We start from the raw sequence: 45,712 nt of genomic DNA, 5'->3' as shown, positions 1-45,712 counted from the left end.
TGATGAGTATGGCTCAAAAGCCTGTTCTGGGGATCATAGGTAAAGTTCTCAGTAATCACCTTGTCGGTATCGGTATCACCAAAATCAAAAACTACTTTTCCTTTTGTAGGGTAGGTTAAAGTTTTTAAAACATCAGCCTTATAAGCTTCATTTGTTCCTGTATAATAGCCCCATTTATCCTTTTGAAGATCTCCCGATACTGTATAGTAATCCAAATTATACTCCTGATTTTGTGCATTAGGAGATATCTTGGTAACTTTTGTCAGCATTAATTTTTGCAATGCCTTCGTTGTGCCATTTTCTAGTTGTAAAGCAGTATTCGAATATCCATAATCTAAAACGTATTTATCAGTATACTGCTGAATATTTTGCCCAATATAATTTGATTGGATAGATTTCAATTTGTAAAGCTGTGAGGGTTCCATATAATTTGAATCCTCTCTACCTTTTTCATAATTTAAATAAATTGTTCCTTTTCCTATTACATCAATACTGGTAAGCAGCTTTGTATTGGTAGTATTATAAACGTATTGTGTTTCGAAGGCTCCTGGCATACTTCCATCAGAAATTCCAGTATTTCCGCTGGTATTGACATATTGTACATTCATTACTAACCTTTTAATTGTAGTGGGTGTCTCTTCAAACTTTACTGCTGAATCGATAGTATAGTTAAAATTAGCAAGAAGTATATTATTTGGGTCTTCTATCTTTGTTAAATTAAAGGCAGCCCAGTAATTTCCAATATTCAAGCTCGGATTGGGATTACCAATACCAGATATAATGCCTATTTTAACATTAGTGATACTTTTTTGAGATTTTTCCATACCTTCGAAAGTATATCTGATCCCTTTATCATCAACTATAGTAAAACTTGTAATATCATTTGGTGCTGTGTTATTAATAATTATCTGTAGGTTATTTTTGTCTAATTTCTCTGGTTTATAATTTCCCACATCATCTTTCACTATATAGAACCTTCCTGATTGTCCCATAAAATTGTATTGATATAAATCATATTCTGTATCATATCTTCCCATAGCAGCTTCAAAACCATAATTATTTAGATCAATAGTCTGATCCTTCATCAATGTAGATGTAGGATTGTATGTTTCGTTGTAGATACCATACTTAGCTTTTGGAGGAGAGGAGAATGCAATTGTTCTATTCTTTTCATCAGGATTTCCTCCTCTAACTGTTCTTGAAATTGTTCCCCCTGCAATAAAACTCCAGCCTAATCCCGTTTCACTGGCTTTATCATCTGGCTTGGCGTTTAACGGATGGTATTTTAACTGAACCCCTACTGCAATTTTAGAATTGTTAGTTGGAATGCTAATTAAGGGAATACTGATGTCAGGAATTCCCGTATAATAGCTTATAGGAACTTCTTCAAATTTCATTAGATTATTAGAAGTTGGGGCAGAGGGAAATATTTGATTAATATCTCCCACATAGCTTTTAGGTTCGTTCCCCCCCACACTCGATTGTGCAAAGACTATATTATTTAATGAAGCTAATAATACTATAGCTAACGTTATTTTTTTCATCTCCTAGTTTATTTCTTTATAAGTTTAGCACTCGCTGTTTTATTATCATTAGTTTTCACGCTCACCAGATACGCTCCCTGAACCATAGCCTGCGTATTGATCTTCGTCACTTTATTCTTTGTCTTCAGACTCTGCAATTGCCTACCCCCCATATCAAACAGCACAATATCAGCTTCTTTAAAATCAAATCCTATTTCAACATAAGCATACTCACTCACCGGATTCGGATAAATCTTAATATCCTGCTTTTCGATCAGCTGATCGATCTGTTGGTCGCCCAGCTTTACGATTTTCCAGTTTTCTCTGCCCAGTTCTTCGGCACTCGTTCCAGCAAGGATGATCGAGCCGTCCCTATTCAGTTTAACATCCGAAAGTCTTTCTTCCTTCTTTCTTGATTCACCTTTAACGTGTTTTCTCCACTGCTCATTCCCATTTTGGTCCAGGTACAGCATCCAGAAGGTCTCATCATCACTTTCTATTCTGCCTTCCGCCTGGGTATAACCGCCCAGCAATATCCCTTTGGTCAGGTTGCCGGATTCCCCTCCTTTGGAGGGGCTAGGGGAGGATATCACGCTCATTCCCATAAGCACATCCCTGTTTTTGAAGTTGTAGGGTTTCTGCCAGATTTCTTCGCCTCTTTCATTGAGGGAGATCAGCCACAGATCCGTTCCTTCTTCAATGCCAACGGTTTTATTGCCGGATCTTTCCGATCTTGATTCACCCCCGATTAAGTAGCCTGTAGAAGTCAAAGCCAGTGTTCTCAAATGATCATCTCTGGTTCCCCCGAAGTTCTTTTCCCATTCCACCTTGCCGTCTTTGGAAAGCTTGATGATCCAGTAATCGCCCTCACCAAAGTTTTCAGTAGACTTTGCATAACCGGAAATTGATTTTGAATTTTGGGCTGGACGGTCTTGCTCCCCTCCTTTGGAGGGGCTGGGGGAGGATCCACTTCTCGAATACACACCCAGTAAAGCGCCGCCATCTTTTGTAGGAATCATCTTCTCCACCTCATCCAATCCTTTTCCGCCCAAAACCAATTGTGATAATTCTTTTCCGTTTTTGTCAAGCCTAACAATAAGAACGTCTTTAGAGCCATAGCCTTTTTCAGAATTCTGAACGTTGCCTGCCACAAAAAATCCCATATCCGTAGTCTGGATCACCGCCCGTGCTTCTTCATCTGAAGCACCACCAACGGTTTTCTGCCACAACTCATCCCCGAATTCATTGATCCGGATCAGCCAGATGTCGGAACCTCCTTTGGAGTCGTCTTTTTTATCCAGGCCATTCCCGGAATAGGAAGTTCCTGCCAGGAGGAAACCGCCTTCCTGGGTATTTACCGTTGCAGAAAGAAAATCATGGTTCTGGCCCGAGAAATACTTTTCCCAGACTTCTTCACCCTGTTGGTTGAGTTTTACCAGATGGAAATCGTAACCGGTGTTTTGTCTTTCGTTGATGGCTGACGGTTGGTTGTTGTTGGCCTTAATACTACTTCCTGAGATTAGATATTGTTGGTCAATGGTTGTCGTGATCTGGGAAAGAAAATCCTGTGTGGAGGATTTGATATCTTTCTGCCAGATGACTTCCTGGGCGGAAACGCCGAGGACTGAGCATAAGAACAATGCTCCTGAGTAGATTTTATTCATACTTAGTGTCTATTTTGAGTTGTTATTAATTATTAATTTTTAAGTCGTTGCAAAAATATCCTTTTTACTTCACGCCGAAAAGATATAGAATGTCAATTTTTTGTGAATATTATCATATTAACACTGTTCATTTTGATTTATTAGCAGTCGGTAATACTAATAAGTTCTCGATACATTTTTCGCAGCTTTGCTCCAAAAAATACTCGAACAGGCGAAAGACATTTTTATTGTGCAATTAACGCACACGTCACTTCGAGTAGACTTTGAAGAAGTCGTATCGAGAAGTTGCGCTACCAGTCGGTATTACTCATAAGTTCTCGATACATTTTTCGCAGCTTCACTGCAAAAAATACTCGAACAGACGGACGAACATTCGTATCAAGCAATTAACGCACACGTCCCTTCGAGTAGACTTTGAAGAAGTCGTATCGAGAAGTTGCACTACCAGTCGAACGTACTCAAAAGTTCTCGATACATTTTTCGCAGCTTCACTGCAAAAAATACTCGAACAGACGTACGAACACTCGTATTATGTAATTACCGCAACGTCCCTTCGAGTAGACTATGAAGAAGTCGTATCGAGAAGTTGCACTACCAGTCGAACGTACTCAAAAGTTCTCGATACATTTTTTCTTCACTTTGTTAAAAAAAAATAATCGAACAGACGAAACAATACGAAAAATATCGCCAAATGCATAATTAGTTATTATTTAAATTCATTAATTTCTGAAGCGAAGATATCGCCGCACGGCGACAAAACCTGTCGTATTATATCATGAAACGTTTTGTAAGAAAAAACATAAGCTTATCGGATTGATTAGAGGCATGCCTGCCCTTTTATCTCAGTATCGGCGTACTCCTTTTAGGTGTAGCTCTCTACTTACCTTAGGTAACGGTCTACTTCCATCTGGTAACACTCTACTTCACTACGGTAACGGTCTACTTCACTTGGGTAACAGTCTACTTCACTATGGTAATGGTCTACTTCATTATGGTAACACTCTACTTCACTTCGGTAACGGTCTACTTCACTATGGTAATGATCTACTTCACTCCGGTAACGGTCTACTTCCATTTGGTAATACTCTACTTCACTTGGGTAACAGTCTACTTCACTACGGTAACGGCTTACTTCACTATGGTAACGGCTTACTTCACTTGGGTACTGGTCTACTTTATTACGGTAATGATTTATCTAAATAACATAAAACTCTGTTTGAAGGCGCGGATAAACCTATCAATTAAAACAAAACAGGCTCTCATAGTGAGAGCCTGTAAAATGATTAATAGTTAAATGATTTCTTATTCTTTAATGAATTTCTTTTGAGCTGAAATGTCATTTCCGTCCTGAATATCGATGATGTATACCCCGTTTATCAAGGTATGTACATCAATTTTGTTGTTCAGGATAATACCGTTTGACACTAACTGTCCTGCTGCATTGTAGATCTTATAATTCGCTTTTTTGCTGATATTTTTCACATACAATACTGAGCTTACCGGGTTAGGATAGATTAAGATATCCGTCTGGTTTACCGGGTTAGGAACAATCGGCTTAGATATTCTTACGGTATAGTCTTCCACCTCACCATCGGCAAAGTTGGTACAGTTTACCGGAATCGCATCTTTAGACAATGCCACTCTCATAACTACATACTTGTAGTCTGTCAAGCTTACGAAAGCATCTGCAGGTACGGTAAACGTTCCGCTTACGGTAGCCTCTGTATTCGGGGCGACAGCCATTACTCTTTCATTGATATCGAAATATCCGTTTCTGTTGAAGTCAATCCAGACCGCAACACCAGCCTCGGTATTTCCGGAAAGTTTTTTATCAATGGTAATCTGGTTGTTTGAAGAACCCTGGATCATTTCGATAAACTTCAACGGATTACCTGTATAATCTGTATAGTTGGATGCCTGAGATGCATTCTCCATTACCGGTTTGTTGTCCGGCTTCACCGTCACTTTTGAAATGTACGCTGATGCAGAAGATGCAGAGTTCATCTGACAGTAAATTACCGTAGGCGTCGTAAAGAAGTAAGGAAGCGTGTATGTACCCGGCGTACCGCTGCATACGTTGGCAACCTGTAATTCATATTGCGTAAGCTCCAATAATCCTGTTAAGGTAAGCGTATTGGTATTTGAAGTTACGGTTGTCCAGCTTGGAATACCAACTTTTCTATATCTCAGGATATAGGTTGCTCCAGGGAATGCGTCCCAAACCACCACTGCCGTCGTCGGAGTAAGGTTGGTAATCGTAAGTCCCGGAGGAGGCAATTCGCATGTTCTTTCGGTGGTAAATACTTTAGGGTTAGACCAAGGGTTAACTGTAGTTTCACCATTACACATATTGGCCACTTGTACTTCATATGTCGTGTATGGAGTTAATCCCTGAATAGTATACGTATTCAACGGAGCAGTTGTAATATTTACAGTGGTCCATGTAGTACTTCCGACGATTCTGTATCTTAATACATAGGTTGCACTGGTTACGATAGGAGACCAGCTTACTACCGCAGAGTTGGATGTTACCGTACCGATGGTTACATTCGGAGGGGTAGGATCACATCTTGTGGTGAAGGTCTGCACCGGAGTGAATGTTCCAGGTGTTGTTCCGCAGCTACCGGCAACCTGCACTTCATACGTTGTTGCCGGAGTCAAACCTGTTAACGCCAACGGTGGATTTCCGGTTAATGTTGAAGCAACAAGCTGAGTCCATGCAGATGTACCCGCCACTCTGTATCTCACGACAAAGGTAAGACCTCCTGTCGGTACAGTCCATGTAACATTAGCCGATACATGCGTAATGGCAGTGAACGCTACGTTTGTAGGAGCCGTACTTGAGCACGGTCTTAATTTCACCGCATAATCTTCTACTTCTCCATTTACCGCATTCTGACACATTACCGGTGCACTGGTACGCTTCAGCACAACCCTCATGGTTGTTGTTAAAGGTCCCGGATATGCATTGGCAGGTACACTGAAAGTCGCATTAACGGTACCGGTGGTACTTGCCGGAGAAGCCATGATCTGCTCATTGGTTTCAAATACTCCGTTTCTGTTGAAATCGATCCATGCAGATACGGCGTCATTCTGTCCTCCGTTTTTAGTCACTGAAAGCTGGTTCCCAAAAGAATCTATTTCCAGATTAATTAAAGTGGCCGGAGTGGTATAGCTGATATAGTTTGTCTGAACCGAAGTATTGCTCATTGGAGGAATACCCGGGTTTACTGACGTTACGGTAACATTCGAAATGAAATCGGTGGTTCCCGTACCCGTCATATTACAATAGGTAATCGGCGTTGTCGTAAACGGTGTGGAAGAAGACCAAGGCCCTTGTGTTCCACCACAGATGGTCGCTACCTGAACTTCATAAGCAGTCTGCTCGGTAAGTCCTGTAATATTATATGTATTTCCGGTAATTGGCAATGGAGATACGTTCCATGTTCCGACCGGGTTGGTAGTTCTCCATCGTACAAGATAAGTAGCCCCTGTAGAAGATATCCATGATACGGTAGCTGTCGTAGCGGCAAGATTTGTCATGGTGATACCGGTAGGCGCCGCTGTAGTACATGGCTGGATATCTACGAATTTCACCTGGTAATCTTCAACTTCCCCATTACTGGTAAGAGGTGAGCAGGCATCATCCGGTGTAAGATAATACACAATAACACGCATTTTCACTTTATTAGCTCCCGCATATGCTCCTGCCGGAACGGAGAACGTTGCTGTGATCGGTGTGTTTGATGAATAACCGGAGTTCATGATTCTCTCACCGCCCGCAACCGTTGATGGATTATTGTTAAATACTCCGTCTCCGTTAAAATCGATCCACGCATAAGTCGTGTAGGTACTGGACAATATTGTTCTTCCTACAGAAAGTACGTTGTTGGTTGAATTTCGGGCTAAAGTGATAATTTTAGTTGCATCATTCGAGTAATCGGTGTATGTACTAGGACCGGAGTTATTCGACATCATCGGTGTAGCCGTACCTGTTACCTTAACATTATTGATGAAACCGTCACCCACCGTCGCGGTACCTGAATTACAGTACGAAGCGGCCGGTGTCGTAAAGTTCGTTGAAGCAGACCATGCTCCTGTAGTCCCCCCGCAAATGGTTGCGATCTGTACTTCATAGGTTGTAGCTCCGTTAAGGTTTGAGATCGGGAACGGGCTTGCTGCGGATGCGATGGTTGTCCATGCACCTGTTCCTGTTCTATATCTTAAAGTATAGGTAGCCCCGGCAGCACCGATCCATGAAACTAATGCTGAAGAAGCGGTAACATTCGTAATAGTAATAGGAGAAGGTGGCGCCGTCGTACAAGGTGCAAGATCAATGATCTTTACGGCATAGTCTTCAATTTCTCCGTTTGAAATGGTGGCACAAGGGTTAGTTACAGTGCTTGTCGAGAAGATCACTCTCATTCTCATCGTAAGCGGCCCACTGTAAGAAGTTGCAGGAACTACGAAAGTAGCAGTAATAGGTGTATTGGTACTGGTTCCTGAACTTATCACTCTTTCGTTGGTTTCAAAGACACCGTTTCTGTTAAAGTCGATCCATGCACCTACGGCTAATGATGAGGTGAATGAAAGCCATGATTTAGATACAGAAATCGTGTTATTGGTCGTGTTACGAACCAATGTAATCAATTTAGAAGGATCCGTAGAATAGTTTGTATACGTATTCGCTCCTGAATTATTGGTCATAACATACGAACTGGTAGGCGTAAGCGTTACATTGGAAATATAACCGTTGGCGTTATTGTTTGAAGTAATCGTACAGTAAGTAACCTCGGGTGTTGTGAATTGAAAAGGAGCAGTAAATGTTCCTGTAGTTCCCGAACATACATAAGCAACCTGAACTTCGTAAGAGCTAAGCTCTGACAATCCGTTGATTGTATATCCATTGGTTGTCAACGGAACGGTGGTCCATGTTGTAGAACCTAACGGTCTGTACTGTAGTATATAGGTAGCCCCTACCGCAGGATCCCACATTACATAAGCAGATGAAGATGTAATGTTTGTAACGGTAAGGTTTAAAGGCGCATTACTTGTACAAGCTATAGGCTGAATTAATTTCACAGCATAATCTTCAACTTCTCCGTATGTAAAACTTGTACACATGGTAGGTGAAGAATTGTACTGCATTACCACTCTCATTCTCGTTGTAGCAGGACCGTTGTAAGCCCCTGCAGGCACAGAGAAAGTAGCCGTAACAGGAGTTGTCGTATTTGGCGATGTATTCATTACCCTCTCCGAAGCTTCGAATGTACCGTTTCTGTTGAAGTCAATCCAAACACTTACGGCTTCATCGAATGAACCTGATGTCCAGAATTTGGTAACAGATACTGTGTTACCTGTAGATCCTATAACGAGGTTTACCAACGTACCAGGATTATTGGTATAATCGGTGTAAGTAGATCCTCCAGAGTTGTTGTTCATTACAGCTGCACCGACTGGCGTTACGGTAACATTAGAGATATATTCGTCCCCGAAGTTACTTGACGTCATCGTACAATAGTTAAGACCTAGGGTAGTAAAGTTTGTAGAAGCAGAGAAAGGTCCCTGAACTCCATTACAAACAGTAGACACCTGTACTTCATACTGAACACCGTCAGTTAAACCGGAAAGGTTTACAGAGTTTGCCGTCGTCGGAACGGTAGTCCATGTTGCACTACCTACCGGACGATACTGAACCACGTATGTTGAGTTTGCAGTAGCGGTCCATGAAACCGTAGCAGTGGTCTGTGTAATAGCAGAAACCGCAATACCTGCAGGTGCCGCACCAGTACAACTTGCTAAATTGGCTACCGTAGCACTTCCAATGGCATAGAAAACATTTCCGATAGCGCTTACTCTGATCTTAACATTTCCTCCTAACGTAAGACCTGTAAGTGTCAAGGACTCATTACCGTCATTGGCAGTAGAAGCAGAAGCTACGGTCCACGTTACTCCGTTATCGGTGGTATAGTCAATTTTTACGTTCGCTACATTATAAGGAGCAGCTGTAGTATTGACAACATCCCACATTACTGAAGTAGGACCGTTATTGTAGGCAGTCGTTGTGGTTACTTTAAAGGGCCCGTCATTTCCTACCGTAATCTGCTGATTGGCAAATTGGGTCTGTTGCTCTGTAGGAACAGGGTTATTATCCCTTACGGTTACTCTGAAATTGGTTGTTCTGGCAACCGTAGAAACAGATTCCCATCCGTTGTTTGAATTATTTAAAACACCTGCTAAAACTGAAGATAATTTTGGGAAATATCTTGTCGGGCTGGTTGTCGGATTGAATGATCTGAACGTAGCGCCACTGGCCGTTGTTCCAATATTGTTTTTATTGATGGTAACGTTGGCATTATCTACTTCTTCCCAGCAATAGGTCATAGGATCGTTTTCAGCATCCGTTGCAGAAGCTGTTAAAACAAATGCCGTCCCTTTAGGAATACTGTAATTAGTCAATGGAGTGATGACAGGCGGATTATTTGTAATCGCTGTTTCAACATCACATGTTTTATTATTAAGGTTATTCTGAACCTGGGTAATACTTACCGCATGGAAATAAGGATCGGAATGAGCCTGAACATCAGTATTTGGTCCTGTAATTCCGGCATATCCCATAATCGTGGAACCTGAACCCGGCTCTACATTTACCCCAGCTGTTTCCAGGCCGTGTGAAAATGTATGATTCGCGCCTAGCTGGTGCCCCATCTCATGAGCCACATAATCGATATCAAAATTATCTCCCTGTGGAATACCATCGGCAGGAGAAGTATATCCGGATCCCTTCTGGGTTGCATTGTTGTTTGCCGGATCTACGCATACGCAGCCGATACAACCTGCATTTCCACCACCACCTGAAGCACCGAATAAGTGCCCGATATCATAATTGGCACTTCCTACGTTTGTTGTAAGCGTTTGTTGCAACTGGAGATTCCAGTTATTCATTTGCGCAGACGGAGAATACGGATCCGTTGCAGGATCTGTATAAATTACTGCCGGAAAGTTCTGCAGATTCAGATGCAGTGCAAAATCTTTTTCAAAGACACTGTTTACCCTCGTTAACGTAGCATTGATAGCCGTTAATGCACCGGCTACCGTACCTCCGAAGTACTGAGTATATTCTCCTGTCACAGACATGGCCAATCTCATCGTTCTGTATTTTTTATCAGAAGACTTTGCGAAATCGGTAGTCTGGTTGTTGAATGCTTTTCCTGCTTTATAAAGTTTATCGATCTCCTGTTTTGTCAATCGGTCTTCATTCATAGAACAAAGGAAGCCTTCATTGCTTTTATCAGTTTTAGGATGCACACCATAAACTGTTTTATTTTTATCTGCTGGTTCTATAAATTCAGAAACCCCATTCTTGATGATCATCGACTGAAAATCACCAGGTGCAAGGCTGAATCTAAGATATTTACCGGGATCATCAATCCCGACCCCAACATAGGACCCCAGCTGATACTGATCTGCCAGTTCTTTTACAACCACCGGGAAGCTGTAAACGGCAAATTTTTCGATTTTCCCTTCTAAAGTTGGCAAAGAAATCGTAACGGGTTTCGCATTTTTTCCCGTTTCCTGAGCTTTTGCCAATTGAGACTTTAATAGAGAAATATCCAGAGTGTAATAGCTCTTAATATCGGAGCCTGCTCTTGTTTTTTCTCCCCTGAATGTTGTGGGACTCCATTGTGCACTGGTAATCGCAAACAAAAAGAGGAAAAAGAAAGAAGTAAATGTTTTCTTCATAACTTTCTCAATATTATATTAATGACACAAATCTAATGATTTTTTGTTATTAATTTAAAAACACACGCATTTATTTTGTATAAATTTCACAATAATTAAGACAAACTATTAAATTAGACAAACATAATTCTTTATATACCTTAAAAACACTAATCAGTCGAATTGCATATTTATATGATAATTAACTTTTGAATATTTAAACTTCAAAAACAATAAAAAAAAATCCCCGGGTGGCCCCGGGGATTTAAGTAATCAATTTTTATTGTGTTATTACTTTTTGATGAATTTGGATGTGAACAAATCTTTTCCTTTTTCTTCAATAGTAATTACATAAGCTCCTTTAATCAGCTCAGAAACATTGATCTGACCGTTGCTAATATTGCCCTGTCTTACCAACTGGCCGGCTGCACTGTAAATCTTATAAGCTGCCTTATCGGAAATTTTAGTGATATTTAAAATATCTGCTGTCGGGTTTGGATATAGCTGAATATCATTTTTAGGACCTGTGATGTCGTTCGTCGCTAAAGCAGTTGCTGTAACAACTACATTATAATCTTCAACTTCTCCATCATTAAAATTAGTTCCACAAACTATGTCTGGCGATACGCTTAATCCCGCATTAGTAGACCCTGCAAAACCTAGGATTACTCTCATTCTGAGAATCTGCCCTTCAACAACACCTGTAGTAGGAACTGTAAATGAATTTGAGAAAGATGACGCTGACGCTACAGGGAAGTTCAGCACTCTTTCGGTAGATTCAAATATTCCGTTTCTATTGTAATCAATAAAAACCACAGCAAAGTTATAAGCCGCAACATTACTCGTGATTGTCATAGGATACTGAGTCCCTTTTACAAGATTAACCTGAAGCGCAGGATTTGTTGTAAAGTTTGTATAAACAGAACCGGTAGAAGTATTATTGATATTTGCAACCTGTACCTTATTAATATAGAGATTAGCAGCTGTTGCAGATGAAGCAGCACAATAAACTATATCAGGAGTAGAGAAATTCACCGAAGCAGAATACGCTCCTGTTGTGCCGGAACAAACCGCTGCTACCTGAACTTCATAAGCCGAAGCATCTGAAAGGTTTGCAAGGTTAACATTATTTGTTGTAGAAGTCGCTTGTTGCCATGTATTATCTGATACTTTCTTATATCTTATCACATAAGAGGCAGCTCCCGTTATTGGCGCCCAGTTTACACTTGCTGTAAATGCAGTAATATTGCTCACATATACTCCTGACACGGCAGTACCACAAGCAACCTGCGTTGCTACAAACATCTTTTTAAGAGCATAGAATACGTTTCCTATTGAAGAAATTCTAAGTGCTACAAATTGTCCGTTTAGCGAAGCCGGCATGCTGATCGCCTCAGATCCGTCATTGGGAGTACTTGCCGATAAAACCGTCCAGGTCGCACCATTGTCTGTAGAATAGTCTATCTTAACATTCGGTGAATTATATGGTGCCAATGTAGTACTTGCTACATCCCAAGTTATATTGTTCGATACATTTGAATATAAATATTGTGATGTATTAGATACTCTGAAAGGCCCATTATTTCCAACATTAATGGTTTGGAAGTTATAATTTGCCTGCTGTTGATTAGCATTCGCGTTATTATCCCTCACTGTCACCGCAAAATTCATCTCTCTCGCAACCAAAGGAACAGATTCCCAAGTATCATTGCTATTATCCAAATATCCGTTTATAACCGATTCCAATTTAGGAAAATATCTGGTAGGGCTGGTCGTTGGATTGAATGATCTGAACGACGCTCCAGTGTCAGTTGTTCCTATATTATATTTATCAATGGTTTCATCGGCATTATCTATTTGCTCCCATGTATAAGTCATAGGATCATTTTCAGCATCGGTAGCCGAGGCAGTCAGTACAAAAGGAGTCCCTTTAGGTATAGTATAGGCTGGCAAACTGGCAATTACCGGAGGATTATTTGAGATAGGAGTTTCTACATCACAGGTTTTACTAATCAAATTATCATTAACCTGAAATAAGCTGACCATGTGGAAGTATGGATCAGAATGAGCCTGAACATCATTATCCGCTCCGGTAATTCCGGCATACCCCATAATGGTAGAACCCGAACCAGGCTCAATATTAGAACCAGCTCCTTCTAAGTTGAATGCAAATGTATGGGTTGCTCCAAGCTGATGTCCCATTTCGTGAGCAACGAAATCTATATCAAACGTATCACTTGCCGGAGACGTACTTTGGGTAAATGCAGATCCTTTTCCTAACGAGGTGTTACTCGCCGGTGCAATACATACACAACCAATACATCCTGCATTACCATTGTTTCCTGCAGCATTAAATACGTGTCCGATGTCATAGTTTGCGTTTCCTACATTGGCAGTAAGCGTCTGCTGTAATTTCAAATTCAGGTTAACTGATGGTCCGACATACGGGTCAGTAGCAGGATTTGTGAAAATGATTCCCGGGTAACTCACAATATTAAGGTGAAGTGCAAAATCTTTTTCAAAAACACCATTCACCCTTGTCATGGTAGCATTGATCTGGGCAAGTGCAGACGCTAAGGTTCCTCCTGTAAAAGCTACATACGAACTGGTGGCCGATATAGCCAATCTCATGGTTCTGTACTTTTTGTCATTGCTTTTAGAGAAATCAGTAGGCTGATTTGCAATAGTAGATCCTTTATGGGTAAGAGATTCAATTTGCTTGATGGCAGCAGTAGGTTCTTCCGTAGAACATTCAAAGCCATGCTTACTTCCCTGTGTTTTCGGATGTACTCCATACACTGTCTTATCAGCATTTGCCGGTTCTACAAATTCATAATTTCCATCAGAGAAAATCATAGACTGGAAGTCATTCGGAGCAAGCGAAAATCTTACATATTTCGATGGATCATCCACCCCTACTCCTACGTAAGAACCCAACTGGTACTGATCGGCAAGATCTTTGGCGAATACAGGAAAACTATATACCGCAAACTTCTCTACTTTTCCATTAAGGGTAGGCAGAGAAATTTCAACAGCTTTAGCACCTTTTCCTGCTTCCTGAGCATTTGCAAGTTGAGATCTTAAAGCTGAAATATCCAATGAATAATAGGCTTTTATATTAGCCTCTTTTCTTACTTTCTCTCCTTTAAATGTCGTTGGCGACCATTGAGCGGTAGCTGCACCCAACATAAAAAGAGAAAAGAAAGAAGTAAAAATTTTCTTCATAGCTTTTTCAATTAAATTTATCGCCAAATATAGTTATTTTAAACATAACGTATTATTCTAATACAAATATTAACAATAAAAAGTATTTATTTGAAAAATACGTGTAATAAAATGAATAATCTTCGAACTCAGAATAATAGAAAATATTATCACTTCTTCAATAGCTGTATTTTTTCATATATCAAAATAAAAAGGATCAATCTTTTTGAATAAAGATTAATCCTCTTAATATTTTTTATTTCTAATTGTTAAAATTCAAAAACAAACAGCAAATAAGATAAAAACTAGCATGTTGCTATTTTTAATCAGATGATAATTTTTAATAAATAATTTTCATATATGATTATTAGTCAATTTATCAGAACTTATACGCCAGGTTCCAGGCAAAGCCCATATTGAACTTGGAAGAGCTTTTTCCAAATCCGGGAACGATCATTGGCTGTATCTCATCCTGTTTGGTAGTGAAAATAAGATATCTGGGCTGCAGGTTTACATCGATAAAAAAATTGGATTCAAAAAGCTGAACCCGGCCTCCGATGGTTCCTTCCAGCCAGTACGAAGACTGCGTAGAAGATGGAAAACTTACCGATGAACTGCTGCCGCCATATCCTCTCACGGGAACTGCCATATATTCCTGGGTGTAAAATGATGCCCCGGCTTTTCCTCCTGCATAAAACCCGTTAAACTCATTTTCAGGATCTTTAGCCAGCATATAAAATGCACCTAATTTCAGGAATGGTCCATTGGCTTTTACGTCGTAACTATTTTTCTGATAAATATTAGATTCAAATCCCGCCTCTATTATTCCATGGATGTTATCCTTTATTTTTGACGAAATAAAGCCCTGATACAGTTTTCTGTCTGAAAAAAAAGCAACTCCTGTATTAAGAACATCCACACCAACCATAAAGTTCGGTTTATATTTCCATTTTTCCTTTTCTGTTTTCTTATTATCCTGAGCAGAGCCCAAAATAAAAAGTATACTAAAAAAGAAGGTAAAGATTAGTCTTGTCTTCATTCTCTATAAAATTTTGTCCGTCTTCTATGCCTTTCACAGGAGCCGTTACCGACGAAGTTAATACCGAATTTAAGTTTTCATAGGTCTTCTTAATCCCACATCCCGGTGAAACGTACACTGCTTTTGTAGAATAATTTATCCTTACTCTGGATTCTGCACCATTATTTTCTGTTCTGAAATAGATATCCGTATACGGAGAATCGTCTACTCTCAAAGGAATTACCGTGGAAGTGATTTTCGCCTGGCCTCCAAACTGCACTTTTCCCGAACCATAATCTACCGCGACGTAAAGGGAATCCAATGTTTTGACTTTTTTATCGGAAAGATTGAGAAACGAAAATTTCATTCTGGGGGTGCCTTCACCACTTTCACAGATGTCATCATCAGATCCGCATGAAAACAGCAAACTGATAAAACATAAAGCCAACAGGAATTTAAAATATCTCATATAATATGGGTCGTTTCCAAATTTAAATAAATTATTTCTTAATCAGCAACGCAATATTTTCCACATGATGCGTCTGCGGGAACATGTCTACCGGTAAAATTTTCACCACATCATAATGCTCTTTCATCAGGGAAAGATCGCGTGCCTGAGTTGCGGAATTACAGCTTACATACACTACTTTTTCCGGGGACAGTTTCAGGATCTGCTCTACCACTTTCTGGTGCATTCCGTCTCTTGGCGGGTCGGTAATTAAAACATCGGCCTTGGGATGAGCTGCGAGAAATTCATCATTAAAAATATCTTTCATATCGCCGCAGTAAAACGTTGTATTGGTAAGTCCGTTTAGTTCTGCATGTTCTATGGCTGCATCAATAGCTTCCTGAACAGATTCTATCCCAATCACCTGTTTTGCCTTTCTGGCAACGTACTGAGCAATTGTTCCGGTTCCGGTATAGAGATCGTAAACCACTTCATCACCTTTCAGGTCTGCAAACTCCAGGGTTTTTCTGTACAGTTCAAGGGCCTGCTTATAGTTTGTCTGAAAGAAAGATTTCGGACCAATCTTAAATTTAAGACCATCCATTTCTTCCATCAGAAATCCTTCTCCGGAATACACATGAATATCCAGGTCATAGATCGAATCGTTAGGCTTCGGATTTATGGCGTACACCAAAGTTTTGATTTGAGGAAAAGTTTCCAACAGGAATTGGAAAAGTTTCTCCCTGGTCTCTTTCTCTTCTCTGAAAAGCTGAAAAAGCACCATCCATTCTCCTGCTGAGTTTTGCCTCATCATCAATGTTCTCAAAAATCCTTCATGATTTTTAACATCGAAAAAATCCAGACCGTTTTTTACAGCATACTCTTTTACAGCGAGCCTTATGGTGTTCGAAGGTTCCTCCTGAAGGAAACATTCTTTAAGATCGAGAATTTTACTCCACATCCCCGGAATATGGAATCCCAACGCATCCCTGTTACCAAAGTTTTCTTCTGAACTTATTTCATATTGAGTCAGCCAGCGTGCATTGGAAAAAGAAAATTCCATTTTATTTCTGTAATAATATTGCTCTTCAGAACCCAGAATCGGAATGGTTTCAAAATGATCAATCCCGCCGATTCTTTTAATATTATTGTATACTTCTTCCTGTTTGAAATCCAGTTGTTTTTCATAGCTCATATTCTGCCACTTGCAACCGCCACACACACCAAAATGGATACACCTGGGATCTACTCTGTGAGGTGATTTTTCCAAAAGATCTATTGCTTCGCCTTCATAATATTTAGACTTCGCTTTTTTCACCTTTACATTTACAACATCACCAGGAATTGCGCCTGTCACCAATACCGTTTTTCCTTCTTCCGTTCTACCGATGGCAACTCCTTTTGCGCCGGCATTTAAGAGTTTAATATTTTCAAGAATAATATTTTTCTTATTTCTCTTTCCCATTAAGAATTTTTTCTGTTTAATTTCTAAAACTTTGACAGAGACCTAACTTTGACAAAGCGTAATCGGAAACCTAATGTTTCAGTCTGCAAAAATACAATAAAAAAAACCTTATCCGAAGACAAGGTTTTTATATGTACTCAATTTAAATTATTTTGTCTGAGCCGGCTGCGGATTTACCTGTTCTTGTGGAACTTGTTGTGCCACCGCTGGGTCCATCGCTGATCCCGGCTGCAATTGAATATTTGGATTGACTTTTGGTGCAGAAAGCCCGGTCTGCTTATCCAAAACAGTTACCAATTCGGGATCTCCAAGATTGAAGAATGGCTTGCTGGCGATTTTACCGTCTTTATCAACAATAACGAAGCACGGTAACTTGAAACCGTAAATTCCATATTTTTTGGCAATGTCAGAATTCAATCCTCCTTCACCATATACATTCGTTCCTGTAACTCCTTTCATTAAAGAGCTGCTTGTTTTTACAAACTGATCTTTCGTATCGTCAACATTGACATAAACAAAGTTCATTTTCGATTTGTAGAAATTCACCACTTCTTTTAAAACAGGAATGGTTGCCTCACCAATATAAGGATTCCACGATGCATAGAACATCATCATGTATGGTTTCCCTTTGTTTGTGGAAAGGCTGTATGATTTTCCGTCAACTTTAATCAAGGATGCTTCAGGAGCCTGCTCACCGATTTTGAAACCGTTGATCGCAAACTGGATTTTCTTCAGATCTTCTTTAATGGTAGCATCTTTAATATCAGTATCAATAATTTTTTTGATTTTTTCAATCGTCTTTTCAGGACTTCCCGGGTGAATATCAGACTGAGCCATTACAAATGCCAGTAAATAATCCTTCGCAGTCTGTGAAAGGTCTTTCTGATTTTTCTTTAAATATTCAGTAAATAATTCTGAAGTGGTAATATCAGTTTTTCCTGCACTGTTTGCCTGTGCATATTTCTGGAAATCAGGACTCATTTTTCCTAAAAGATATTGTCTGTAGTAAGGGTTTTCCTTTACCATCACATCTTTATTCTCCTGCAGTTTATTCTCGTAATCTGTGAAAGCTTTGGTCACTTTGAAAGACGGATTATTCCCCATCTGATTATGACTCATCTCATATTGATTAAGAATAGTAAGCAAAGTACTTGATAAATCGTTCTTTTTCCACTGTACAAGCTCATTATCAGGATTGAATTTCTTTACGTTTTCTTCGATATTTTTATTGATATCGGCCTCAACTTTTTCCATTCCTTTTAAGAAAGTCTTTTCATCTTTTGCAATAAGCTCACCCATATTTACCTTCTGAGCGTAGGTCGCAAGATATTTTTGGGTAGCGTTAAGGAAGTCATTGTTGTTTTTTGCATCACCCGTAATGGTAAATTCAGAAGGGAAAGTCATTCCGTTTCCTGAAATTTCAAGCTTTTGGCCTCCCTTCAGATATATAAGGTTTTGCTTTCCTCCGTATGACATCACATACATTCCGCTCTTAGGAGCGTCGAAGCTTCCGGCAAAGGTTCCGTCTTTATTAATCCCGATATTAATCAATGGCAAGGTAGCTACTCCCGACGCCTCAATAAATTCGATTCTCTCCAGTGGAGAACCGCCGCTAATTTTTCCTTTTACTTCTACTTTTTTAGAGCAGGACATCGCAAAAACAGCGATGATAAACAATAAAAGATATTTTCTCATTTTAAATTTTATAATTACGCAAAAATAAGTTTTTCATCTCAACTAAATATAATATTTGAAAGTATTTTATGAAAGATTTAACTAAAAGAAAAATTAATCTATCGTTTACTTAATGTCTTATCTTTTAAGCAAAATATCTGACGAGAAATCACTTCTAATTTCTCCAGATTATGACTAATAATTAAAATGATTTTGTCCCTATGAATTTGATTAATTACTGTGTAAATAAAATCCCTGTTTTCTATATCCAAAGAAGATACAGGTTCATCAAGTATCAAAAATTCAGGTTGATGATAGAGTGCTCTCATCCAACCAAGTAGCTGTTTTTGCCCTCCGGATAAATTTATTCCTTCTTCACCAACAATCGTCATTAACCCCTGTGGAAGACTATTTATAAATGTTTGAAAACCTAAATTTATCAAATCTTGAAATCTGGCTCTGTCAACATCATCATTTAAAACAATATTTTGTAAAACAGTTCCATTAAACAACTTTACCTCTTGTGGAACGATGGAGATCTTACTTCTCCAATTTTCATTGGAAATATTTTGAAATAATATTTGATTATTTACTATAATTGTACCATTTTCAGGTTCAAAATTTTTTTGAAGGATTTCAGCAAAAGTTGTTTTGCCACATCCACTTTCTCCTAATATACATGTAATTTCACCTTTCTTTAATGTTAGATTAATATTTTCCAATAATTTGCTACGACCTTTAAATCTAAAATCTAATTTTTGAATTTCTATTCCGTTAATATGATCAACTTCTATCCCATCCAATTTTTCTTTTGGCAATGATGAGTATTCAAACATTCTGTCAAAAGCAATCTTTGCTTCTTGTATTGGTATGCTCATCAAAGCTAAGTTTGTTATGGCACCAAGCAGAGACCCTGCAATTCCTATAATAGCCATAAGCTCACCTACTTTAATTTGTTTATTCAAAACATTATAAGATGAAAAACCTAATATTACAATAAGAAAAAAAACCAAGGTCAAACCGGAGTATAGGGTAATTTTAATATTTATTTTCCCAAGGTTAAATATTTTGTCTTGAAAGTTTTCGAAAACTAAAGTCTCTTGCCGCAGAAATAAATCTTGTTTCCCCAAACCTTTTATAACAGCTATGCCTCTGATAATATCTATATAATTTGCTTCGTTAATACCATAATGATGCATTACTTCTTTCTGCGCCCCAATAATTTTTTTATTAAACTTAAAAATAATATAAAAAACAATGGGAGAAACCAGTAAACAAAGCAAAGCGAGTTTCCAAGAAAAATAAAAAAGAAAACCTATAGAAATAAAAACGCTGATGATGTCTATAGTCGTATTTGTTAATAAATGTTTGATTACAGTTTGTATTCTTTGTGTATCATTTAGCCTTGCAATAAAGTCCCCTATTTTCCTTGTATCGAAAAAATTTTTGGGAAGATATAGCAAAGAACTAAAAAAAGACTGATTAACTCTCTGGTTAAAATCTTTACTTTGTCTTATAATATAAAAGTCTCTTAATGACTGAATAATAACTCTGGCAATCAAAAGAAAGCACAAAAAACCAATACTTAAAAAAAGAATGCTAATTTTTCTTTTAGGTAAAATATCATCTATTAATTTTTGTGAAAAAATAGACATTGCCATACCCAATAAAGTAGTAACTATACCTAAAAGGATAATAATGTAAATGGATTCCTTGTCTTCTCTTATAAGATTAAAAAACCATTTTTCCTTTTTTGAGACATGGATTTCTTTTTTCTCAAAGCCTTCATTCGGGAATAACGTTAAACAGGTTCTAGAAATCCAAACTTCCTGCAATTGCTCTGCACTCCAATATTCTAATCCTTTGGCAGGATCTCCGATAAGAAATTGATTATCTCTAAAAGAATCTCTACAATAAAAGACAACATAATGCTCGTATTTATTTTCTAATGTTACATGTAAAATTACAGGTTGATTATGTTCAATTAATGCATCTATATCCGCTTCACAGCCCTCCGCATCGAAACCGATTTCCATAGCACATTGATACAAACCTAAAAGTGTAGTACCTGTTTTGCTCGTTCCGCTTTTCTCTCTTAATATTTCTAAAGAAATATCCCCACCATAATATCTTACCAAAGACTGCAGACATCCTACTCCACAATCTGTATGATCTTTTTGAAGAGAAAAGGTTCTTCTAATATTTTTCATTGGTATTTTCTAATAATTTTGGAAGCTTGATGGCTCCTGCTTTTTTGTTGATAAGATGATTATTCTCATCATATACCAAAAAATAGGGGACGCTTTTCATTTGAAATCTTCTGTAAAAATTTGCTTTATCATCATAGCACCAATGAATATTTTGGTAATTGTGTAATTTATACTTTTCTGCAAAAGTTTTTATCTGTTCCAAAGGTTCACTGGCAATCCAAATCCATTCTGTATTTTTATAATCCCTATACATTGCACTAAGCTCTTCTGCTTCTGACTGACAAAACTGACAATCCGGGCTGAAATAAATAATGACTTTGTTATTTTTGTTCTTTAAATTTTGAGATTTAATATAACTTCCATTAATTGTTTTTAGACTAAATGAAGGAATATTCTCTAACTGTTTGATTTTTTCTTTTTTCTGTTGAAAATTAAAAAACAAATAAACAAGTATTCCTATCACAAAGAAAGGAATAAGGATTGCAAATATCTTTAAACTTTTATTTTTCATTAATACTGTGCATTAAGTATTAAAAAACATACTGTTGCTGTCCAAAATAATAAGCCTATACCGTAAGTTACGGCGACCAAACCAAATGACTTTAAATAGCTAATTTTCTCTTCTAAAAACTCTCGTACACCCCAAGCAATAAGAACCCAGTAAAACAATTCGAAAATATTGAGTAATTGCAAAGGATAAGCTAACCATTTCTCGGTAGAAATGTTTTCTTTAAAATTCAATAGTGATAATGGATAGTATGTCTGTACATCTTCAATTGTATAGTTTGTATTGATCCAATAGAAGTAAGTAAGTTTATAAAAGCCTGCGATTATAAAAACAGATTCTGCAAGAAGCGCTAAAAAAACAAAATCACTAAATTTTACCTGATCTATTTTCGAGAGATCAAATAATTTTAGAAAATTAAGACAGAAAGCAACTAATAATACTTTGATTCCAACAAGCGCAGGAATTATTGAATATCCAAGCCACCACCATCTTTTCTGGCTATCCATATAATTTTGAACAACGGCATTTGGATAATCTTTGGTGAGGAAGTCTATTATTTTCGAATCAGTAGAAATATAGGTTTTGTCTAAATATGCTAACACTAAATAACATAAAACAATGCCTATGAAAAGTAGAAAATTTTTCATCAATATAACGCAGAAGGAGTTCTGCTACTTAAAAAAAATGTACGTGAAAGAAACAAAAATAAGAGATATAACAAAAATGAATAAACCTCTACATTTTGGTAATAACGAAACTCCTATAAAAACAGCCGTAAGTATACCCATAATAAATGTAACTCTTTGACTTTCGGAATCTATCCAATTTCTATTAAAAGCAAGAAACGTCAATATACTAAAAAAAATACCGATAATAATGCTTAGATCTACAAATATTTTTAGTTCTTTTTTCATAAGTGTTTTAAAAAGAGAAAAACTTAAAAACCTTTCTATTTTCAATTAAAAATAATTTTCAGCAATCAAATAGATTTCACTTTTATTATTTATAATTGTATTAATGATATTTCTTTGTAAACAAGAAACATATTCAATCATTGTAAATTATAAAATATTGTTAATCCGTTTACTGTTAAAAGTCTACCACAAATCGTAAATTAAAATACAGGTGACAATACAACACATTCTTAAAGAATTTATCACTAATTTATTTATTAAGAACCACTTGATTTAAAGTGATTCTATTTTCTGAAGTTAATGTTTTTAAGTCAATAATTATTTTTTCAATTTTACTTTTCGTAAAAAGATAAGAAATAAGTCCATACCTATGATTAATCCAATATGATAATTTATCGCCATCAAGTTTGAGTTTAATAAAAAAGATTGAACTCTCAAGTTGATAATTAGAATTTTTATACGAAAACTTCAAATTATACTTTAAACTTATCTTTTGTAAGATTTCATCAATTGTTTTAATCATAAATATGGCTCTTACTTTATTTACATTTTGGATTCCAAATATAAGCACTCGCAGCACCTATTGCGTATCCCCATGGCCCAGCGATCATCCCTCCGGCAACAGCTGACAAACCCATAGAAGCCAGACATTCTGGAGATATTTTAGAGGTTTCATTACCTCCCTGCAAATTTTCCATTTGCGAAACATTTAATTTTTTCATAACATTTATAATTTTTTGTTTATGGCTTCCACTTTAGAAACCTCGAACAAATTTGTATAGATTTTTTCAAACATCCTATTCTATTTTAGAATATTCGTATCATAAACAGAAAAGATCTTTTTGAAATTAAAATAAATTTTTAATTTTGTTTTACACAAAGGAATGAAATAAAATGACAGACAAAGACTTAGGTTTTAAATTAAGAAAATTACGTGAAACGAGAGGAATTTCCCAGCAAACATTAGCAATCGACTTAGGCATTACCCAGAGCAAAGTTTCAAAAATAGAAAATGGGACTGAAAAAATAACATTGCCATACTTTATTCAGATCCTGAATTACTTCTCCTTATCTCCCAATGAAATGACCGATTTTTTTAAAGCACCAAAAAAAAATAATCAATTGTAAAAAACAAATTGCAAAATTTTATCGCAAAAAAAAATCGCCATCCTTAGAGGAGACGATTTTTTTTATGATGTAACAGGTAATTTCTACCCTCTGTCAACAAATGCCGACATATATTCTCTATTCATTCTTGCGATGTTCTCGAGAGAAATCCCTTTCGGACATTCCACTTCGCAGGCGCCGGTGTTTGAGCAGTTTCCGAATCCTTCTTCATCCATCGCTTTCACCATGTTAAGAACTCTTCTTTTTGCTTCGATTCTACCCTGTGGTAAAAGCGCGTATTGAGACACCTTTGCACCAACGAAAAGCATCGCAGATCCGTTTTTACAAGTAGCCACACATGCACCACAACCGATACATGCAGCAGCATCCATAGCTTTGTCGGCATCCTCTTTAGGAACCGGAATGGCGTTGGCATCCAGAGTATTTCCTGAAGTATTTACCGAAATGAAACCTCCGGCAGCCATTACCCTGTCGAATGCGCTTCGGTCTACCATTAAGTCTTTGATCACAGGGAATGCAGCACTTCTCCACGGCTCAATAACGATGGTTTCACCGTCTTTGAACATTCTCATGTGAAGCTGACAGGTTGTAATTCCTGTATCCGGTCCGTGCGCTCTACCGTTGATGTAGAGGGAACACATTCCGCAAATGCCCTCACGACAGTCATGGTCGAAAGCAATAGGCTCTTTTCCGTCGTTGATAAGATTTTCGTTCAGGATGTCCAACATTTCAAGGAATGAGGAATCTGTAGAAACATCCGATATTTTATAAGTCTCAAACTGACCTTTAGATTTATTATTTTTTTGTCTCCAAATTTTCAGCGTAAGATGTAATCCTTTTTTAGCACTCATAATTGTATATTTATAGGTTGGAGATTATTTTGTTGGTTTGTCTGCATTTTCAAATTTCATATCTGAACTTAAAACTGCAATTTTATTAGAATTTCTGCTTTTCAGGTCCTGGTACTTTTCCATTGCTTTCGCAATATTTTCAGATTTGTCATCCTGTGAAGGCTGATACAGTATTTTTGTATTATTTTTCACGATCTGATAAAAAAGCTTTCTATCTCTGAACTCTGCAGGGTTCAGAGGTCTAAGGTTAACGCTTGCGATAAAAGCACCCATTTCCCCTACCGCATTAATAACGTATACTGCGTTAGGTTCCAGATTGGCTTCAATATAATCTCTATTTTCTGATGTTGCCCAGAAGACATGCTCACCCGGGTCACATTCGTAAACTAAGTATTTTCCGCTTGGTATAGCTCCCAAAAATTTATCTTTATCGTAAACCCTGAAGTTAAGGAGCATACCCGCTCCGGTTTTAAGGATATACACCAAAGATTTACCTTCGGAAGGCTTATCAATAGCCTGAGTAGTTACTTTTTGTGCAAAAACTCCAGAAAATCCTGAGAAGATTACAAAAAACAGAAGTACTTTTTTTAAACTCTCCATATGCGTTATTTGTAACTTCTTGTTTTCACTTCAATATTATCATAGATGAGCTCTTCTTTGTGCAATACTTCTGTATTGATATCGTCTCCCTGATATTCCCAAGCTCCAACATATTTGTAATTGATGTCATCTCTTTCCGCTTCTCCGTCTTTCGTAGCATGATCTTCACGGAAATGACCTCCACAAGATTCGTTTCTATGAAGTGCGTCAATGGCCATCAATTGTCCAAGCTCTAAGAAGTCTGCTACTCTGAATGCTTTTTCAAGCTCGGTATTCATTCCGTCATTATCTCCCGGAACTTTTACGTTTTTCCAGAAATCATTTCTTACTTCTTCGATCTCTCTGATGGCTTCTCTTAATCCTTCTGGAGTTCTTCCCATCCCTACTTTATTCCACATGATGTTTCCTAACTTTTTGTGGAAGTGGTCAACGGAATGAGTTCCTTTATTATTAAGGAAGAAATCTATTTTTTCTTTAATTCCTTTTTCCGCTTCGTCGAATGCCGGCGCTGCAGTAGGAATGGCTCCCGTTCTGATATCTGCAGACAAATAATCCGCAATAGTGTACGGAAGTACAAAATATCCGTCTGCAAGTCCCTGCATCAAAGCAGAAGCTCCCAGTCGGTTGGCTCCGTGGTCGGAGAAATTAGCCTCCCCTATTACGAAACATCCCGGAATGGTAGATTGCAGATTATAATCAACCCAAACACCACCCATGGTGTAGTGAACGGCAGGATAAATTTTCATCGGTGTCTTATAAGGATCGTCTGCGGTAATTTTTTCATACATCACGAATAAGTTACCGTATTTCTCTTCTACCCAGCTTTTACCCAGATCATAAATCTGCTGTTCCGTGGGGTTGTGAATATGTTTTTCGATAGCGGCTTCCCTACCTTTTTTCATGATCTCCGTAGAGAAATCAAGGTAAACACCTTCCTGGGTATCATTATTTTCGATTCCGTAACCAGCGTCGCATCTTTCTTTAGCAGCTCTTGAAGCTACGTCTCTTGGTACAAGGTTACCGAATGCCGGATATCTTCTTTCCAGATAATAATCCCTATCTTCTTCTTTAATATTTTCAGGTCTTAATTTTCCTTCTCTGATGGCAACTGAATCTTCAATTTTTTTAGGAACCCAGATTCTTCCTGAGTTTCTTAAAGATTCAGACATCAAAGTAAGTTTAGACTGCTGTGTTCCGTGAACCGGAATACATGTCGGGTGAATCTGTACATAACAAGGGTTTGCGAAATACGCTCCTTTTTTGTGGATTTTCCAAGCTGCAGAAACGTTAGATCCCATTGCATTCGTAGAAAGGAAATATACGTTTCCGTAACCTCCTGAAGCAATAACCACCGCGTGAGCCGAATGTCTCTCGATCTCACCGGTTACAAGGTTTCTTGCGATAATTCCTCTTGCTTTTCCATCAACGATCACAAGGTCCATCATTTCGTGACGGTTGTACATTTTGATTCTCCCTTTACCGATCTGGCGGCTCATGGCAGAATATGCTCCTAATAATAACTGCTGACCGGTTTGTCCTTTTGCATAGAATGTTCTTTTTACCTGAACACCACCAAACGAACGGTTATCAAGCTGACCTCCATATTCACGTCCGAAAGGAACACCCTGAGCAACACACTGGTCGATAATATTAGCGGAAACCTCAGCTAATCGGTAAACATTTGCCTCTCTGGCTCTATAATCACCTCCTTTAATGGTATCGTAGAATAATCTATACGTAGAATCTCCGTCTCCCTGATAATTTTTAGCCGCGTTGATACCTCCCTGAGCCGCAATAGAGTGTGCTCTTCTCGGAGAATCCTGATAGCAGAATGCTTTTACATTATAGCCCTGCTCTGCTAAAGTAGCCGCAGCAGAACCTCCTGCCAGACCTGTTCCCACAACAATAATATCAATCTTGTCTCTGTTGTTTGGGGCAACAAGGTTCATATGGTCTTTATGATTTTTCCACTTATCCTTTAAAGGACCCGCCGGAATTTTTGAATCTAATTTACTCATATTAGTATATTGATATTATTGAGTTACAAAGTGATAAATTGCGATAAAAATAAATCCTGCAGGAATCAGGATGGAGTACCATTTTCCCAAAGCCATGATCACAGGAGTATATTTAGGATGTCTTGCCCCGATAGACTGGAACGAAGACTGGAAACCATGCGCCAAATGCAGTCCCAGTAAGATAAAAGAGATAATGTATATGATTACCCTCCATGCGTCTGCAAATTTTGCATGAAGATCTCCCCAGAAACGTGATTCTTCGATCGGCAATCCGTCTACGTACTTGTAGTTCATCTCATGAAACCAGAAATCGTACATGTGGAGAAAAATAAATGCCAGAACCACAGCACCTGAAATGATCATATTTCTTGACATCCAGGTAGAATTGTGAGAAGGATTATTTGACTCGTATTTCACAGGACGTGCCTTTTGGTTTTTAATTTCCAAAACAAATCCCATTACAAAATGGAAAACCACAGCAAATATCAGAACCGGCTGCATTACAAATTGAATAAGAGGATTATACCCCATAAACTGCGAAGCATTATTGTACGCATCCTCACCAAAAACCGACAAAAGGTTTACAGAAAGGTGCATCACCAGAAAGATCAGCAAAAAGATCGCCGACAATGCCATAGCATATTTTCTACCTATCGTAGAACTCGTTAAACCTGCCATATAAGTTTAAATTTGATTTTCCACAAAATTAAGAAATGTTAACAACATCAAAAAGTGAGAAATCTCACATATAGCCAGTTTGTAATCTTTCTAAATAAGGCTTAAAATATTATAAATAAAGGAAAAACATAAAAGCAGCAGAATTATTTCATCTCATAAATTCTGTGATCACAGGCCACTTTCTGAACGTCAGAAGGCAATGTACGCACTTCGACATTTTTTATGCGCCTTGAAGCACAGTAAGGATTAATAATAAATTTTGAAATTTTAGATTTATCTGAATTTTCATCAATCCAGAAACAGACAGAATTACTTTTTTTCACAGAAACGATTTTCTTTTTTGAGAAATCATGAAAGAGAATTTCAGTCTGACGGCTTTCGTAAAAATCTAACGATGACCTTAATATCAAAAAAGCACAAAAAGCCATGCTTAGCCGCGTAAAATTTTTAAGATTTCCCTTTAAAATGACGGCCCTTAACAAGGAAAAAATTATAAACAGACAGAAAACTTCTGATAGACTCATGGGAATATTTTCGAAAAACAGGGCATTAAAATCAGCAAACCAGTGAATGACTTTAAGTAAAATTTCAATAGTGAATTCGTATAAATGATTCAGTAATTTAAAATCACAGTTAAAAGCAATTAATGCAGTCATTAAGAAAGAAAAAATGATGATAACTTCCGAAAACGGAACAATAAAAAAGTTGGCGACAATCGAAATAAACGAAAACTGGTGAAAATAATACAAAACCAGTGGTAATGTCGCCAATTGAGCCGAAACAGAAATGGAAATGGTATTAAAAATGACTTTTTTCAACCTATTGTCCTGCTTGGGAAAATAGTGCAAAATAGGCTGATTCAGCCAATATATGCCCAATACGGCGAGAAAACTCAGTTGGAAACCAACATCGAAAACCTGTTGAGTATCAAGCACTAAAATAATGAACGCCGACAATGCCAACGCGTGAAGAACATCCGTTTTTCTCTGGAGCAGAACATATATGAAATAAACCGTCAACATAATGCTGGAGCGTACTACAGAACTTCCAAAGCCGATAAAAACAGTAAAAAGCCAGATAAAAATCAAGCTCAAAATAATTGCATATTTTCTGTATTTTAACGGAAAAACCCTCAGCAGCAAAAAATAGAACAATCCGAAAATAACAACGATATGTGTTCCCGAAATCGCCAGAAAATGCACCAATCCGGATCTGCTGAAATCCTGAACAGTCTCAGCATCAATTTCCGTACGGTCCGCAAGGATAATTCCCTTCAGAAATTCTTTTGATCTTGAAGATATTCCCGTGCGGTCAATCTTTTCAAGAACCTCCAGTCTTTGCTGAGAAAATTCCTCACCAATACTTAAATCGTTTCTTTCAGCACAGGAGATATGGCCACCAATATAACACTGATAATCAATATTTTTACGCTTCAGGTATTTCGAATAATTAAACTGAAAATCATGTTCCGGAACTTTCGGAAGGGCCAGATAAGCATGGTTTCTGTAATAATGGATAAAATCTAATTCTTTCTCACTTTTGGGAATGTATAAAATAGCATTCATATTTTCCCGATCCAGTCGGATTACCGCTTCATATTTTCTGTTTTTCTCATTAGAATTTAATTTTTTAGAAATTTTAAAAACAATAGCCTTTTTTCCTGAAACAGAAACATTGTTCTCATGAAAAGTGAAAGAATGTAAAACGACACCAATCCCAAAAAACATGATACACAGCAGATAAGATCGTATTTTATATAAAAAGTAGCTCTTCAAAAACCCCGAAAGGAAAACGATAAGAGAAAGGGTAATAACCCAATAAATGCTTGCTTCTTTTAATAAAAATCTATCCTGGAAGAAAATTCCTAGAATCAGGGAAATAACGAGAATAAGAAGTGGCTGCCTGTTCAAAATTTGTGCTTTTTCCAAAAATATTTATTTCAAAGGAAAATCCCTCATCAATATCGAAAAACTTTAAAACAAGCCGGACATTCGCCACAGAAAAGAAAAATCGCAGAAAAATTTCCCGCGATTTTAATAATTTATTTAAAAATTTAAATCTTCACAATGATATCCGCTGCATTTTTGCTGGCTCCTTCGCCGCCGAGTTTTTGCCTCAGAAGTTCATAGTCTTTTAAGACTTCAAATCTTTTTTCCGTTTGCAATACTTTTCTAAGTTCTTCAACGAGGTTATTTGTATTTAAATCATTCTGAATCAACTCCTTTACCACTTCACGACCCATAATAAGATTGACCAGCGAAATGTATTTTATATTTTTAACCAGCCGTTTTGCGATGGCATAAGAAATTTTACTTCCACGGTAGCAAACGACTTCCGGTACATTCAATAAAGCAGTTTCTAAAGTGGCGGTTCCCGAAGTTACCAGTGCAGCCTTTGAACACCTCAGCAGATCATAGGTTTTATTGGAAACAAAGTGAACATTGTCGTCTACATAATTTTCATAAAATTCTTTAGGAAGACTCGGAGCGCCGGCAATAATAAACTGATATTCCTGAAAATAAGGCCTTACAGAGAGCATTATTTCGAGCATTTTCTCCACTTCCTGTTTTCGTGATCCCGGCAGCAGTGCTATGATTTCTTTATCATTCAACCCGTTCTCCGTTTTAAATGTATCAATGCTTAATTCTTTTAAATCTGAAATGGCATCCAGCAAAGGATGGCCGACAAAATGAGAATGGACGCCATGTTTTTTATAAAAATCTTCCTCAAAAGGAAGGATAACCATCATTTCGTCAACATATTTTTTAATGATCTCTACCCTTCCTTCTTTCCAGGCCCAAAGCTGGGGTGAAATATAGTAAACCACCTTGATTCCCTGTTCTTTGGCAAACTTTGCAATTCTTAAGTTAAACCCGGGATAATCTACCAGGATCAGAACGTCCGGCCTGTGATTTTTGATATCTTCCTTACAGAATTTAATATTATTCAGAATGGTCCTCAGGTTCATCGCCACCTCCAGGAATCCCATGAATGCGAGATCCCGGTAATGTTTCACCAGTATTCCGCCCTGTCCGGCCATCAGATCGCCACCCCAAAACCTGAAGTCGGCATCCGGGTCCTTCTGTTTTAAAGCTTTCATTAAATTACTCCCGTGCAAATCTCCGGAAGCTTCTCCGGCAATGATATAATACTTCATTTCTGTTGAAATCTTTTATTTTCTTACCTGCCGACATCAACCTCCTTCCGAATTTCTCTTGTGGCAACAGAAGTTATGGGAGGTTTCTATGACATGGATAGAGAACAAATTAAGACATATAACATCTTAAATTTGTAAATTTGTCCAAAGATAATGATAAAAAATGTCAGAAGAATTTGAAATCCGAAATAAAGTTGCAGAGAGCGGCCTCATCAATTTTGATCTTACCGATCTTGTTCCGAAAGGCATCAGAAAAGGAATCGACCTGAAAGATTTTCTTTTTATGGAAATGATTTTGAAGGAAAAAGATTTCCGCGAGAAAGTAGCCGCCATAGATCCTGAAGAATATCGTGACGCCTTTGTATATGTTTATAATTCCGCAGATGCCATTGTTCCGTTGTGGGCTTATTTTTTAATTACGGCCAAACTCACCGGGGTCACTAAAAAAATAGTTTTCGGGAACAGTGAAGATCTTGAAGTCATTTTGATGCACAATGCGGTAAAGAATTATGATTTTGAGGAAATGCGCGGCAAAAGAGTTTTGGTAAAAGGCTGTTCCGACAAAGAAATTCCTGAAAATGCTTATGTCGAACTGGTAGAGCAATTGCAGCCGATCGTCAAGTCGCTGATGTTCGGTGAAGCATGTTCGAATGTTCCTATTCTGAAGAATTAAGAAATGAATAAATATTTTACCTCCGGTTTACTGTTTATCACATTTTTACTGATCTATTACGCCGGGAGTTTCACTAAAATTCCTTTCGCCGATTGCGTCGGGTTTGCCCTCACTACTGAATTGGACACTTTTGAAACGGTCGCCAGTTCCACTTCCCACATTTTGTACGGCAATACCGCTATTCTGATCAATAAGATAACAGGATTAGGCTCTATCGAATCCAACAGGTTTCTGGTGATATTTTCAGCTGCTTTTGCCGTTACATTTGTTTATATGACAATCAGGAATTTAACAAAAATAAACTGGGCTGCTATTGTAGGGGCGATTGTTTTCGGATTCAGCTTTACCTTCTGGAAAAATGCCGAGATCATTGAGGTGTATACGTATAATGCCTTTTGGCTTACCCTGTTTTATTTATGCATCATCAACACTTTTGTATTAGAAAAAAAGAAAGCTTATATCGTTTTAGCGGGAGTTTTTCTGGGGATCAGCATCTGGCTGCACATTCAGAATTTCCTGCTCATTCCGGCTTATCTTTTATTCCTGTTCTATTTCAGATCTGAAAAGGCTGTTGCGGTATATTCACTGCTCTCTTTTTCAATTATTTTCTCCCTTTTATTTATTGTTAATTACGTCCAGGGATATCCGCTGTCTTCTCCTTTCACCAGCAACCAGGGACACTGGGTTGAAGACTCATTCAAGAAACCATTTTCGCAGTATGTTATTGACCTGGGAAAATCCGTGGTCTACCTATTATACAATTTTACCGTTTTTGTCATCGTTGGAATCATAGGAATGATTATGCTGTACAAGGAAAACAGAAAGATGTTCAATGTATTCTTCCTCGCCTCCGTTTTAATCTACGGCTTCGCTACATTTTATGCGGTATCGGATAATTATATCTTCTTTTTGCCCTTTAACATAATCTTTGCCCTGTCTGTCGGTTATGGACTTACATCCGGCAAATATGTATTCTTTAAAAAATTTTCATGGATCTGCCTGCTGATCCCGGCTTTCTATTATTTATCATTCAGTATGGCCATGCGTACGCCTCAGGGAAAAACTTTTGATGATTTTAAAAGCTACAAGGGAGGTTTACGCTATTACATGCTCCCATGGATGAATGACAATAAAGGAATCCTGGAATTTGTTATCGATAAAAAAACAGCTCCCGAACCGGTTAACTGGATGACGTACAGTGCTAATATATACATTCAAAAGCTCAAGGAAAAAGGCTATACGGAAGAAGAGATCCGTAAATATTAAGAAAACCAGTCGTGTGACAGGCTACTTTTACGGTACCTTTTTTGCTGATTTTTGTTTACTTTAAATAAAATTGGCAAGCTATGAGTTTAATTGATTTACTAACAGGAAATACCGGTAACCAGGTAGCAGAACGTGCCGAAAGCAAATTCGGGATCGACAGAAATCAGATTATTGCTTTATTGGCGGTCGCTGCACCGCTGATCATCTCTTATCTTAGGAAAAAATCACAGGATACCCAAGAAGCTGAATCCTTAAATGCAGCCCTGGACAAAGATCATGACGGCAGCATCCTCAATGATGTTAACCAGGCAGAAGCAAGGCAATCCGAAGGAAATTCTATCCTCACCCATATATTTGGCGGAGAGAAGAACAATGTAGAAAATCAGCTGTCCCAAAAAACGGGGATTTCCATTGATAAGATCGGCCCTGTTTTATCGATGCTGGCTCCTATTATCATGGGATATATCGGTAAAGAAAAACAACAGAATAATGTGGGCGCAGGTGGCCTCGGTGGTTTATTAGACGGGATTTTAGGCAATGCATCCGATCAGGCTAAAAACCAGCAGTCCAACCCACTGAATGAGGTGATCGGAAGTGTCTTAGGAAACGGAAATTCAGGTTCTTCATCAAATCCACTCAGCGATATCATCGGAAGTGTTTTAGGAAATAATGACAACCAAAATAAAAAGAATGACGGACTGGGAAGTATTCTCGGGAATCTCTTTGGAAAATAAATCTGAACTTTTTTGTTTAAAATAAAAGACCGGAAGAAATTTCCGGTCTTTTATTTTTAGCCTTTGGCTTTTTCTTCTGAAGCAGCAACTGTTTTTGAAGATTTTCTTGGTCTTCTCTTACCATAACTGCCATTGTTGATCTTTCCTCTTTTGGATTTTTTGTCTCCTTTTCCCATAGTAATATAATTTAGTTGTTGTACGAAATTAAAGAATACAGTTTTAAAATCAAAGATTGAGGCTGTTAAAATTATTATAATCTTCGGTTACCCGTGAAAGCTTCTGAAAATATTTCAAATTAAATCTTAATAATAAATTATTGTTTTACGATAATTTATTATAGATTTGCAATAATTAAAATAAATAATCAATGAAAATCATCGGAAAAAATTCACTATCTCAATACATCAGTTATCTCGTACTGGTGTTGTTTATTCTCTTTGCTTTACAATGTGTGTATGAAATTATCGGATTATCCATTCTCGCTTATAATTTCAAAACGGGAAATGCCATTCTCTCAGACTTCTTTATCATAGGCACCGATGTAGGTTGGACAAAAAATGAATGGACACAGCCAGTATCTGATATGATGAAGTTCAAAATTTTCATTCCCTTTACCAGTCAGAACCTTCTTACCGGATTATTCAATACATTCAGTATTTTGAACTTTGTCTGCAATTCCGTTTTTATTACTCTTTTTTGCTATGCGAGCTACAAATTCCTAAGGGAAATCAGCAAGGATAATGTTTTCAATGCCCACGCCTTGTCATGGCTCAAAAGATTCGGATGGATCAATATTCTGTATGCTGTCGTAACCTTAGCGACCATTCCTTTCAGTATAAAAACCATATTTACCGCAACGTCTTCGGTCATTATGTTTCTGTTTTTTGGCGCTTTGGTACTGTTTATCGTAGAATTCTTTAAAAAAGGCCTGGAACTTCAGGAACAAGTAGATTTAACAATTTAAAGTATGCCCATAATAATCAACGTAGACGTGATGCTTGCCAGACGCAAAATGCAGTCGCAGGAACTCGCCGAGAAAATTGGAATCACCCAGGCCAACCTTTCCATTCTGAAGACAGGAAAAGCAAAAGCCGTAAAACTTTCCACCCTGGAAGCCATCTGCAAAGCCCTGGACTGCCAGCCAGGAGATATTCTTGAATATGTAAAAAACTAATTTAAAGCATGAAAAAATACATCCTTATACTTCTAACTTTTTGTACGATACTCTCTTTCGCCCAGACGACATCTGAAACAGAATTTAATAACGGTTCCAAAATTTCAGTAGAATTATTAAACAAAATCGATCACAAAAAGCTGCAGCAACTCGGGTTGATCTGGGGATTCCTAAAATACTACCACCCCAATATTGCTTCCGGGAAATACAACTGGGACAGCGAGCTTTTCAAAATTATTCCTGAATTGTCTGATGCTCCTTCTGAGCAATATGACAAAATAGTAACAAACTGGATCAAAGGATTCGGAGATTTTAAAACACAAAACTACACCACACCCGGGAATCTTAAAATGAAGGCTGATCTCGACTGGATCTCATCTTCCGGCTTTTCGAAAGAACTTACGGAGATCTTGTTAAAAGTTAAAAATGCCGAAAGAAAAAATAAAAACCACTACGTCTCATTGTTACAAGCCGGAAATCCTGAGTTTACCAACGAAAATCCATACTCGACCATGATTTCTCCTGACGCAGGATATCGGCTCCTGAGCCTGTATCGTTACTGGAACATCATTCAGTATTATTTTCCTTACCGGTATGCCATCGGACAGGACTGGAAAGAGGTTTTAGGTGAATTCATTCCAAAATTTTTGTCCGCCACAGACGGTACGGATTACAATCTTGCCTGCCTTGAGCTTACGGCCCGCACCAACGATTCACATGCCGGAATTTATAATGCCGTAACACGCCACTTTTTCGGAGATCGAATTCTTCCATTGGAAGTTGTTTTTGTAGAAAACAAAGCCGTTGTAAAAAACTATTACGATGAAAAACTTGGAAAAGAAACCGGATTAAAAATCGGGGATGTTATTCTGGAAATCAGTCATAAACCTGTCGAAAAGATCATCGATGATTATGCTAAATATCTGCCGGCATCGAATTATCCGACCAAATTAAGAAACCTGTCTTTTCAGCTGCTGAATTCCAATGACCTGTCTGTCGAAGTAAAATATCTCACCGACGGAACTGAGAAAACCGCAACCCTCAAGACGTATCTTTATGACAGAATAAATTACACCCAAAAGCCTGCAGACGCCTTTAAAATGATTGACGAGCAAACCGCTTATATCAACTTAGGAACTGTAAAATCAAAAGACTTTCAGAATATTTTTGAAAAAATAAAGAATACAAAGGCTCTGGTCATCGATATCAGAGCGTATCCTGCGGAATTCAATGTCTTTAAGCTCGGGAAATACCTGTTGCCTCACCCTGAAAAATTTGTAAAATTTACAGTACCGTCAATAATTTCGCCCGGAGATTTTATCATGCAGGAAGCCCTTACCGTAGGTGCCAATAATAAAGATTTCTACAAAGGGAAAGTTGCGATCCTCATCAATGAAACAACGCAGAGCAGTGCAGAATACCATACCATGGCTTTCAGAAAAGCACCCAACGCAAAAGTTTTCGGGTCTCAGACCGCGGGTGCCGACGGTAATGTCTCCTATTTTTTACTTCCGGGGAAAGTTTCAACGCAAATTACCGGACTGGGCGTTTATTATCCCGACGGAAAAGAAACGCAGAGAATAGGCATTGTTCCGGATATAGAAGTGAAACCTACCATCGACGGCATAAAAAACAATAAAGACGAAGTTTTGGAAAAAGCAATGAGTTGGCTTAATAATTAGCAACATGGTTCAAAAGAAATATTTAGATTTGTATATTCTTTAGATAAATCAAGTTTTATGAAAAAAATAATTACAGCAACATTAGTATTAGGGCTTTCTATTTTTGCAAACGGGTTATTTGCACAGGAATTATCCCCGGAACAATCACAAGCTTTTACAACAGATAATCTGGAAAGCTTTCAGAAAGTTTTCAATCAGGAAGATTTTTCAAAATGCTTTACCGTAAACGGCACAGAAATAAATCTGCTTTCTCTGAGTGTAAAAGAAAATAAAAGAAATACATTCAATTATCTGGTCAATAAAGTTGATGTAAATAAATCCTGCACTGATGTAACACCTTTGATGTACGCTGCAATATCCGGAAACATGGATGCTGCAAAAATTCTGATGAAATTCGGAGCCAAAAAAGATATAAAGGACAGCAAGGGCAAGACCGCAAAAGATCATGCCGTTAAAAACAAACAGTCTGCAATGACATTAGTTCTTTGATTTTTTTAGAAATAAATAGTTTAAACTTCCTTCGGGAAGTTTTTTTTGTTTTAAAAACCTCTAAAAATCTTATCTTTGCCAACGTAAAATTCAAAAGTTCCGACTTGAACTTTAAACCTTGAACTTTAAACCAATAAATATGTTTCGATCGCACACCAACGGAGAATTGTCTCTTCAACATCTTAATGAAGAAGTAACCCTTTCAGGATGGGTACAGACCATCCGGAATAAAGGATTTATGATCTGGATAGATCTCCGGGATCGTTACGGGATTACACAATTGGTTTTCGATCAGGAGCGTTCTACCGCCGAACTGATGGAAAACGCTAAAAAACTGGGCCGTGAATTCGTGATTCAGGTGACGGGAAAAGTGATTGAAAGAGTAAGCAAAAATTCTAATATTCCGACGGGAGAAATTGAAATTCTTGTTGAGAAGCTAACAGTTCTGAACGAATCGCAGCTTCCGCCTTTCACGATTGAAGATGAAACGGATGGTGGTGAAGAGCTGAGAATGAAATACCGTTACCTGGATATCCGTAGAAATCCGGTAAAAGATAAGCTGATCTTCCGTCACAAAATGGCGCAGAAAGTAAGAAACTACCTTTCAGACAACGGATTCATTGAAGTGGAAACTCCGGTATTAATTAAGTCTACTCCGGAAGGGGCAAGAGATTTCGTGGTGCCAAGCCGAATGAACCCGGGACAGTTTTACGCTTTGCCGCAATCTCCGCAAACCTTCAAGCAATTGCTGATGGTAGGTGGAATGGATAAGTATTTCCAGATCGTAAAATGTTTCCGTGATGAGGATTTGAGAGCCGACAGACAACCGGAATTTACCCAGATCGATTGCGAAATGGCTTTCGTAGAGCAGGAAGACGTCATGAATGTTTTTGAAGGCATGACGAAAACCTTACTGAAAGACATCACCGGACAGGAGTTCGGGGATTTCCCGAGAATGACTTTTGCCGATGCCATGCAGAAATACGGAAACGACAAGCCGGATATCCGTTTCGGAATGGAGTTCGTGGAATTAAACGATTTGGTAAAAGGAAAAGACTTTAAAATATTCGATGATGCCGAACTGGTGGTTGGAATTAATGTGGAAGGCTGTGCAGACTACACCAGAAAGCAGATCGACGAACTGGTAGACTGGGTAAAGAGACCACAGATCGGTGCTTCTGGAATGGTCTGGGTGAAATTCCAGAATGATGGGGTGAAAACTTCTTCGGTGAACAAGTTTTACGGTGAGGAAGAATTAGCCAAAATCATCGAAAAGTTCGGGGCTAAAGAAGGAGATTTAATGTTGATTCTTTCAGGCGGTGAAAATAAAGTAAGAACCCAGCTTTCAGCTTTGAGAATGGAGCTTGGTAACCGTTTGGGACTAAGAAAAGGAAACGAATTCGCCCCGCTTTGGGTCGTTGACTTCCCGTTATTGGAATTTGATGAAGAAAGCGGCCGTTACCATGCGATGCACCACCCTTTCACGTCTCCGAAACCTGAAGATATTCATTTACTGGAAACCGATCCGGGGAAAGCAAGAGCCAACGCATACGATATGGTACTGAACGGAAACGAGATCGGTGGAGGTTCCATCAGGATTTTCGATAAAGATCTTCAGTCTAAGATGTTTGACCTTTTAGGCTTTACCAAAGAAGAAGCGGAATCGCAGTTTGGTTTCTTAATGAATGCCTTCAAATACGGCGCTCCGCCTCATGGTGGACTGGCCTTCGGGTTTGACCGTCTGGTAGCGATTCTCGACGGAAATGAAGTGATCCGGGATTACATCGCATTCCCGAAAAACAACTCCGGGCGTGATGTGATGATCGATGCTCCGGCAGCTATTGCCGACGAACAGCTGGATGAGCTTGAACTTAAATTAAATTTAAAAGCATAAACAAAGGCGGAGAAAATTTCTCCGCCTTTATTATTTATTCCTGTTTTTTATCAGGCTAAAAACTTTCACTTCTTTCCATACCACCTCATCCAAAGCTTTGGCAGGTAGGCAAATTTCTGACCGGAAGATGGTATACTGAACTCACGAGAATTAGCAGGATTTTTTGCATAATTTTCGGACGAAACGGTTTCCCTGTTTTCTGCCCAGGTAATATGCTTACTGATCTTTTCCTGAGGAATACTTTTCACATACCTCTCCACATAAGAATAGATGGGAAAACCATCTTCATGGAGCACTTTCAGAATTTTTCCGTCTTTTATGCCTTCACAACGAAGGCTTTCGCTGACCTTATTCACATAGGCTGCCGCTGTAGGGGCGTAAATGTTTATAAACTTTCTGATTTCCCACATATAAACCGTCAGCGGTTCACTGACCTCCGTTCCGTCAGGTTTTTTCAGGTATACCTGGAATTTAATCAGGTCGATTCCGAATTCTTCCCGATCACTGATCTCTTCAATTTTCGTAATCATCTTCCTTATTTTTGTGATTCCGGGTTTTCACGGTCATCTTTTCCGGGGTTTTTATGGAGTCGGCCGATCATTTTTTTGAGGGTGTATTCGTCTGCTTTTTGGGTGCCCTGATAGATGAGTTTTCCATCCTCGCAGATGTGCCGTATAAAAGCATACAGCTCTTTGTAAAGATTTCGGGTACTGTTTCCGTTTCCGGAAGCCTCCTTCATTAGCTGAGTCTGACGATCTGCTTTTTCCGCAATCTCTACCCGTGCACTCTGAAGCATGGAAATGACCCCATCTTTCATCCCGGCAGCCTGTAATTGAGACATATTACCTGCCAGAACCTGCAGCAATCTTTGGATCTTACTGGCGACGCCTTCAAAATTCCGTGCCCGGATATCCTTAGAAATGTCAGCGGCAAGATTGGTAGGAACTTTTGCCTGCTGTATTCTCAGATGAAGTTTTTTGAGCGGAAGCCGGAGCTGATCTCCCAGCAAATAAAGCTCACGGGTAGTCTGCTTTTGCTGCACGAGCACAGAATCTCTTTCTTCGCTCTGATCTACTTCTTCTATTTTCGCATTAAAAAGATTGAGATAAGCCGGGGTATAATTGTGATCTTCGGCCTTGAAATCGTTGAAATCTCTTTGGAAACTTTGGTATAAGTCCTTCGCTAGCGGAAGGCACTCTTCATTTTTTACATACATTTGCATCTGTTTTAGTAGAACAAATATAGAAAATAATTTCACATGATCTCAGTGTAAGGCTAAATTTTAACCACTTAGAATTAAGTTATTTCTATATAAAAAACAGATGGTGGGAAGTCATTCATTTACTGGATATATTTTAACATTAAGGAATTAAGATTTTTTAGACTAAAATTACTTTTTGTGCTCAAGGTTAAGAATAAACAAAGTTTATTTTGATGAAGAAAATTAAGAGTGATGACGAAAAATCTTCTGAGTTAAAATTTTAACAGGCTTTTCATATTGTTTTGCAATAGATTAAAAATCAATTATTCAAGGTAAATTTTTATTTGCATAGGGTTAAAATGGATTTGCAGTAGGTAAATGGTTCTTTGCAGTAGGTTAAAATCAATTATTCAAGGTTAATTTGGATTTGCATAGGGTTAAAGTGGATTTGCAGTAGGTAAATGGCTCTTTGCAGCTCGTCAAAATCGATTATTCAAGGTTAATTTTGATTTGCATCGGGTAAAAGTGGATTTGCAGTAGGTAAATGGTTCTTTGCAGTAGGTCAAATCAATTATTCAAGGTTAATTTGGATTTGCATAGGGTTAAAGTGGATTTGCAGTAGGTAAATGGTTCTTTGCAGTAGGTTAAAATCAATTATTCAAGGTTAATTTGGATTTGCAGCAGGTAAATGGCTCTTTGCAGGTGGTCAAAATCGATTATTCAAGGTTAATTTGGATTTGCATAGGGTTAAAATGGATTTGCATCAGGTAAATGGTTCTTTGCACTAGGTTAAAATCGATTATTCAAGGTAAATGTGGATTCACACAGGATAAAATGATTATTTAAGATAAATGATATCGCAGTAAGGTTTAGTGAAACTGATGAGTAATGGCTGATTTATCAAATCACAATATACTGCGTACGAAATCGTTAAGAGATACCACAATCATTCAAAAGTATTCCGCACGGCATAATCATTGTAGATTTTTAGGAAATCAAATTACAATGAAAGCAATCTGGAATGGCGCCATAGGCTTTGGCTTAGTGAATATCCCGGTAAAAATTTATTCGGCAACAGAAACCACCAAGCTGGATCTGGATATGCTGGATAAATCTGATTTTTCAAATATCCGTTTCAAAAGGGTGAATGAGAATACCGGGAAAGAGGTAAAATGGGAAAACATTGTAAAAGGTTATCTCATGGACGACAAGTACATCATCCTTGATGAAGAGGATTATGAGGCAGCTAGCCCGGAGAAATCTAAAATACTTTCCATCGACCAGTTTGTGAAGGAGTCTGAAGTAGATTCCGTTTACTTTGAAAATCCTTATTACCTGGAACCCCAGAAAAATGGGGAGAACGCATACCAGCTTCTCCTGAAAGCTTTATCTAAAACAGAAATGGTGGGAGTGGGAACCTTTGTCCTCCGTGAAAGCGAGGCCATCGGCATGATACGCCCTTATAACGATGAGGTTCTCGTGCTGAACCGCCTGAGATTTGCCCAGGAAATAAGAGATTACAGCGATCTGAAGATCCCTGCTAAGAAAGCCCCGAAGCCTGCGGAACTTAAAATGGCCGTCAACCTGATCGAACAACTTTCTCAGGAATTTGATCCCGAAATGTACAAAGACACTTATTCTGAATCTTTAATGAAGATCATTAAGCAGAAAGCGAAAGGTAAAAATATTAAAGCTAAAAAAGCTGAACCGGCGAAAGAAGGTAAAGTGATCGACCTTATGGCACAGCTGAAGGCCAGTTTACAAAGTCCAAAATCTAAAAACGCATCATAATGGCTTTAAAAGATTACAATTCAAAAAGAAAGTTCAACGAAACGACCGAGCCCGAAGGGAAAACCAAAAAGAGCAAAGACAAGCTGATTTTTGTGATCCAGCGGCATGCGGCATCGCGGCTTCATTATGATTTCAGGCTGGAGATGGATGGCGTACTGAAAAGCTGGGCCGTACCGAAAGGCCCGTCATTAGACCCGAAAGACAAACGCCTTGCGATGATGGTGGAAGATCATCCTTACGACTATAAGGATTTTGAGGGAAATATTCCTGAAGGGAATTACGGTGCCGGCCAGGTGGAAATCTGGGACAGCGGAACCTATGAGCCTTTAGATCAAAATTCAAAGCTTTCTGACGAGAAGGAACTGCTGAAAGAACTGCATGCAGGCTCTTTAAAATTTATCCTGCACGGGAAAAAACTGAAAGGTGAATTTGCTTTGGTGAAAATGAAAAATACGGAAGAGAATTCATGGTTGCTGATTAAACATAAAGACGATTTCGCAGAAAGTGATTACGATGCTGAAGAGAACACGGCCAGGAATTCTTTGGTCACAAAATTTTTAGAGGAAAAAAAAAGCCCAAAAGTCGCCGCAAAAAAGAAGTAAATATCGAAACAAAACCCAGGTTTCAAAGATTTAATGACCTGGTGGATGAGAAGAAACTGGAACATTTCATCAAGCCCATGCTGGCGAAACCCCGTGCGGAAGCTTTTGACGATGAAGACTGGGTTTTTGAAATAAAATGGGACGGCTACCGTGCGGTGGCCGATCTCAGGGAAGACCCTCTGTTCTATTCCCGGAACGGAATTTCCTTTTTATCTAAATTTAAAAAAGTATCACAGGATTTCGGTCGGCAAAAACACCAGATGATCCTGGATGGTGAGATTGTCGCTTATGATGAAAACGGCAGGCCGAGCTTTCAGCTTCTGCAGCAAATAGGCGATAATCCTGATCTTGCGTTGGTATACCAGGTATTTGATATTCTTTGGCTGAACGGCCATTCTACGGAAGAACTTCCTTTGATCCAGCGAAAAGAACTCCTCAGGGAAGCTTTAGTAGAAACCGATGTTATTAAATATTGTGACCATCTTCCTGAAAAAGGCATTGATTTCTTTAAGCAGATGAAAAAAATGCAGCTTGAAGGGATGATCGCGAAGAAAGCGGACAGTCCGTACACGGAGAACCACAGAACTTCCGACTGGCTTAAGATAAAATTCACGAACACGGAAGAAGCCATCATCTGCGGGTTTACTGAACCACGCGGCTCACGAGAAGGTTTCGGCGCCCTGATTCTTGGGAAATATGTGGACGGAAAACTTATCTATTCCGGACATACGGGAACGGGATTTAACCGTGAATCGATTAAAGATCTTCATGAAAGATTGAAGAAGATCATCGTAAAAACCTCTCCTTTTGAAAGCAGGCCCAAAACGAATATGCCTGTCACGTGGACAAAGCCTGAGCTGGTGTGCGAAATTAAATATTCTGAAATCACCAAGGATGGTATTTTCAGGCATCCGGTTTTTGTGGCGATCCGTGAAGATAAAGACCCTGAAGAGGTAAAAAATGCTGCCGGCGAAATAAAAGAATCCCATTCCAATACAAAAGATATGAAAGCATCAACTAAAAAAACGAAACCTTCGGAAAACGAAAAAGAAATTACCCTGAACCGGCACAAGGTGAAACTGACCAATCAGGACAAAGTGTATTTTCCCAAAGACGATGTGACCAAAGGCGATGTGATCGACTATTACCAGTCGGTTGCGGAATATATTCTGCCGCATCTGAAGAACCGCCCGCTTTCCCTGAACCGTTTTCCCAACGGTATTGAAGAACAGAACTTCTACCAGAAAGATGCGAGCGACAATATCCCGGACTGGGTAAAGACAACACAGGTCTACTCGGAATCGAACGACAAATACATCGATTATATATATTGTAATGATAAAGCTACCCTCGCCTATCTGAATAATCTGGGCTGCATCGACATGAACCCGTGGAACTCTTCCCTACCCGACCTCGACCATCCTGATTTTATGGTGCTGGATCTCGATCCGTCCAAGAAAAATACTTTTGATGATGTGATCGAAACCGCGCTTCAGGTGCATGAGGTTTTAGAATCGATTAAAACAGAGGGTTATTGCAAAACTTCCGGCAGTACGGGAATTCACATTTACATCCCGATGGGCGGCAAATATGATTTTGACCAGGTGAAAGATTTTGCGCATATTCTGATGAAGCAGGTTCATGATAAGCTTCCGAAAATCACCACCCTCGAAAGAAGCCTTCAGAAAAGAGATAATAATAAAATTTACCTTGATTATCTTCAGAACAGAACGGGACAGACATTAGCGAGCGCTTACAGTCTGCGCCCGAAAGAAGGCGCTTCCGTTTCCATGCCTTTGGAGTGGAAAGAACTGAAAAAAGGTCTTAAGCCTACTGATTTTAATATTCATAATGCTTTGGAAAGGATCAGGGAAAAAGGGGATTTATTTAAGCCTGTTTTGGGTAAGGGAATTGATATGATGAAGGCGCTGGAGCGGTTGCAGGAATTGGAGTAATTGGTTATTTTAGATAAAAATTAAACCGTGAAAAACTATTTTGCATTTTTATTTTTAATTCTTATTTCAAGTTGCTCTAAAGAAAACACAGCAACAGAAAATCCGAATTATTCTTTTGACAACCTATTAAGTTATCAAGATACCTTATTTATAAAATCCGAATTTGCTGATTGCGGAGAATGGGGAGGTCATCATGAGATTATTGAGATCTATTCTGAAAACAAACAAACTAAATTGGTTTACACTAAATACAAAGTCGATTGTGGAGTTCGGGATAATAAAGGATCAATTATACAAAATGAGGAGGTAAAAAGAAATATTGTTTTATCGGCTTCCCAAAAAGTTGGTTTGATGAATTATATTAATAATTTGATGCATTACAATTTCATGGAAAATGAATTTGGTAACAGTGGAAATTCTTTTTCTGTTGAAGACAGTGAAAATCAATTAAAAATTTCTCATTATGGCAGTAGCAGCATGGTAATGGAAAACTACAATGATTTAATGAAGAAATTAGGTTTTCCAAGTGTGGTTGTGAAAGGTGAATAACTACGGCAACTTCGCCACCAGACTTTCAGGGAGCACTTTTAAAATCCAGTAGATCACTTTCCATTTAAAGTTAGGGACAATAGTAAATGAATTTCCGGCGTTGACAATGAACTTGGCGACGTAATCGGGTTCCATGATGAGGTTTCTGTTGAGATCCAGCCCTGCGTTTATTTTTGTATTGATATAGCCTATTACCAAAGCGTTTACTTTAATATTTCTTGAAGCCAGCTCCTGTCTCAATCCGGCCAGGTAAGTGGTAAAAGCCGCTTTTGTACTTCCATAGACGAAATTGCTTTTTCTTCCACGAACGCCCGAAAGCGAAGATAATCCGATGATTCTTTCTAAGTTCTTATTGCTTTTGTCAGAGGCGACTATATTGATAATGGAAACGGCTCCCATATAATTGACCGTCATCATCTGCCGTGTACTTGTGAAATCTGTTAATGCTTTTTCATTTTCAACTAAGAATCCTGCGGCATAAACAACAATATGCGGTTTTACGGGAAGTTCCTCATAAAATTTCTGGTGAGAATTAAAATCATAAGCATCGAAATACGATACGGAAACTTTTTCATCAAGATGATTTTCCCGGACAAATTTTTCCAGGGAAACTGTATCTCTTGATGCGGCCATAACCGAGAAATCTTTCCTTACGTATTGCAGAATACATTGTTTGGCGACATCTGAATTGGCACCGATAATGAGAACGGTTTTGTTTGTGTTTTTATTCATGCAGCAAAGATATTTGTTTAAACATTAATTTCGCGAATATTTCACGTTAATAAGTACAAACAGACACTTATTGGGATTAAATTCTTTGGACATTGATATATAAATACCTTCCAAAAAAGTTTCGGCGGGGTGAGCAAGCTCACCCCGCCGAAACGGATATCTTCAAACCGGAAAATTATTTTTTCTCC

37 protein-coding genes (1 of these 37 only partly in view) are annotated in these 45,712 nt (G+C 38.3%); 13 read left to right on the top strand and 24 right to left on the bottom strand.

What is annotated here, in order from left to right:
* From AC0N32_RS18685 to AC0N32_RS18625, 13 genes are all read right to left on the bottom strand, one after another.
* Positions 1–1,544: hypothetical protein (locus tag AC0N32_RS18685; protein WP_476395356.1), on the bottom strand; the 1,544-nt coding region annotated here is incomplete at its 3' end.
* A gap of 8 nt (positions 1,545–1,552) precedes the next feature.
* Positions 1,553–3,187, bottom strand: coding sequence for a T9SS type A sorting domain-containing protein (locus AC0N32_RS18680; protein ID WP_476395355.1), 1,635 nt, complete (start codon positions 3,185–3,187; stop codon positions 1,553–1,555).
* 880 nt (positions 3,188–4,067) lie between these two features.
* Positions 4,068–4,262: a hypothetical protein gene (locus AC0N32_RS18675; protein ID WP_476395354.1), complete on the bottom strand. Its 195-nt coding sequence runs from the start codon at positions 4,260–4,262 to the stop codon at positions 4,068–4,070.
* A 227-nt stretch (positions 4,263–4,489) separates the two neighbouring features.
* The gene (locus AC0N32_RS18670) at positions 4,490–10,930 is read right to left on the bottom strand and encodes a GEVED domain-containing protein (protein ID WP_476395353.1); all 6,441 of its coding nucleotides are present in this window, start codon (positions 10,928–10,930) and stop codon (positions 4,490–4,492) included.
* 270 nt (positions 10,931–11,200) lie between these two features.
* Entirely contained in the window at positions 11,201–14,134 is a 2,934-nt protein-coding gene (locus AC0N32_RS18665; RefSeq protein ID WP_476395352.1) for a reprolysin-like metallopeptidase, read from the bottom strand.
* Positions 14,135–14,492: 358 nt separating this feature from the next.
* On the bottom strand, positions 14,493–15,152 hold the full coding sequence (locus AC0N32_RS18660; protein ID WP_476395351.1) for a DUF6048 family protein: 660 nt from the start codon (positions 15,150–15,152) through the stop codon (positions 14,493–14,495).
* Entirely contained in the window at positions 15,118–15,600 is a 483-nt protein-coding gene (locus tag AC0N32_RS18655; protein ID WP_476395350.1) for a DUF6452 family protein, read from the bottom strand. Before AC0N32_RS18655 ends, AC0N32_RS18660 begins: the two co-directional genes overlap by 35 nt.
* A 31-nt stretch (positions 15,601–15,631) precedes the next feature.
* Positions 15,632–17,044: a 23S rRNA (uracil(1939)-C(5))-methyltransferase RlmD gene (gene rlmD / locus AC0N32_RS18650; RefSeq protein WP_476395349.1), complete on the bottom strand. Its 1,413-nt coding sequence runs from the start codon at positions 17,042–17,044 to the stop codon at positions 15,632–15,634.
* Between the two features lie 147 nt (positions 17,045–17,191).
* Positions 17,192–18,739: a TlpA family protein disulfide reductase gene (locus AC0N32_RS18645; RefSeq protein WP_476395348.1), complete on the bottom strand. Its 1,548-nt coding sequence runs from the start codon at positions 18,737–18,739 to the stop codon at positions 17,192–17,194.
* 98 nt (positions 18,740–18,837) lie between these two features.
* Positions 18,838–20,928, bottom strand: coding sequence for a peptidase domain-containing ABC transporter (locus AC0N32_RS18640; RefSeq protein WP_476395347.1), 2,091 nt, complete (start codon positions 20,926–20,928; stop codon positions 18,838–18,840).
* Positions 20,915–21,439 carry a TlpA family protein disulfide reductase gene (locus AC0N32_RS18635; protein WP_476395346.1) on the bottom strand — a complete coding sequence of 175 codons (525 nt, stop codon included), beginning with the start codon at positions 21,437–21,439 and terminating at the stop codon, positions 20,915–20,917. The genes AC0N32_RS18640 and AC0N32_RS18635 overlap by 14 nt, the downstream gene beginning before the upstream one ends.
* Positions 21,439–22,083, bottom strand: coding sequence for a hypothetical protein (locus AC0N32_RS18630; protein WP_476395345.1), 645 nt, complete (start codon positions 22,081–22,083; stop codon positions 21,439–21,441). The genes AC0N32_RS18635 and AC0N32_RS18630 overlap by 1 nt, the downstream gene beginning before the upstream one ends.
* A gap of 806 nt (positions 22,084–22,889) precedes the next feature.
* On the bottom strand, positions 22,890–23,072 hold the full coding sequence (locus AC0N32_RS18625; protein WP_476395344.1) for a hypothetical protein: 183 nt from the start codon (positions 23,070–23,072) through the stop codon (positions 22,890–22,892).
* Between the two features lie 172 nt (positions 23,073–23,244).
* Here AC0N32_RS18625 and AC0N32_RS18620 point away from each other — a divergent pair, with 172 nt between their 5' ends.
* On the top strand, positions 23,245–23,478 hold the full coding sequence (locus tag AC0N32_RS18620; protein WP_476395343.1) for a helix-turn-helix domain-containing protein: 234 nt from the start codon (positions 23,245–23,247) through the stop codon (positions 23,476–23,478).
* Positions 23,479–23,561: 83 nt separating this feature from the next.
* On the opposite strand, the gene AC0N32_RS18615 is transcribed toward AC0N32_RS18620, so the two are convergent.
* The 6 genes from AC0N32_RS18615 to lpxB all read right to left on the bottom strand — a co-directional run bounded on the left by AC0N32_RS18615 (position 23,562) and on the right by lpxB (position 30,782).
* On the bottom strand, positions 23,562–24,329 hold the full coding sequence (locus AC0N32_RS18615) for a succinate dehydrogenase/fumarate reductase iron-sulfur subunit (RefSeq protein ID WP_476395342.1): 768 nt from the start codon (positions 24,327–24,329) through the stop codon (positions 23,562–23,564).
* A 24-nt stretch (positions 24,330–24,353) separates the two neighbouring features.
* On the bottom strand, positions 24,354–24,929 hold the full coding sequence (locus AC0N32_RS18610) for a hypothetical protein (RefSeq protein WP_476395341.1): 576 nt from the start codon (positions 24,927–24,929) through the stop codon (positions 24,354–24,356).
* A gap of 5 nt (positions 24,930–24,934) precedes the next feature.
* Positions 24,935–26,947, bottom strand: a complete 2,013-nt coding sequence (locus AC0N32_RS18605; RefSeq protein ID WP_476395340.1) for a fumarate reductase/succinate dehydrogenase flavoprotein subunit — start codon at positions 26,945–26,947, stop codon at positions 24,935–24,937.
* 15 nt (positions 26,948–26,962) lie between these two features.
* Positions 26,963–27,625 carry a succinate dehydrogenase cytochrome b subunit gene (locus tag AC0N32_RS18600; RefSeq protein ID WP_476395339.1) on the bottom strand — a complete coding sequence of 221 codons (663 nt, stop codon included), beginning with the start codon at positions 27,623–27,625 and terminating at the stop codon, positions 26,963–26,965.
* A 143-nt stretch (positions 27,626–27,768) separates the two neighbouring features.
* Positions 27,769–29,553 carry a ComEC/Rec2 family competence protein gene (locus AC0N32_RS18595; protein ID WP_476395338.1) on the bottom strand — a complete coding sequence of 595 codons (1,785 nt, stop codon included), beginning with the start codon at positions 29,551–29,553 and terminating at the stop codon, positions 27,769–27,771.
* 125 nt (positions 29,554–29,678) lie between these two features.
* Positions 29,679–30,782 (bottom strand): lipid-A-disaccharide synthase, encoded by a 1,104-nt coding sequence (gene lpxB / locus AC0N32_RS18590; protein ID WP_476395337.1) that lies wholly within the window; start codon positions 30,780–30,782, stop codon positions 29,679–29,681.
* Positions 30,783–30,945: 163 nt separating this feature from the next.
* Between lpxB and AC0N32_RS18585 the strand changes: the two genes are divergently transcribed.
* The 3 genes from AC0N32_RS18585 (at position 30,946) to AC0N32_RS18575 (ending at position 33,455) form a co-directional block, all read left to right on the top strand.
* Positions 30,946–31,455, top strand: a complete 510-nt coding sequence (locus AC0N32_RS18585; RefSeq protein WP_476395336.1) for a DUF2480 family protein — start codon at positions 30,946–30,948, stop codon at positions 31,453–31,455.
* 3 nt (positions 31,456–31,458) lie between these two features.
* Entirely contained in the window at positions 31,459–32,721 is a 1,263-nt protein-coding gene (locus tag AC0N32_RS18580) for a protein O-mannosyl-transferase family (RefSeq protein ID WP_476395335.1), read from the top strand.
* Between the two features lie 80 nt (positions 32,722–32,801).
* Positions 32,802–33,455, top strand: coding sequence for a DUF937 domain-containing protein (locus AC0N32_RS18575; protein ID WP_476395334.1), 654 nt, complete (start codon positions 32,802–32,804; stop codon positions 33,453–33,455).
* A 56-nt stretch (positions 33,456–33,511) separates the two neighbouring features.
* Here AC0N32_RS18575 and AC0N32_RS18570 read toward each other — a convergent pair whose 3' ends face one another.
* The gene (locus AC0N32_RS18570; protein WP_476395333.1) at positions 33,512–33,631 is read right to left on the bottom strand and encodes a 30S ribosomal protein THX; all 120 of its coding nucleotides are present in this window, start codon (positions 33,629–33,631) and stop codon (positions 33,512–33,514) included.
* A gap of 191 nt (positions 33,632–33,822) precedes the next feature.
* Between AC0N32_RS18570 and AC0N32_RS18565 the strand changes: the two genes are divergently transcribed.
* The 5 genes from AC0N32_RS18565 to aspS all read left to right on the top strand — a co-directional run bounded on the left by AC0N32_RS18565 (position 33,823) and on the right by aspS (position 38,694).
* Complete coding sequence (locus tag AC0N32_RS18565; protein WP_476395332.1) at positions 33,823–34,419, top strand: DUF2975 domain-containing protein; 597 nt, start codon at positions 33,823–33,825, stop codon at positions 34,417–34,419.
* Between the two features lie 3 nt (positions 34,420–34,422).
* Entirely contained in the window at positions 34,423–34,629 is a 207-nt protein-coding gene (locus AC0N32_RS18560) for a helix-turn-helix domain-containing protein (protein WP_294202265.1), read from the top strand.
* Positions 34,630–34,637: 8 nt separating this feature from the next.
* A complete protein-coding gene (locus AC0N32_RS18555) occupies positions 34,638–36,311 on the top strand; it encodes a S41 family peptidase (protein ID WP_476395331.1) in 1,674 nt (557 codons plus the stop codon).
* A 57-nt stretch (positions 36,312–36,368) separates the two neighbouring features.
* A complete protein-coding gene (locus AC0N32_RS18550) occupies positions 36,369–36,800 on the top strand; it encodes an ankyrin repeat domain-containing protein (RefSeq protein ID WP_476395330.1) in 432 nt (143 codons plus the stop codon).
* Positions 36,801–36,939: 139 nt separating this feature from the next.
* The gene (gene aspS / locus AC0N32_RS18545; RefSeq protein ID WP_476395329.1) at positions 36,940–38,694 is read left to right on the top strand and encodes an aspartate--tRNA ligase; all 1,755 of its coding nucleotides are present in this window, start codon (positions 36,940–36,942) and stop codon (positions 38,692–38,694) included.
* A gap of 65 nt (positions 38,695–38,759) precedes the next feature.
* Here aspS and AC0N32_RS18540 read toward each other — a convergent pair whose 3' ends face one another.
* Entirely contained in the window at positions 38,760–39,224 is a 465-nt protein-coding gene (locus tag AC0N32_RS18540; RefSeq protein ID WP_476395328.1) for a hypothetical protein, read from the bottom strand.
* Between the two features lie 5 nt (positions 39,225–39,229).
* Positions 39,230–39,910 (bottom strand): hypothetical protein, encoded by a 681-nt coding sequence (locus tag AC0N32_RS18535; protein WP_476395327.1) that lies wholly within the window; start codon positions 39,908–39,910, stop codon positions 39,230–39,232.
* Between the two features lie 990 nt (positions 39,911–40,900).
* Here AC0N32_RS18535 and ku point away from each other — a divergent pair.
* Genes ku through AC0N32_RS18515 form a run of 4 tightly spaced genes read left to right on the top strand, consistent with a single transcriptional unit; the run spans position 40,901 to position 44,792 of the window.
* Positions 40,901–41,686 carry a non-homologous end joining protein Ku gene (gene ku, locus AC0N32_RS18530; protein WP_476395326.1) on the top strand — a complete coding sequence of 262 codons (786 nt, stop codon included), beginning with the start codon at positions 40,901–40,903 and terminating at the stop codon, positions 41,684–41,686.
* Complete coding sequence (locus AC0N32_RS18525) at positions 41,686–42,288, top strand: DNA polymerase ligase N-terminal domain-containing protein (RefSeq protein WP_476395325.1); 603 nt, start codon at positions 41,686–41,688, stop codon at positions 42,286–42,288. The genes ku and AC0N32_RS18525 overlap by 1 nt, the downstream gene beginning before the upstream one ends.
* A gap of 41 nt (positions 42,289–42,329) precedes the next feature.
* Positions 42,330–44,243: a DNA ligase D gene (ligD, locus tag AC0N32_RS18520; protein WP_476395324.1), complete on the top strand. Its 1,914-nt coding sequence runs from the start codon at positions 42,330–42,332 to the stop codon at positions 44,241–44,243.
* A gap of 27 nt (positions 44,244–44,270) precedes the next feature.
* Positions 44,271–44,792 (top strand): hypothetical protein, encoded by a 522-nt coding sequence (locus AC0N32_RS18515; protein ID WP_476395323.1) that lies wholly within the window; start codon positions 44,271–44,273, stop codon positions 44,790–44,792.
* On the opposite strand, the gene AC0N32_RS18510 is transcribed toward AC0N32_RS18515, so the two are convergent.
* A complete protein-coding gene (locus AC0N32_RS18510; protein WP_476395322.1) occupies positions 44,793–45,524 on the bottom strand; it encodes an SDR family NAD(P)-dependent oxidoreductase in 732 nt (243 codons plus the stop codon). It abuts the gene before it with no gap.
* A 175-nt stretch (positions 45,525–45,699) separates the two neighbouring features.
* On the bottom strand, positions 45,700–45,712 hold the 3' end of the coding sequence (gene yajC / locus AC0N32_RS18505) for a preprotein translocase subunit YajC (RefSeq protein ID WP_476395321.1). Its footprint extends 359 nt past the window's final position; 13 of the gene's 372 nt are visible here — the last part of the coding sequence; its start codon lies beyond the right edge, outside the window; its stop codon occupies positions 45,700–45,702.

Source organism: Chryseobacterium endophyticum (assembly GCF_056333165.1).
The sequence above is the reverse complement of the archived record's forward strand: the minus strand, read 5'-3'. Positions and strand labels throughout refer to the sequence as shown.

Bases quoted from the DNA above. Each gene is read 5' to 3' on its own strand.
- AC0N32_RS18680 (WP_476395355.1), bottom strand. From the start codon at position 3,187: ATGAATAAAATCTACTCAGGAGCATTGTTCTTATGCTCAGTCCTCGGC.
- AC0N32_RS18675 (WP_476395354.1), bottom strand. From the start codon at position 4,262: ATGGAAGTAGACCGTTACCGGAGTGAAGTAGATCATTACCATAGTGAA.
- AC0N32_RS18670 (WP_476395353.1), bottom strand. From the start codon at position 10,930: ATGAAGAAAACATTTACTTCTTTCTTTTTCCTCTTTTTGTTTGCGATT.
- AC0N32_RS18665 (WP_476395352.1), bottom strand. From the start codon at position 14,134: ATGAAGAAAATTTTTACTTCTTTCTTTTCTCTTTTTATGTTGGGTGCA.
- AC0N32_RS18660 (WP_476395351.1), bottom strand. From the start codon at position 15,152: ATGAAGACAAGACTAATCTTTACCTTCTTTTTTAGTATACTTTTTATT.
- AC0N32_RS18655 (WP_476395350.1), bottom strand. From the start codon at position 15,600: ATGAGATATTTTAAATTCCTGTTGGCTTTATGTTTTATCAGTTTGCTG.
- rlmD (WP_476395349.1), bottom strand. From the start codon at position 17,044: ATGGGAAAGAGAAATAAGAAAAATATTATTCTTGAAAATATTAAACTC.
- AC0N32_RS18645 (WP_476395348.1), bottom strand. From the start codon at position 18,739: ATGAGAAAATATCTTTTATTGTTTATCATCGCTGTTTTTGCGATGTCC.
- AC0N32_RS18640 (WP_476395347.1), bottom strand. From the start codon at position 20,928: ATGAAAAATATTAGAAGAACCTTTTCTCTTCAAAAAGATCATACAGAT.
- AC0N32_RS18635 (WP_476395346.1), bottom strand. From the start codon at position 21,439: ATGAAAAATAAAAGTTTAAAGATATTTGCAATCCTTATTCCTTTCTTT.
- AC0N32_RS18630 (WP_476395345.1), bottom strand. From the start codon at position 22,083: ATGAAAAATTTTCTACTTTTCATAGGCATTGTTTTATGTTATTTAGTG.
- AC0N32_RS18625 (WP_476395344.1), bottom strand. From the start codon at position 23,072: ATGAAAAAATTAAATGTTTCGCAAATGGAAAATTTGCAGGGAGGTAAT.
- AC0N32_RS18620 (WP_476395343.1), top strand. From the start codon at position 23,245: ATGACAGACAAAGACTTAGGTTTTAAATTAAGAAAATTACGTGAAACG.
- AC0N32_RS18615 (WP_476395342.1), bottom strand. From the start codon at position 24,329: ATGAGTGCTAAAAAAGGATTACATCTTACGCTGAAAATTTGGAGACAA.
- AC0N32_RS18610 (WP_476395341.1), bottom strand. From the start codon at position 24,929: ATGGAGAGTTTAAAAAAAGTACTTCTGTTTTTTGTAATCTTCTCAGGA.
- AC0N32_RS18605 (WP_476395340.1), bottom strand. From the start codon at position 26,947: ATGAGTAAATTAGATTCAAAAATTCCGGCGGGTCCTTTAAAGGATAAG.
- AC0N32_RS18600 (WP_476395339.1), bottom strand. From the start codon at position 27,625: ATGGCAGGTTTAACGAGTTCTACGATAGGTAGAAAATATGCTATGGCA.
- lpxB (WP_476395337.1), bottom strand. From the start codon at position 30,782: ATGAAGTATTATATCATTGCCGGAGAAGCTTCCGGAGATTTGCACGGG.
- AC0N32_RS18585 (WP_476395336.1), top strand. From the start codon at position 30,946: ATGTCAGAAGAATTTGAAATCCGAAATAAAGTTGCAGAGAGCGGCCTC.
- AC0N32_RS18580 (WP_476395335.1), top strand. From the start codon at position 31,459: ATGAATAAATATTTTACCTCCGGTTTACTGTTTATCACATTTTTACTG.
- AC0N32_RS18575 (WP_476395334.1), top strand. From the start codon at position 32,802: ATGAGTTTAATTGATTTACTAACAGGAAATACCGGTAACCAGGTAGCA.
- AC0N32_RS18570 (WP_476395333.1), bottom strand. From the start codon at position 33,631: ATGGGAAAAGGAGACAAAAAATCCAAAAGAGGAAAGATCAACAATGGC.
- AC0N32_RS18565 (WP_476395332.1), top strand. From the start codon at position 33,823: ATGAAAATCATCGGAAAAAATTCACTATCTCAATACATCAGTTATCTC.
- AC0N32_RS18560 (WP_294202265.1), top strand. From the start codon at position 34,423: ATGCCCATAATAATCAACGTAGACGTGATGCTTGCCAGACGCAAAATG.
- AC0N32_RS18555 (WP_476395331.1), top strand. From the start codon at position 34,638: ATGAAAAAATACATCCTTATACTTCTAACTTTTTGTACGATACTCTCT.
- AC0N32_RS18550 (WP_476395330.1), top strand. From the start codon at position 36,369: ATGAAAAAAATAATTACAGCAACATTAGTATTAGGGCTTTCTATTTTT.
- aspS (WP_476395329.1), top strand. From the start codon at position 36,940: ATGTTTCGATCGCACACCAACGGAGAATTGTCTCTTCAACATCTTAAT.
- AC0N32_RS18540 (WP_476395328.1), bottom strand. From the start codon at position 39,224: ATGATTACGAAAATTGAAGAGATCAGTGATCGGGAAGAATTCGGAATC.
- AC0N32_RS18535 (WP_476395327.1), bottom strand. From the start codon at position 39,910: ATGTATGTAAAAAATGAAGAGTGCCTTCCGCTAGCGAAGGACTTATAC.
- ku (WP_476395326.1), top strand. From the start codon at position 40,901: ATGAAAGCAATCTGGAATGGCGCCATAGGCTTTGGCTTAGTGAATATC.
- AC0N32_RS18525 (WP_476395325.1), top strand. From the start codon at position 41,686: ATGGCTTTAAAAGATTACAATTCAAAAAGAAAGTTCAACGAAACGACC.
- AC0N32_RS18510 (WP_476395322.1), bottom strand. From the start codon at position 45,524: ATGAATAAAAACACAAACAAAACCGTTCTCATTATCGGTGCCAATTCA.